At 70.5% G+C, this 49103-nt stretch carries 46 protein-coding genes (1 of these 46 cut by a window edge); 18 read left to right on the top strand and 28 right to left on the bottom strand.

Features of this window, described 5'->3' with window-relative positions; all coding sequences use genetic code 11:
* Nucleotides 1-91: 91 nt before the first annotated feature.
* Nucleotides 92-871 (bottom strand): formate/nitrite transporter family protein, encoded by a 780-nt coding sequence (locus ACIBUY_RS23060; protein ID WP_365569884.1) that lies wholly within the window; start codon nucleotides 869-871, stop codon nucleotides 92-94.
* Nucleotides 872-983: 112 nt separating this feature from the next.
* On the opposite strand from ACIBUY_RS23060, the gene ACIBUY_RS23055 reads away from it, so the two are divergent.
* From ACIBUY_RS23055 to ACIBUY_RS23045, 3 genes are all read left to right on the top strand, one after another.
* A complete protein-coding gene (locus ACIBUY_RS23055) occupies nucleotides 984-1907 on the top strand; it encodes an ABC transporter ATP-binding protein (protein ID WP_365569881.1) in 924 nt (307 codons plus the stop codon).
* Nucleotides 1908-1995: 88 nt separating this feature from the next.
* Entirely contained in the window at nucleotides 1996-2763 is a 768-nt protein-coding gene (locus tag ACIBUY_RS23050) for an ABC transporter permease (RefSeq protein ID WP_399153479.1), read from the top strand.
* Between the two features lie 96 nt (nucleotides 2764-2859).
* The gene (locus ACIBUY_RS23045) at nucleotides 2860-3855 is read left to right on the top strand and encodes a heme A synthase (RefSeq protein ID WP_399153478.1); all 996 of its coding nucleotides are present in this window, start codon (nucleotides 2860-2862) and stop codon (nucleotides 3853-3855) included.
* Nucleotides 3856-3865: 10 nt separating this feature from the next.
* Here ACIBUY_RS23045 and ACIBUY_RS23040 read toward each other — a convergent pair whose 3' ends face one another.
* The 3 genes from ACIBUY_RS23040 to ACIBUY_RS23030 all read right to left on the bottom strand — a co-directional run bounded on the left by ACIBUY_RS23040 (nucleotide 3866) and on the right by ACIBUY_RS23030 (nucleotide 6404).
* A complete protein-coding gene (locus ACIBUY_RS23040; RefSeq protein ID WP_399153477.1) occupies nucleotides 3866-5023 on the bottom strand; it encodes an amidohydrolase family protein in 1158 nt (385 codons plus the stop codon).
* 94 nt (nucleotides 5024-5117) lie between these two features.
* Complete coding sequence (locus ACIBUY_RS23035) at nucleotides 5118-5453, bottom strand: hypothetical protein (protein WP_365569869.1); 336 nt, start codon at nucleotides 5451-5453, stop codon at nucleotides 5118-5120.
* Nucleotides 5454-5546: 93 nt separating this feature from the next.
* Nucleotides 5547-6404, bottom strand: coding sequence for a heme o synthase (locus ACIBUY_RS23030; RefSeq protein WP_365569926.1), 858 nt, complete (start codon nucleotides 6402-6404; stop codon nucleotides 5547-5549).
* Between the two features lie 510 nt (nucleotides 6405-6914).
* Here ACIBUY_RS23030 and tkt point away from each other — a divergent pair.
* Genes tkt through pgl form a run of 5 tightly spaced genes read left to right on the top strand, consistent with a single transcriptional unit; the run spans nucleotide 6915 to nucleotide 13563 of the window.
* Nucleotides 6915-9002 carry a transketolase gene (tkt, locus tag ACIBUY_RS23025; RefSeq protein ID WP_399153476.1) on the top strand — a complete coding sequence of 696 codons (2088 nt, stop codon included), beginning with the start codon at nucleotides 6915-6917 and terminating at the stop codon, nucleotides 9000-9002.
* Nucleotides 9003-9036: 34 nt separating this feature from the next.
* Nucleotides 9037-10155, top strand: a complete 1119-nt coding sequence (gene tal, locus ACIBUY_RS23020; protein ID WP_365569863.1) for a transaldolase — start codon at nucleotides 9037-9039, stop codon at nucleotides 10153-10155.
* 4 nt (nucleotides 10156-10159) lie between these two features.
* A complete protein-coding gene (zwf, locus tag ACIBUY_RS23015) occupies nucleotides 10160-11695 on the top strand; it encodes a glucose-6-phosphate dehydrogenase (protein ID WP_365569860.1) in 1536 nt (511 codons plus the stop codon).
* A complete protein-coding gene (gene opcA, locus ACIBUY_RS23010; protein ID WP_365569858.1) occupies nucleotides 11692-12759 on the top strand; it encodes a glucose-6-phosphate dehydrogenase assembly protein OpcA in 1068 nt (355 codons plus the stop codon). The genes zwf and opcA overlap by 4 nt, the downstream gene beginning before the upstream one ends.
* A gap of 24 nt (nucleotides 12760-12783) precedes the next feature.
* The gene (gene pgl, locus ACIBUY_RS23005) at nucleotides 12784-13563 is read left to right on the top strand and encodes a 6-phosphogluconolactonase (RefSeq protein WP_365569855.1); all 780 of its coding nucleotides are present in this window, start codon (nucleotides 12784-12786) and stop codon (nucleotides 13561-13563) included.
* 46 nt (nucleotides 13564-13609) lie between these two features.
* Here pgl and ACIBUY_RS23000 read toward each other — a convergent pair whose 3' ends face one another.
* From ACIBUY_RS23000 to ACIBUY_RS22985, 4 genes are all read right to left on the bottom strand, one after another.
* On the bottom strand, nucleotides 13610-13909 hold the full coding sequence (locus ACIBUY_RS23000; protein ID WP_365569923.1) for a DUF2087 domain-containing protein: 300 nt from the start codon (nucleotides 13907-13909) through the stop codon (nucleotides 13610-13612).
* A gap of 254 nt (nucleotides 13910-14163) precedes the next feature.
* The gene (gene pgi / locus ACIBUY_RS22995) at nucleotides 14164-15831 is read right to left on the bottom strand and encodes a glucose-6-phosphate isomerase (protein ID WP_365569852.1); all 1668 of its coding nucleotides are present in this window, start codon (nucleotides 15829-15831) and stop codon (nucleotides 14164-14166) included.
* Between the two features lie 105 nt (nucleotides 15832-15936).
* On the bottom strand, nucleotides 15937-16701 hold the full coding sequence (locus ACIBUY_RS22990) for an SIS domain-containing protein (RefSeq protein ID WP_365569849.1): 765 nt from the start codon (nucleotides 16699-16701) through the stop codon (nucleotides 15937-15939).
* Nucleotides 16702-16777: 76 nt separating this feature from the next.
* A complete protein-coding gene (locus ACIBUY_RS22985; RefSeq protein WP_399153475.1) occupies nucleotides 16778-17749 on the bottom strand; it encodes an N-acetylglucosamine kinase in 972 nt (323 codons plus the stop codon).
* 82 nt (nucleotides 17750-17831) lie between these two features.
* On the opposite strand from ACIBUY_RS22985, the gene ACIBUY_RS22980 reads away from it, so the two are divergent.
* On the top strand, nucleotides 17832-18713 hold the full coding sequence (locus ACIBUY_RS22980; RefSeq protein ID WP_365569843.1) for a MurR/RpiR family transcriptional regulator: 882 nt from the start codon (nucleotides 17832-17834) through the stop codon (nucleotides 18711-18713).
* 51 nt (nucleotides 18714-18764) lie between these two features.
* Here ACIBUY_RS22980 and ACIBUY_RS22975 read toward each other — a convergent pair whose 3' ends face one another.
* The 11 genes from ACIBUY_RS22975 to ACIBUY_RS22925 form a co-directional block, all read right to left on the bottom strand.
* A complete protein-coding gene (locus ACIBUY_RS22975; RefSeq protein ID WP_003976875.1) occupies nucleotides 18765-19100 on the bottom strand; it encodes an RNA polymerase-binding protein RbpA in 336 nt (111 codons plus the stop codon).
* A 230-nt stretch (nucleotides 19101-19330) separates the two neighbouring features.
* Nucleotides 19331-19561: a preprotein translocase subunit SecG gene (gene secG, locus ACIBUY_RS22970; protein ID WP_365569840.1), complete on the bottom strand. Its 231-nt coding sequence runs from the start codon at nucleotides 19559-19561 to the stop codon at nucleotides 19331-19333.
* 138 nt (nucleotides 19562-19699) lie between these two features.
* A complete protein-coding gene (gene tpiA, locus ACIBUY_RS22965; protein ID WP_365569838.1) occupies nucleotides 19700-20476 on the bottom strand; it encodes a triose-phosphate isomerase in 777 nt (258 codons plus the stop codon).
* Nucleotides 20477-20482: 6 nt separating this feature from the next.
* Entirely contained in the window at nucleotides 20483-21694 is a 1212-nt protein-coding gene (locus ACIBUY_RS22960; RefSeq protein WP_365569835.1) for a phosphoglycerate kinase, read from the bottom strand.
* Between the two features lie 131 nt (nucleotides 21695-21825).
* Nucleotides 21826-22836 (bottom strand): type I glyceraldehyde-3-phosphate dehydrogenase, encoded by a 1011-nt coding sequence (gene gap, locus ACIBUY_RS22955; protein ID WP_365569832.1) that lies wholly within the window; start codon nucleotides 22834-22836, stop codon nucleotides 21826-21828.
* Nucleotides 22837-23217: 381 nt separating this feature from the next.
* Nucleotides 23218-24243, bottom strand: a complete 1026-nt coding sequence (whiA, locus tag ACIBUY_RS22950) for a DNA-binding protein WhiA (protein ID WP_365569829.1) — start codon at nucleotides 24241-24243, stop codon at nucleotides 23218-23220.
* Nucleotides 24234-25271: a uridine diphosphate-N-acetylglucosamine-binding protein YvcK gene (yvcK, locus tag ACIBUY_RS22945; protein WP_365569826.1), complete on the bottom strand. Its 1038-nt coding sequence runs from the start codon at nucleotides 25269-25271 to the stop codon at nucleotides 24234-24236. The genes whiA and yvcK overlap by 10 nt, the downstream gene beginning before the upstream one ends.
* Nucleotides 25268-26257: an RNase adapter RapZ gene (gene rapZ, locus ACIBUY_RS22940; protein WP_365569823.1), complete on the bottom strand. Its 990-nt coding sequence runs from the start codon at nucleotides 26255-26257 to the stop codon at nucleotides 25268-25270. Before rapZ ends, yvcK begins: the two co-directional genes overlap by 4 nt.
* Nucleotides 26254-28299: an excinuclease ABC subunit UvrC gene (uvrC, locus tag ACIBUY_RS22935; protein ID WP_365569820.1), complete on the bottom strand. Its 2046-nt coding sequence runs from the start codon at nucleotides 28297-28299 to the stop codon at nucleotides 26254-26256. The genes rapZ and uvrC overlap by 4 nt, the downstream gene beginning before the upstream one ends.
* An 81-nt stretch (nucleotides 28300-28380) precedes the next feature.
* Nucleotides 28381-29184, bottom strand: a complete 804-nt coding sequence (locus ACIBUY_RS22930) for a hypothetical protein (protein WP_399153502.1) — start codon at nucleotides 29182-29184, stop codon at nucleotides 28381-28383.
* Nucleotides 29185-29189: 5 nt separating this feature from the next.
* Nucleotides 29190-29807 carry a papain-like cysteine protease family protein gene (locus ACIBUY_RS22925; RefSeq protein ID WP_365569814.1) on the bottom strand — a complete coding sequence of 206 codons (618 nt, stop codon included), beginning with the start codon at nucleotides 29805-29807 and terminating at the stop codon, nucleotides 29190-29192.
* 270 nt (nucleotides 29808-30077) lie between these two features.
* Between ACIBUY_RS22925 and ACIBUY_RS22920 the strand changes: the two genes are divergently transcribed.
* On the top strand, nucleotides 30078-31049 hold the full coding sequence (locus tag ACIBUY_RS22920; protein ID WP_365569811.1) for a hypothetical protein: 972 nt from the start codon (nucleotides 30078-30080) through the stop codon (nucleotides 31047-31049).
* Between the two features lie 12 nt (nucleotides 31050-31061).
* Here ACIBUY_RS22920 and ACIBUY_RS22915 read toward each other — a convergent pair whose 3' ends face one another.
* Complete coding sequence (locus ACIBUY_RS22915; protein WP_399153474.1) at nucleotides 31062-31490, bottom strand: Rieske 2Fe-2S domain-containing protein; 429 nt, start codon at nucleotides 31488-31490, stop codon at nucleotides 31062-31064.
* 474 nt (nucleotides 31491-31964) lie between these two features.
* On the opposite strand from ACIBUY_RS22915, the gene ACIBUY_RS22910 reads away from it, so the two are divergent.
* Nucleotides 31965-32939: a carbohydrate kinase gene (locus ACIBUY_RS22910; RefSeq protein WP_399153473.1), complete on the top strand. Its 975-nt coding sequence runs from the start codon at nucleotides 31965-31967 to the stop codon at nucleotides 32937-32939.
* A 40-nt stretch (nucleotides 32940-32979) separates the two neighbouring features.
* On the opposite strand, the gene ACIBUY_RS22905 is transcribed toward ACIBUY_RS22910, so the two are convergent.
* Nucleotides 32980-33837: a helix-turn-helix transcriptional regulator gene (locus tag ACIBUY_RS22905; RefSeq protein WP_365569802.1), complete on the bottom strand. Its 858-nt coding sequence runs from the start codon at nucleotides 33835-33837 to the stop codon at nucleotides 32980-32982.
* 101 nt (nucleotides 33838-33938) lie between these two features.
* Between ACIBUY_RS22905 and ACIBUY_RS22900 the strand changes: the two genes are divergently transcribed.
* The gene (locus ACIBUY_RS22900) at nucleotides 33939-34526 is read left to right on the top strand and encodes a YceI family protein (protein ID WP_365569799.1); all 588 of its coding nucleotides are present in this window, start codon (nucleotides 33939-33941) and stop codon (nucleotides 34524-34526) included.
* A gap of 120 nt (nucleotides 34527-34646) precedes the next feature.
* On the opposite strand, the gene uvrA is transcribed toward ACIBUY_RS22900, so the two are convergent.
* Nucleotides 34647-37748 carry an excinuclease ABC subunit UvrA gene (gene uvrA / locus ACIBUY_RS22895; RefSeq protein WP_365569796.1) on the bottom strand — a complete coding sequence of 1034 codons (3102 nt, stop codon included), beginning with the start codon at nucleotides 37746-37748 and terminating at the stop codon, nucleotides 34647-34649.
* Nucleotides 37749-38025: 277 nt separating this feature from the next.
* Here uvrA and ACIBUY_RS22890 point away from each other — a divergent pair, with 277 nt between their 5' ends.
* The 5 genes from ACIBUY_RS22890 (at nucleotide 38026) to ACIBUY_RS22870 (ending at nucleotide 42075) form a co-directional block, all read left to right on the top strand.
* On the top strand, nucleotides 38026-38751 hold the full coding sequence (locus tag ACIBUY_RS22890; RefSeq protein WP_399153472.1) for a maleylpyruvate isomerase family mycothiol-dependent enzyme: 726 nt from the start codon (nucleotides 38026-38028) through the stop codon (nucleotides 38749-38751).
* Between the two features lie 19 nt (nucleotides 38752-38770).
* A complete protein-coding gene (locus ACIBUY_RS22885; RefSeq protein WP_365569790.1) occupies nucleotides 38771-39427 on the top strand; it encodes an MBL fold metallo-hydrolase in 657 nt (218 codons plus the stop codon).
* 151 nt (nucleotides 39428-39578) lie between these two features.
* Entirely contained in the window at nucleotides 39579-40451 is an 873-nt protein-coding gene (locus ACIBUY_RS22880; protein WP_399153471.1) for an ABC transporter substrate-binding protein, read from the top strand.
* Entirely contained in the window at nucleotides 40448-41329 is an 882-nt protein-coding gene (locus tag ACIBUY_RS22875) for an amino acid ABC transporter permease (protein ID WP_365569784.1), read from the top strand. The genes ACIBUY_RS22880 and ACIBUY_RS22875 overlap by 4 nt, the downstream gene beginning before the upstream one ends.
* Nucleotides 41326-42075, top strand: coding sequence for an amino acid ABC transporter ATP-binding protein (locus tag ACIBUY_RS22870; protein ID WP_399153470.1), 750 nt, complete (start codon nucleotides 41326-41328; stop codon nucleotides 42073-42075). Before ACIBUY_RS22875 ends, ACIBUY_RS22870 begins: the two co-directional genes overlap by 4 nt.
* An 8-nt stretch (nucleotides 42076-42083) precedes the next feature.
* Here ACIBUY_RS22870 and aroQ read toward each other — a convergent pair whose 3' ends face one another.
* Nucleotides 42084-42557 (bottom strand): type II 3-dehydroquinate dehydratase, encoded by a 474-nt coding sequence (aroQ, locus tag ACIBUY_RS22865; RefSeq protein WP_399153469.1) that lies wholly within the window; start codon nucleotides 42555-42557, stop codon nucleotides 42084-42086.
* 121 nt (nucleotides 42558-42678) lie between these two features.
* Between aroQ and ACIBUY_RS22860 the strand changes: the two genes are divergently transcribed.
* Nucleotides 42679-43971: an MFS transporter gene (locus ACIBUY_RS22860; RefSeq protein ID WP_365569775.1), complete on the top strand. Its 1293-nt coding sequence runs from the start codon at nucleotides 42679-42681 to the stop codon at nucleotides 43969-43971.
* On the opposite strand, the gene ACIBUY_RS22855 is transcribed toward ACIBUY_RS22860, so the two are convergent.
* The 5 genes from ACIBUY_RS22855 to ACIBUY_RS22835 form a co-directional block, all read right to left on the bottom strand.
* Entirely contained in the window at nucleotides 43961-45061 is a 1101-nt protein-coding gene (locus ACIBUY_RS22855) for a calcium:proton antiporter (protein WP_399153468.1), read from the bottom strand. The genes ACIBUY_RS22860 and ACIBUY_RS22855 overlap by 11 nt on opposite strands.
* Before the next feature lie 82 nt (nucleotides 45062-45143).
* Nucleotides 45144-45452: a hypothetical protein gene (locus ACIBUY_RS22850; protein WP_365569769.1), complete on the bottom strand. Its 309-nt coding sequence runs from the start codon at nucleotides 45450-45452 to the stop codon at nucleotides 45144-45146.
* 136 nt (nucleotides 45453-45588) lie between these two features.
* Entirely contained in the window at nucleotides 45589-46578 is a 990-nt protein-coding gene (locus ACIBUY_RS22845) for a TerC family protein (RefSeq protein ID WP_365569766.1), read from the bottom strand.
* Nucleotides 46579-46811: 233 nt separating this feature from the next.
* Nucleotides 46812-48710: a TerD family protein gene (locus ACIBUY_RS22840; RefSeq protein ID WP_365569763.1), complete on the bottom strand. Its 1899-nt coding sequence runs from the start codon at nucleotides 48708-48710 to the stop codon at nucleotides 46812-46814.
* An 11-nt stretch (nucleotides 48711-48721) separates the two neighbouring features.
* Nucleotides 48722-49103, bottom strand: partial view of a TerD family protein gene (locus ACIBUY_RS22835; protein ID WP_365569760.1) — the 3' portion only. Its footprint extends 185 nt past the window's final position; the window shows 382 of its 567 coding nt (coding positions 186-567); its start codon lies beyond the right edge, outside the window; its stop codon occupies nucleotides 48722-48724.

Below are 49103 nucleotides of genomic sequence, written 5' to 3'. Positions count from 1 at the left end.
GTTGTTCGAGAGCTTGGGGGCGCGTGCCAGGCGTCGTGAGGCTGGGGGCACCTCCCAGCGTTAGCTGGGGGAGGGAGTTTGAAGACACGCCCTAGAGGTCTTCCTCGCGCTCCGGCCGTCCCATGAACCAGTACGAGCCGGCCACGAGCAGGCCTCCACCGACGATGTTGCCGGGCACGGTGAACAGCAGGTTCCGCGCCAGGTCGCCGAAGCCCGCGCTGCCGTCCAGGATCGCCAGCGAGAACAGGGCCATGTTGGCCACGCAGTGCTCGAACCCGACCGCCACGAACACCAGGACCGGGATCCACAGCACGAAGATCTTCGCGCCGTCGCCCTTGGCCCGGTAGAACATCCAGATCGCGAGGCAGACCAGCAGGTTGCACAGCACGGCCCGCCAGAACAACTGGCCCCCGCCGAGCGCTTCCTTGCCGTGCACCATCCCGGCGAGCATGGCACGCGCGGACGGCGTGGACGTGACCCCGGACGCGTGCACCATCGCGCCGAACAGGAACGCCCCCACGAAGTTCCCGACCAGCGACAGCGCCCAGCTGCCCGCCAGGTCCCTGGCCCCGGTGCGTCCGGTGAGCGCGCCGATCAGCATCACCATCACGTTGCTGGTGAACAGCTGCGCCCCCGCGAACATCACGATGGTCAGCGCGATCGGGAAGACGAGGCCCTCGAGCAGCTTGGTCGCGGCGGACCCGGCGGCGACGAAGGGCGAGATCGCGACGAGCAGCAGCACCTCGCCGACCCCGATGTACGCGCCCGCGAGCACGGCCGAGACGAAGTAGCGCGGAGTCCGCCGGAGGTCGTGCGCCTTGTGGGCGGCCTGCTCGGACGTTTCCTCTACGTTCTCCGCAATGCTGGTCACATATCGACGCTAGGCCCGTCCCGGACCGCCGATGACCGGAAAAGGTCACCGGTGTACGGACCTGCCGACCCGGCGCCCCGGGACCTGCGACCCGCTCCTAGACTTGCCCACCATGCGAACCGAGCCTGTCGTCCACGTCACCGGACTGGTGAAGCGGTACGGAAACAAGACCGCGGTCGACGGTCTCGACCTCACGGCAGCCCCCGGGATCACCGCCGTCCTCGGCCCCAACGGTGCGGGCAAGACCACCACGATCGAGACCTGCGAGGGCTACCGCAGGCCGGACTCCGGCACCGTCCGCGTCCTCGGCCTCGACCCGGTCAGGCAGGCCTCGGCGCTGCGCCCCCGGATCGGGGTCATGCTGCAGTCCGGCGGCGTCTACTCGGGCGCCCGCGCCGACGAGATGCTCCGCCACGTGGCCAAGCTGCACGCCGACCCGCTCGACGTGGACGCCCTCATCGAGCGCCTGGGGCTCGGCAGTTGCGGCCGTACGACGTACCGGCGGCTGTCCGGCGGACAGCAGCAGCGGCTCGCGCTCGCGATGGCCGTGGTCGGCCGCCCCGAGCTGGTCTTCCTCGACGAGCCGACCGCGGGGCTCGACCCGCAGGCCCGCCGCGCCACGTGGGACCTGGTCCGCGACCTGCGTACCGACGGCGTCTCGGTCATCCTGACCACGCACCACATGGACGAGGCCGAGCAGCTCTCCGACGACGTCGCCATCGTCGACGCGGGCAAGGTCATCGCCCAGGGCTCCCCGGAGCAGCTGTGCCGCGGCGGCGCCGAGAACACGCTGCGCTTCACCGGCCGCCCCGGCCTGGACGTGGCCTCGCTCCTGAAGGCCCTGCCCGCGGACTCCGCTGCCGCCGAACTCACCCCGGGCTCCTACCGCGTGGCCGGCAAGGTCGACCCACAGCTGCTCGCGACGGTCACGTCCTGGTGCGCCCAGCACGGCGTGATGCCGGACCGGATCTCCGTCGAGCGGCACACCCTCGAAGACGTCTTCCTCGAACTGACCGGCAAGGAGCTGCGCGGATGAGCACGACGGATCCGACCTCCCGGCCGGGGGTCCGGGGGTTGCCCCCGGAAAGACACAGCCTCGAACTGACCGGCAAGGAGCTGCGCGGATGAGCGCCGGTACGTACGCCCCCGCCCCCGGAGCGGCACCGCTCCCCCGCATGATCGCCGCGCAGGCCGCGTTCGAGACGAAGATGCTGCTGCGCAACGGCGAACAGCTCCTGCTCACGGTGGTCATCCCGACGCTGCTGCTGGTCCTGTTCTCGGCGGTGGACATCGTCGACACGGGCTCGGGCAAGGCGGTCGACTTCCTGACGCCGGGCATCCTCGCGCTCGCGGTGATGTCGACGGCGTTCACCGGGCAGGCCATCGCGACGGGCTTCGAGCGCCGCTACGGCGTCCTCAAGAGGCTCGGCGCCTCGCCGCTCCCCCGCTGGGGCCTGATGACCGCCAAGACGATCTCCGTGCTGGTCACGGAGGTGCTCCAGGTCGTCCTCCTCACAGTCATCGCGTTCGCCCTCGGCTGGTCCCCGCACGGGAACCCCTTCGCCGTTCTCCTCCTCCTGGTCCTCGGTACCGCCGCGTTCTCCGGTCTGGGGCTCCTCATGGCCGGCACGCTCAAGGCCGAGGCGACGCTGGCCGCGGCCAACCTGGTCTTCCTGCTCCTCCTGGTCGGCGGCGGCGTCATCGTGCCGCTCGACAAGTTCCCCGACGCCGCGCAGTCGGTGCTCGGCCTGCTGCCCATCTCCGCGCTCTCCGACGGCCTGCGCGACGTCCTGCAGCACGGGGCCTCGATGCCCTGGGGCGACCTCGGCATCCTCGCGGTGTGGGCGGTCGTGGGCCTCGGCGCGGCGGGCCGCTTCTTCCGCTGGGAGTAGGGGTCCCGCGCCGGAAACGACGTAACGGGCATCACAATTGGCCCAGTTACGTCCCCCTCGTGAAGGCGTGCACAAGCGGCCCCCTACGATGGGCCCGTGCCAAAGCTGACCCGCGCCGACGCCGTCCAGGCCATGCGCAACCCGCTCGCCTTCATCGCCGAGCGCTGGACCCCCACGCAGCGAACCGTCCAGCGCGCGGCGCTCTCCGCCGTCGTGATGACGGTGGTCATCGTCGTGACCGGCGGCGCGGTGCGCCTGACCGGGTCGGGCCTCGGCTGCCCGACCTGGCCCAAGTGCACCGACCAGTCGCTGACCGCGACGAGCGAGATGGGCTTCCACGGAGCCATCGAGTTCGGCAACCGCATGCTCACGTACGTGCTGTGCGCCGCGGTCGGCTGGGCGATCATCGCCGCGCGTGCGCAGAAGCCGTGGCGGCGCTCGGTGACCCGGCTCGGCTGGACCCAGTTCTGGCTCGTGATGGGCAACGCGGTGCTCGGCGGCATCGTCGTCCTGGTCGGCCTCAACCCGTACACGGTCGCGGCCCACTTCATGCTGACCACGGCCCTGCTGACGGTCGCCGTGGTGATGTGGCAGCGCACCCGCGAGGGCGACGCCGAACCGCGTCCGCTGGTCGGCAAGGCGATCAAGCAGCTGGTCTGGTTCCTGGTCGTGGCGTCGGCGCTGCTCATCGCCGTCGGCACCGTGGTGACCGGCGCGGGTCCGCACGCCGGTGACTCCAGCGACGTCCACCGCATGCCGCTCGACTGGGAGACGGTCGCCAAGGGGCACGCGGTCCTGGCCTGGATCGTGGTGACGCTGACCTTCGCCCTCTGGTTCGTCCTGAAGGCGGTCGACGCCCCCAAGGGCCCGCTGCACCGCACCCGCGACCTGTTCCTGATCCTGCTCGCCCAGGGGATCATCGGCTACGTCCAGTACTTCACGGACCTGCCCGAGGTCCTGGTCGGTCTGCACATGCTCGGCTCGGCCCTCGTCTGGATCGGCGTCCTGCGCGTCGTCCTCTCCCTGCGCGAGCGCCCGCAGGCCGAGGTGGGCGTTCCGGCCCAGACCGGCTCGGAGCTCTCGACCGTCTGACGCCCGCCGCTCAGGCGTTCTCGGCGTCGAGCCCGTAGACCCGCCGCGCCGTCCCCGCCGCGATCATCGTCGCGACCCGCTGCGCGTCGCCGAGGGACCACGCGCCCTCGGCGACCCAGCCGCCGAGCACCCGGCCCAGCGCCTCCCGGAACAGCCGGGCCCCCACGACGTGCAGCTCCGGGATGCCGTGGGCGCCGCTGGAGAACAGCAGCTTGCCGAACGGGGCCAGTTCGAGGATCTCCGCGAACACCGCCGCCGCGCGGGCCCCGGTCCGGGCGAGCGCCGGGCCGAGATCGGCGTAGACGTGCGGGAAGGTCCCCGCCAGGTGGGCGGCGTGCCGGTGGTACGGGTAGCCGTGCAGCAGGATCAGATCGGTGCCGAGGCCCGCCGTGGCGCGGGCGAAGTCGGTGAGCAGCACCGGGTCCGTGCGGTCGGTGCTTCCCCACGTTCTCGAATCCGCTCGAACAGGGGAGACCCCGAGGCCCGGTTCGCCGAGTCCCGCGTGCAGTTGGAGCGGCCGGCCCGAGGCCACCGCGATCCACAGCAGATGACGCAGCAGGACGGGGTCGCTGAGCGGCCCGCCGACCGTCCGCCCCGCCAGCCAGCGCCCGGCCGCGCCCCGCACCTCACCGGGCCCGGGCGGCTGCGGTGCGAGGGCGAGTCCGTGGCGTACGCCCGCGACCGAGGTGAAGGCGACGGCGCTCGCGGCCGCGGCGTGCACCGACTCGGCGAGGTTCGCGAGGAAGGACTCGACGGTCCCCGAGGTGTCCGCGACCTGTTCGGCCAGCAATTCGAGGCGGACGATCTCGTGCGCCTGCGCCTCCCCGGCCCGCGCCAGCTCGGCGGGCCCGGTGAGGTCTCCGGGCAGCCCGGTGTCGACGAGGTACGTGGTGATGCCGCTGCCGCGCAACAGCCGCCGGCCCGATTCCAGGACGCCGAGCTCGCGGCGCCTGGCCAGATAGCGGGCGGGCGGGCAGTGGGGTTCGAGGCCGAGCAGCGGCGGGCACCAGCGGCGTACCGCGAAACCGGTCTGGGTGTCGAAGAACGTGGTGCCGGGGGCGGGCGGGCCCTCACCCCTGCCGAGATGGGCCTCGAACGTGCCGAGGCCCAGTTCCGTGCGCAGCACCCCGTGGCAGTACTGGTCCACCAGGGACGGCGTTTCGATCATCCGGGCTCCCGTGTATGGACCGTGCTCTCACAGTCCTAACGGGTGAACCGGCCCCTGGTATTGCTGCAACACCAGGGCCGTACACACGCCCGATTCAGCCGCCGAGCTGGATGCCCGCCATGCGCTTCCACTCGTACGGGCCGGTCTCGACCTTCGCCGCGAACTCGCCGTCGAAGTCCTCGTGGACCGTGATGCCGGCCTGCTCGACCGCCTTCTGCGCGACCTCGTAGGTGCCGGCCACCAGGTTGCCCCAGCCGCCGTCCTCGCCGACGAGGACGATCCGGGTGCCGCGCTCGCCGATGTACGCGAGCTGTCCCTCTGCGCCGCCGTGCGCCTTGGCGAACGCGCCGATCTCCTTGGCCAGCTTGGCCGCCCGGCGCTCGTCCTTCGCCGCCCGACGGGGCGCCTCAACCGCTTGAGTCTCTGCCATGGACAGGATGCTACCGACGAGTAGCCAAACAAGCGATGGGTGGGGCGCGTGGTCTGGGCCACGCGCCCCACCCATCGGGGAATCAGCGAACGGTCAGCGCAGGAAGGGGTCCACCGCGACCGCGACGAAGAGCAGCGAGACGTAGGTGATGGACCAGTGGAACAGCCGCATCTCCTTGAGCTTGCCGCCCGTCACCTCGGCCTTGGCCCGGTTCTGCAGGCCGTGCGCCTCCCACAGCCAGAAGCCGCCCGCGAGCAGCGCGACCACGGTGTAGAACCAGCCGGTGTAGCCGAGCGGCGTCAGCAGCAGCGAGACGACGACCATCACCCAGCTGTAGAGGACGATCTGCCTGGCCACGACCTTGTTGGAGGCGATGACCGGCAGCATCGGCACGCCCACGCGCGCGTAGTCGTCCTTCACCTTCATGGACAGCGGCCAGTAGTGCGGCGGCGTCCAGAAGAACATGACGAGGAAGAGGATGACCGGCGCCCACGACATCGAGTTCGTGACCGAGGACCAGCCGATGAGGACGGGCAGGCAGCCCGCGATGCCGCCCCACACGATGTTCTGCGACGTACGGCGCTTCAGGATCATCGTGTAGACGACCACATAGAAGAGCAGTGCGCCCAGCGACAGCCACGCGGAGAGCCAGTTGACCGCGAAGCCGAACAGGAGCGTGGAGATCACCGCGAGGGAGATGCCGAAGACCAGGCACTCCTTCGGGCTGACCATCCCCGTCACCAGCGGCCGCTGCGACGTGCGCTCCATGAGGGCGTCGATGTCGCGGTCGTACCACATGTTCAGCGCGTTGGCGCCGCCCGCGGACAGGTAGCCGCCGAGGCAGGTGATCAGCACCAGCTTCAGATTCGGCACACCCTGTTCGGCGAGGAACATCACCGGAACCGTGGTGATGAGCAGAAGCTCGATGATCCGCGGCTTGGTCAGCGCCACGAACGCCTTGACTCGGGCCCCGAACGGCCGCTGGCCCTGGTTGCTGCTGCTCGTCAGCGCTCCCGCTGGACGGGATTCGACGGCCGTCACGCACACCCCTGACAGAGACTCCAGCGAGCCCCCGAAGCAGTCCACTTGGATGTGAAGTCCCGGTAAAGGCTCGCGCGTACCACGCCACTGTAGACGTTGCCTATACCTGGCCCTTCGCGGGGGTGGGGTCGTGTTGGGAGGCATGCCGGGACGGACGCAGCGCGCGCTCCCGATGAGCTCCCGATGAGCTTCTGCCGAGGTTCGGATGAGCTTTCGCCGCCCCGGATGAGCCCCCAGATGAGCGGCTCCGTATTCACGTGACGAACGACGCCGAATCCCTGTCAGGAGGCGGATTTCCCAGAGTCCCGGCAGTCTGGAATGACTCGAAAAAATGCACGTTCCAGCAAGGGTAGGCTCGACAACGGCCGGTGAGACCGACATCACCGGCATTAGCCATGTGGAGAGGAGCCCTGACTCAGGGTGAGCACCAAGCCGACCACCACAGACCTCGAGTGGACCGATGTGGACCAGCGGGCCGTTGACACCGCCCGCGTCCTGGCCGCCGACGCCGTACAGAAGGTCGGCAACGGCCATCCCGGTACGGCGATGAGCCTGGCCCCGGCCGCGTACACCCTCTTCCAGAAGGTGATGCGGCACGACCCGGCGGACGCCGACTGGGTGGGGCGTGACCGTTTCGTCCTGTCCGCGGGCCACTCGTCCCTGACCCTCTACATCCAGCTCTACCTGGCCGGCTTCGGCCTGGAGCTGGACGACCTGAAGGCGTTCCGGACGTGGGGCTCCAAGACCCCCGGCCACCCGGAGTACGGGCACACCACCGGTGTCGAGACGACGACCGGCCCGCTGGGACAGGGTGTCGCCAACGCGGTGGGCATGGCGATGGCCGCCCGCTACGAGCGCGGCCTGTTCGACCCGGAGGCCGCCCCCGGCACCTCCCCGTTCGACCACTTCGTCTACGCGATCGCCGGTGACGGCTGCCTCCAGGAGGGCATCTCCGCCGAGGCGTCCTCCCTGGCCGGGCACCAGCAGCTCGGCAACCTGGTCCTGCTGTGGGACGACAACCACATCTCGATCGAGGGCGACACCGAGACGGCGGTCTCCGAGGACACCTGCAAGCGCTACGAGGCGTACGGCTGGCACGTCCAGCGCGTGGCCCCGAAGCCGGACGGCGACCTGGACCACGAGGCGATCTACAACGCCGTCGAGGCGGCGAAGAAGGTCACGGACAAGCCGTCCTTCATCGCGATGCGCTCGATCATCGCCTGGCCCGCCCCGAACGCGCAGAACACCGAGGCCGCGCACGGCTCGGCGCTCGGCGACGACGAGGTGGCCGCGACCAAGCGCGTCCTCGGCTTCGACCCCGAGAAGACCTTCGAGGTCTCCGACGAGGTCATCGGCCACACCCGCCGGGCCCTCGACCGCGGCGCCCAGGCCAAGGCCGAGTGGGAGAAGTCGTTCCAGGAGTGGCGGACCGCCAACCCGGAGCGCGCCGCCGAGTTCGACCGGATCAACGCGGGCGAGCTGCCGGCCGGCTGGGAGGAGAAGCTCCCGGCCTTCGAGACCGGCAAGGGCGTCGCGACGCGTGCCGCGTCCGGCAAGGTCCTGCAGGCCCTCGGTGCCGTGATCCCCGAGCTGTGGGGCGGCTCCGCCGACCTCGCCGGCTCGAACAACACGACGATCGACAAGACGTCGTCGTTCCTCCCGGCGGGCAACCCGCTGCCGGAGGCGGACCCGTACGGCCGCACGATCCACTTCGGCATCCGCGAGCACTCCATGGCCGCGGAGATGAACGGCATCGCGCTGCACGGCCACACCCGTATCTACGGCGGCACCTTCCTGGTGTTCTCCGACTACATGCGCAACGCGGTACGTCTGTCGGCCCTGATGCACCTTCCGGTGACGTACGTGTGGACGCACGACTCGGTCGGTCTCGGCGAGGACGGCCCCACGCACCAGCCGGTCGAGCACCTCGCCTCGCTGCGCGCGATTCCCGGACTCAACGTCGTGCGCCCGGCCGACGCCAACGAGACGGCCATCGCCTGGCGCGAGGTCCTCAAGCGCGGCAAGAAGGACTACGGCAAGAGCGCCCCGCACGGCCTCGTCCTGACCCGTCAGGGCGTGCCCACGTACGAGGCGAACGAGGGCACCGTCAAGGGCGGCTACGTCCTCGTCGAGGCCTCGAAGGCGACGCCGGACCTGATCCTGATCGCCACCGGTTCCGAGGTGCAGCTCGCCGTCGAGGCGCGCGAGACCCTCGAGGCCGAGGGCGTGGCCACGCGCGTCGTCTCGATGCCGTGTGTCGAGTGGTTCGAGGAGCAGGACCAGGGGTACCGGGACAGCGTCCTGCCGCCGTCGGTCAAGGCGCGCGTCTCGGTCGAGGCCGGGATCGGTCTGACCTGGCACAAGTACGTCGGTGACGCCGGCCGCATCGTTTCGCTGGAGCACTTCGGTGCTTCGGCCGACGGCAAGGTCCTCTTCCGCGAGTTCGGCTTCACTGCCGAGAACGTGGCGGCCAAGGCGCGGGAATCCCTCGCCGCGGCTCAGCGCTGACGCCCCCGTAGACGACATAGGAGATGCAATTTCCATGACAGACGCACTCAAGCGCCTCTCCGAGGAGGGCGTCGCGATCTGGCTGGACGACCTGTCGCGCAAGCGGATCACGTCCGGCAACCTCGCCGAACTGATCGACCAGCAGCACGTCGTGGGCGTCACCACCAACCCCTCGATCTTCCAGAAGGCGATCTCCAGCGGCGACGGTTACGAGCAGCAGCTCACCGACCTCGCCGCCCGCAAGGTCACCGTCGAAGAGGCCATCCGCATGATCACGACGGCGGACGTCCGTGACGCCGCCGACATCCTGCGCCCGGTCTTCGACGCGACCGGCGGCCAGGACGGCCGGGTCTCCATCGAGGTCGACCCGCGGCTCGCCCACAACACGCAGGCCACGGTCGCCGAGGCCAAGCAGCTGGCGTGGCTGGTGGACCGCCCGAACACGCTCATCAAGATCCCGGCGACGAAGGCGGGCCTGCCCGCGATCACCGAGGTCATCGGCAAGGGCATCAGCGTCAACGTCACGCTGATCTTCTCCCTCGCCCGCTACCGCGAGGTCATGGACGCCTACCTGGCCGGTCTGGAGAAGGCCAAGGCCGCCGGCCTGGACCTCTCCAAGATCCACTCGGTGGCGTCCTTCTTCGTGTCCCGCGTGGACACCGAGATCGACAAGCGGATCGACGCGCTCGGCAGCGAAGAGGCGAAGGCCGCGCGCGGCAAGGCCGGTCTGGCCAACGCCCGTCTCGCGTACGAGGCCTTCGAGGAGGTCTTCAGCGGCGACCGCTGGGCCGCCCTGGACAAGGCGCAGGCCAACAAGCAGCGTCCGCTGTGGGCCTCGACCGGCGTGAAGGACAAGGCGTACAAGGACACCCTGTACGTCGACGACCTGGTCGCCCCGGGCACGGTCAACACCATGCCGGAGGCCACGCTCGAGGCGGCGGCCGACCACGGTCAGATCACCGGCAACACGATCTCGGGCACGTACGACCAGTCCCGCAAGGAGATCGAGGCCGTCGAGAAGCTCGGGATCTCGTACGACGAGGTCGTGCAGCTTCTGGAGGACGAGGGCGTCGAGAAGTTCGAGGCGGCCTGGAACGACCTGCTCAAGTCGACCGAGGCGGAGCTCAAGCGCCTCGCCCCTTCGGAGGGCTGATCCCTTGACCGCACACGGAGCGCACCACAATCCGCTCCGTGACGCCGCCGACCGACGGCTCCCGCGCATCGCGGGGCCGTCGGGCCTGGTGATCTTCGGCGTCACGGGTGATTTGTCACGTAAAAAGCTGATGCCTGCCGTGTATGACCTCGCCAACCGGGGGCTGCTGCCGCCGGGCTTCTCGCTGATCGGGTTCGCCCGGCGCGAGTGGCAGGACGAGGACTTCGCGCAGGAAGTGCACGACGCGGTCAAGCAGCACGCGCGGACGCCGTTCCGCGAGGAGGTCTGGCAGCAGCTCATCCAGGGCATGCGTTTCGTCCAGGGCAACTTCGACGACGACGACGCCTTCGAGTCGCTGAAGTCGACGATCCAGGACCTCGACAAGGCGCAGGGCACGGGCGGGAACTTCGCGTTCTACCTCTCCGTACCTCCCAAGTTCTTCCCGCAGGTCGTGCAGCAGCTGAAGAAGCACGGTCTCGCGGACGCCCCCGAGGGGTCCTGGCGCCGGGCCGTCATCGAGAAGCCGTTCGGCCACGACCTCGCGTCGGCGAAGGAGCTGAACGCGATCGTGCACGAGGTGTTCGACCCGGACCAGGTGTTCCGGATCGACCACTACCTCGGCAAGGAGACGGTGCAGAACATCCTGGCGCTGCGCTTCGCGAACCAGATGTTCGAGCCGATCTGGAACCGGTCGTACGTGGACCACGTGCAGATCACGATGGCCGAGGACATCGGCATCGGCGGCCGCGCCGGCTACTACGACGGCATCGGCGCCGCCCGCGACGTCATCCAGAACCACCTGCTCCAGCTGATGGCGCTCACGGCCATGGAGGAGCCCGCCTCCTTCGACGCGGACGCGCTCGTCGCCGAGAAGGCCAAGGTGCTCGGCGCGGTCAGGCTGCCGAAGGACCTGGGCAAGGACACGGTGCGCGGCCAGTACGCGGCCGGGTGGCAGGGCGGCGAGAAGGCCGTCGGATATCTGCAGGAAGACGGGATCGACCCCAAGTCGAAGACCGACACGTACGCGGCCGTCAAGCTGGAGGTGGACAACCGCCGTTGGGCGGGCGTGCCCTTCTACCTGCGGACCGGCAAGCGTCTGGGCCGGCGCGTCACCGAGATCGCCGTCGTCTTCCAGCGCGCCCCGCACTCCCCCTTCGACCACACGGCGACGGAGGAGCTGGGCCAGAACGCGATCGTGATCCGCGTCCAGCCGGACGAGGGCATCACGGTCCGCTTCGGCTCGAAGGTGCCGGGCACGTCGATGGAGATCCGGGACGTCTCGATGGACTTCGCGTACGGCGAGTCCTTCACCGAGTCGAGCCCCGAGGCGTACGAACGGCTCATCCTGGACGTCCTGTTGGGCGACTCCAACCTCTTCCCGCGCACGGAGGAGGTCGAGCTGTCCTGGAACATCCTCGACCCGATCGAGAAGTACTGGGACACGCACGGCAAGCCCGCGCAGTACCCGTCCGGCACGTGGGGGCCCGCCGAGGCGGACGAAATGCTCGCACGAGACGGACGGAGCTGGCGGCGCCCATGAAGATCGACCTTACGGACACCACGTCCAGCAAGATCAACAAGTCGCTCGTGCAGGCGCGCCGGGCCATCGGCACCCCTGCCGTCGGCATGGTGCTGACCCTCGTCATCGTCACGGACGAGGAGAACGCCTACGACGCCCTGAAGGCGGCCAACGACGCGTCGCGCGAGCACCCCTCGCGCAAGCTGGTCGTCATCAAGCGCGTCTCCCGCTCCCCGCGTGACCGGACCAAGTCGCGGCTCGACGCCGAGGTGCGGGTCGGCACCGACGCGGGCACCGGCGAGACCGTCGTCCTGCGCCTGTACGGCGAGGTCGTCAACCACGCCCAGTCGGTCGTCCTGCCGCTGTTGCTGCCGGACGCCCCGACCGTCGTGTGGTGGCCCGTCGACGCGCCGCTCGACCCCGCCCAGGACCCGCTGGGCGCGCTCGCCCAGCGCCGCGTCACGGACACGTACGCGGCCGAGCAGCCGATCCACGAGCTGGAGGCCCGCGCGGCGTCCTACTCCCCCGGCGACACGGACCTGTCCTGGACCCGGATCACGCCGTGGCGCTCCATGCTCGCCGCCGCGCTCGACCAAGTGACCTGTGATGTCACCTCGGTCGAAGTCGAGGGCGAGGAGTTCAACCCGAGCTGCGAGCTGCTCGCCATGTGGCTCGCGGACCGGCTCGACGTGCCGGTGAAGCGCAGCCTGTCGGCGGGCCCCGGCCTGACCGGCGTACGGCTCGACTCCACCTGCGGCCCGATCGTCCTCGACCGGGCCGACGGCACCCTGGCCACGCTCTCCATCCAGGGCCAGCCGGACCGCGCGGTGGCGCTCAAGCGCCGCGAGACGTCCGAGCTGATCGCGGAGGAGCTGCGGCGCCTGGACCCGGACGACACGTACGCGGCCGCGCTCAGGTTCGGCGTGGACCGGCTGGGCGAGCCCGTGGAGCAGTTGACGGCGCCCGCGCCGGAACCGGCTTCGGCGCCCGCGCCCGCCCCGGCGAAGAAGGCGGCCGCCAAGAAGGCGCCCGCGAAGAAGGTCGCGGCCAAGAAGGCCCCGGCCAAAAAGGCAGCAGCGAAGTGAGCGCAGACAAGTGAGTGCAGACAAGTGAGTGCAGCACCCCAACTCGTCGTCCACCGCGACAAGGAGCTGATGGCGCAGGCGGCCGCGGCGCGACTGATCACCAAGATCGTCGACGCCCAGGCCGCCCGCGGCTCCGCCTCCGTCGTCCTCACGGGCGGCCGCAACGGCAACGGGCTGCTCGCGGCCCTCGCCGCCGCGCCCGCCCGGGACGCGATCGACTGGGGCCGGCTCGACCTGTGGTGGGGCGACGAGCGGTTCCTGCCGGACGGGGACCCCGAGCGCAACTACACGCAGGCCAAGGAGGCCCTCCTCGACAGCGTGCCGCTCGACCCCCGGCGCGTGCACCCCATGCCCGCGTCGGACGGCCCGTACGAGCCGGACGCCGCGGCCGAGGTGTACGCGGCCGAGCTCGCCACCGCGGCCGGACCCGAGGACCACGGCCCCGTGCCGACCTTCGACGTCCTGATGCTCGGCGTCGGCCCGGACACGCACGTCGCGTCGCTCTTCCCCGAGCTGCCCGCGGTCCGCGAGACCGAGCGCACGGTGGTCGGCGTGCGCGGCGCCCCGAAGCCGCCGCCCACCCGCATCACGCTCACGCTCCCGGCGATCCGGGCCGCGCGCGAGGTGTGGCTGCTCGCGGCGGGCGAGGACAAGGCGAAGGCTGCGGCGATCGCGCTGTCCGGCGCGGGCGAGATCCAGGCCCCGGCAGCGGGCGCCTACGGCCGCTCGCGCACCCTGTGGCTGCTCGACGCGGCCGCGGCGTCGCAGCTTCCGCCGGAGCTGTACCCGCCGGCGATCGCGTAGCACTGCGTACGTCCGTAAGGCCCCGCTTCCTTAAGGAGGAGGGGCTTTACGCGTGCTGCGGGACCCGGTAGTCGGAGCCGTCCTGTTCCCGTACGAGGAGACCGTCGATGACGCAGTAGCGGCGCAGCGCCGCGGTGTCGTCGTGGACGGTGCGCAGTGCCTCGTTGACCTCGCGCTCGCTGTAGGTGCGGTCGGCGTCGAAGAGGGTGTCCGTGAGGTGCACGAGGAGCTCGTGGCGCACGGCGGGGCGGACCGGGATCGCGGTGAGCCGGCCGCGGGCGAAGAAGCCGGTGAGGTGGCGCGGAACTCCCGTGCCGGGTTCGGGAGTTCGGGCCCGGCGGAACACCTCGGGGCCCGCGCGCAGTGACCCGTCGGCGAGGCGCTCGACGAGCCCCGCGGTGATCAGCCTGCCGAGGTGCTTGCGGGCGGCCGGGGAGTCGGCCTCGCGCGGCGGGAGTTCACCGAGCACGATGCGCGCGTACAGCCTGAGTCGTTCGGGATCGGCGAGGGCCGATATGAGCGGGTCCACTGAGGTGCCTCCCGGCTGGGTCGCGGACCGGCAGTCTGACCCGCCGGGCGGCACCCCCGCATCCGATTAACTCAACGGCCGCGCAGCGAGCGGTACTTGGCGACGAGAGCCGTGGTCGAGCCGTCGAGCCCCGGCACGTCCGCGCCCTCGGTCAGGGCCGGTTCGACGCGCTTGGCGAGGACCTTGCCGAGCTCGACGCCCCACTGGTCGAAGGAGTCGATGTTCCAGACGGCTCCCTGGACGAACACCTTGTGCTCGTAGAGCGCGACCAGCTGGCCGAGCACGGAGGGCGTCAGGGACTTGGCGAGGATCGTCGTCGTCGGGTGGTTGCCCTTGAACGTCTTGTGCGGCACCAGCTCCTCCGGCACGCCCTCCGCGCGCACCTCGTCCGGCGTCTTGCCGAAGGCGAGGGCCTGCGTCTGCGCGAAGAAGTTGGCCATGAGCAGGTCGTGCTGGGCGACGAGCCCGGGCAGCAGATCGGCGACGGGCTCGGCGAAGCCGATGAAGTCCGCCGGGATCAACTTCGTGCCCTGGTGGATGAGTTGGTAGTAGGCGTGCTGCCCGTTGGTGCCCGGGGTGCCCCAGACCACCGGGCCGGTCTGCCACTCCACCTCCTCACCGTTGCGCTGCACGTACTTGCCGTTCGACTCCATGTCGAGCTGCTGCAAGTAGGCGGTGAACTTCGACAGGTAGTGGCTGTAGGGCAGCACGGCGTGCGACTGGGCGTCGTGGAAATTGCCGTACCAGATGCCCAACAGGCCCATCAGGAGCGGCACGTTGGACTCGGCGGGCGCCGTGCGGAAGTGCTCGTCGACGAGGTGGAAGCCGTCGAGCATCTCGCGGAACGCGTCGGGTCCGATCGCGATCATCAGGGACAGGCCGATCGCGGAGTCGTACGAGTAGCGCCCGCCGACCCAGTCCCAGAACTCGAACATGTTGGCCGTGTCGATGCCGAAGTCCGCGACCTTCTCGCTGTTCGTCGACAGCGCCACGAAGTGCTTGGCGACGGCTTCCTGACCGGCCCTCAGCCCGGTGAGCAGCCAGTCGCGCGCGGACGTCGCGTTGGTGATCGTCTCGATGGTGGTGAAGGTCTTCGAGGCGATGATGAACAGCGTCTCGGCCGGGTCCAGGTCCCGTACGGCCTCGTGCAGGTCGGCTCCGTCGACGTTCGACACGAAGCGGACCGTGAGGTCGCGGTCGGTGAAGGAGCGCAGCACCTCGTAGGCCATGGCCGGGCCCAGGTCGGAGCCGCCGATGCCGATGTTGACCACGTTCTTGATGCGCTTGCCGGTGTGCCCGGTCCACTCGCCGGAGCGGACCCGGTCGGCGAACGCGGCCATCTTGTCGAGCACGGCGTGCACGCCCGGCACCACGTTCTCACCGTCGACCTCGATCACGGCGTCCCGCGGGGCGCGCAGGGCGACGTGCAGGACGGCCCGGTCCTCGGTCGTGTTGATCTTCTCGCCGCGGAACATGGCGTCCCGCAGCCCGAAGACATCGGTCGCGGCGGCCAGCTCGCGCAGCAGCCGCAGGGTCTCGTCGGTGACCAGGTGCTTGGAGTGGTCGATGTGCAGATCGCCGACCTCGAGCACCTGGGACGAGCCGCGCGCCGGATCGGCGGCGAACAGCTCGCGCAGCTGGACGTCGCCCAGCTGCTCCCGGTGCTTGACCAGCGCCTGCCACTCGGCCGTCTGGGTGAGCCTCGCGCGGCCCGCCGCGCCTGCTTCGAACGCGTTCATCTCGGACTTCAGCTCTCTCTCGTACGTCCGTACGCACCTTGCCCCCGCTGCTTCGACCAACCTAATTGATCAGCGGCCGGTATGAGAGGTCTGTCCGGAACCGGGTCAGTGGCCGCCGCGGTGCAGGCGCCCCGTGTAGTGATCCTCGAGTCGGCCGTTGCGTTCGAAGCCGCCGGGCAGGTTCGCGGAGACGTAGACGGGCGGCTCGTGGCCCTCGGCGAGCAGCAGGGCGACGGCCTCGGCCACCACCATCTGCACGAGCAGCGCGGAGGTGATGGTGGAGACGCCGCAGAGCCTGCCTCCGTCGGGCAGCGGCAGGATCGCGTCGCCGGTGGGCGCGCAGTTGTCGAGGACGGCGTCGGCGTGGTCGGCGAGGCGGCTGCCGCTCGCGTGCAGGGCGGGGACGGAGCGGGTGTGCTCCAGCGAGGTGAGAGCGATCAGCGCGTGCCCCTTGTCCTTGACCAGGAGGGCCATGTCGACGATCGAGTTGTTGACGCCCGAGTTCGAGATGATCACGAACAGGTCCTGGGGGCGCGGGGTGCTCAGCTCGTAGAGGCGGGCGGCGAGCCCGGGGCGGCGCTCCAGGAGCGGGTCGGCGAGCACCTCGCGGTCCTCGCCGCCGCGCAGCACCAGGTCGTGCAGGGCGATCCGGGTGGTGGGGATGAGGCCGCCCGCGCGCCCGGAGATCTCCAGCGCGGTGGCCTGGGAGTGGCCCGTGCCGAAGGCGTGCACGACACCGTCGGCGGCGACGCAGTCCGCGATCAGCCGGGCCGCGGCCGCGACGCCCTCCTTGTTGGTGGCGACGGCCCGCTCGACGTGCTCGCGCACCTGGTCCGCCAACTCGCCCGCGCCGAGCCGCTGTTCCGTCATGACCCCGACCACCTTCGGTTCAATGATTCAGTTCATCGCGTACGAGATGAAAGACTGAGCCAAGCCGGAGATGCCGTCAAGACGTCCCCGGCGATTCGGTGGCCAGCAGCCGGGCCAGGGCCACCGCGCCGCCGACCCCGTCGGGCACGGCGGAGCAGGCCAGGCCCAACGGCTCCACGGCCTCGAGCAGCCGCTCCCCCAGCGGGCCACCGGGACCGAGCAACCCTCCGGTGACGACCAGCGGTTCACTGGGCACGGGCTCCAACACCCCGACCGTCTCGGCCAGTTGACGAGCCGCCTCGTCGAGCAACTGCCGCGCCCATACGTCCCCCCGATCGGCCGCGGTGACCACGAGAGGGCTCAACTCCGCGAGGACGACGGGGCGTTGCGCATAGGCCCAGGTCGCGATCGCCTGCTTGAGGCGGTGCCGGTCGGTCCAGTCGAGCGACGGGTCGCCGAGGCCCGGCACCACCCGGTCGAGCACCAGCGTCACCAGCGGGCCCCACTCCGCGCGGCCGTCCACCGCCCGCAGCGCGCTGCTCAGCGCCTGCCGGCCGAGCCAGAACCCGCTGCCGGTGTCGCCGAGCAGCCAGCCGTCGCCGTCCACGACCCGCACGGTGCGCCTGCCTGCGATCCGGGCCGCGACCGCGCCGGTGCCCGCGATCAGCACCAGCCCGTCGGCCGGGGCGCCGGGCCCCGCCGCGCAGGCCACCTCGACGTCGCCGTACGTACGCACCGCGGCGTCCACCCCGATCCCGGCCAGCGCCTCGGCCAGACAGTCCTCCGCGACGCCGCCCCCGCCCGCGAACCCGCCGACGACACCGGCCACCGCCCGCCGCAGCGGCTCGGGCACGGCCTGCGCCAGGGCCTGCTCCAGATTCCGTACGAGCGTGGGGCGCCCGACGCTCAGCGCGTTGCCCGGACCACCGTGCCCGGAGCCGACGAGCCGCCCTTCCGCGTCCTCACAGCGGGCCCGCACCCGGGTGCCTCCGGCGTCGATCCCGACGGCGAGCGGAGCGGCGTATTGATCGATGGATTCAGTGAGCACACCGCATGATGATTGATAGATTCAGCGCAGGACAACACCTGGACCGCCGGGAATCCATCCACCCCAGCCGGGAGTCACCCGCATGATCACAGCCCGGATCCGCTCCGAACTGCCCACGCTCAGCGGGTCGTTGCGCAAGGTCGGCGCATACGTGCTGGCCGACCCGGCGGCGGTCGCCGGGACCTCCGCGGCCGACCTGGGGCGCCGCACCGGCACGTCGCAGGCCACCGTCACCCGGTTCTGCCAGGCGCTCGGCCTGGAGACGTACCAGCGGCTGCTGCTCGAACTCGCCAAGGAACAGGGCGAGCAGGAGACCATCGGCCCGGCCGCTCCCGAGGACCGTCCCCTCGGCCCCGACATCGGCCCGGACGACGATCTGGAGCAGCTGATCTCGGTCGTCGCCCACGCGGACCTCCAGGCGCTGCGCAGCACCCGGGACCAGCTCGACCGCACCGCCCTCGAAGCCGCGGCCCAGGCCCTCGCCAGGGCCCGGCGCATCGACGTCTACGGGGTGGGCGGCTCGGGGATCCTCGCGCGCGAGACGGAGGCCAGGCTCTTCGGGATCGGGATGCCGGCCCGCGGCTGGACCGAGGTGCACGCCGCGGAGACCTCGGCGGCGCTGCTGACGCCCGCGGACGCCGCCGTGGCGCTGTCCCACTCGGGCCGCACCCGCGAGGTGCTCGGCCCGCTGCGGCTCGCCGCCGAGCGCGGGGCCACGACGATCGCGGTCACCGGCGACCCGCGCTCCCCCGTCGCCCAGGCCGCCGCGGTGCATCTGACGTGGACGGCGGCCGAGACGAGCTTCAGGCGCGGCAGCTTCGGCGCCCGGCACTCGGCGCTGCTGATCCTGGACTGCCTCTACGCGCGCGTGGCGCAGCTGACGTACGACCGGGCGACCGCGTCGATCGCGCTCACGGCACACATCTCCGAGGAGCACGCGGCCCGCCCGCGCCGCCGCACGTGAAACCCGAACCGGCCGGGCACCCGCAAAGGGCACCCGGCCGGTCCTCGACTTCTAGATCTCGCCCCGCAGTTTCGCGAGCGCCTCGGCGAGGATGGCCTCGCCGTCCGCGTCGCTGCGCCGCTCCCGTACGTACGCGAGGTGCGTCTTGTAGGGCTCGGTGCGCGGCGGGTCCGGCGGATTGTCCCGGTCCTGTCCGGCCGGGAATCCGCAGCGCGGACAGTCCCAGGTCTCCGGCACCTGCGCGTCGGAGGCGAAGCTCGGCTGCGTCTCGTGCCCGTTCGAGCACCAGAAGGAGATGCGCAGGCGTGGCGCGGACTCGCCGCGCTCGGCCTCGCCCATCGGCCCCGCCCCGACCCGACTTCCTCGGATCGCGTTGCCACTTGCCACGGTCGTAACTCCCTGCGTAATGGTGCCGCGAAGCGTGTCGGCGTCTCGCTTCGCCGCGGAGCGCCTCAGTCTACGTAAGGCCCAACGCGCGTCCAGTGATCGGAGTTACATCCCCGCCCCTAGACGCAAGCCCCATGATAGGCCGCGTTGTTGAGCGCGTACCGGACATGGGGCCTTACGTGAGCAATGTGCAGTTGTAACGAGTCGAAGCGACGCTTGGCGGCCGAGGGTCAGTTGTTGACCTTCATAAGGATGCCGAGCACGACGATGCAGGCGAACCAGAGCAGACCGATCACGATCGTGATCCGGTCCAGGTTCCGCTCGGCGACCGAGGAGCCGCCGACGGAGGACTGCATGCCGCCACCGAACATGTCGGAGAGGCCGCCACCCTTTCCCTTGTGCATCAGCACAAGGAGCATCAGCAGCAGGCTGAAGACGATCAGGGCGATCGAGAACCCCATAACCACGGCTGGACCAACTTCCTCGGACTTATTCGGACGACGGGGCCGAAGCTCGAAAGAGCCTCGGCCCCGCAAGGGTACGTCGTATCGCCGCTAGCGCATACTCACAGGTCGCGCCAGCCGACGATCAGTGCTCGATCACTGCTCGTGGAAACGGACGATCTTGACGAACTCGTCCACGTCCAGCGAGGCGCCGCCGATCAGTGCACCGTCGATGTCGGGCTTGGCCATGATCTCCGCGACGTTGCCCGACTTCACCGAACCGCCGTACTGGATGCGGATCTTGTCGGCCACGTCCTGCGAGTACAGCTCGGCGAGCTTGCCGCGGATCGCCGCGCAGACCTCCTGCGCGTCGTCCGAGCCGCACACCTTGCCGGTGCCGATGGCCCACACCGGCTCGTAGGCGATGACGATGGTCTCGGCCTGCTCGGCGGGCAGGTCCTTGAGGCCGCCCTCGACCTGGCTGAGCGTGTGGGAGACGTGGTTGCCCGCCTCGCGCACGTCGAGCTCCTCGCCGACGCACAGGATCGGGGTCAGGCCGTGCTTGTAGGCGGCCTTCACCTTGGCGTTGACGATCTCGTCGGTCTCGTTGTGGTACTGCCGGCGCTCGGAGTGACCGATCGCGACGTACGTGCACTTGAGCTTGGCGAGCATCGGGCCCGAGATCTCGCCGGTGTAGGCACCGGAGTCCTGCGCCGAGACGTCCTGGGCGCCGTACTTGATCTTGAGCTTGTCGCCGTCGACCAGGGTCTGCACGGAGCGCAGGTCGGTGAAGGGCGGCAGAACGGCGACCTCGACGGCCTCGTAGTCCTTGTCCGCGAGGGCGAAGGCGAGCTTCTGGACGTGGGCGATGGCCTCGAGGTGGTTGAGGTTCATCTTCCAGTTGCCCGCCATCAGCGGCGTACGGGTGGTCATTGAGGGTCAGTCCTCCAGTGCGGCGAGGCCGGGGAGCGTCTTGCCCTCGAGGTATTCGAGGGAGGCGCCGCCACCGGTCGAGATGTGGCCGAATGCGTTCTCGTCGAAGCCCAGGGTACGGACCGCCGCGGCGGAGTCGCCGCCGCCCACCACGGTGAAGCCCGGGGCGTCGATGAGGGCCTGGGCGACCGCCTTGGTGCCCTCGGCGTAGTCGGGGTGCTCGAAGACGCCCATCGGCCCGTTCCAGAACACGGTCTGGGCGTCGGCGAGCTTCGAGGCGTACAGCTTGCGGGTCTCCGGACCGATGTCCAGGCCCTCCTGGTCGGCCGGGATGGCATCCGCGGCGACGGTGGAGGGGTTGGCCGGCGTCTTGCCCTTGAGGTCGGGGAACTCCGTCGACACCAGGACGTCCACCGGCAGCACGAGCTCCACGCCGTTCTGCTCGGCGCGCTTCATGTACTCGGTGACGACCGGGACCTGGTCCTCCTGGAGGAGTGAGATGCCGACCTCGTAGCCCTTGGCCTTGAGGAACGTGTACGCCATGCCACCGCCGATGAGGAGGCGGTCGGCCTTGCCGAGCAGCTGGTCGATGACGGCCAGCTTGTCGGAGACCTTGGCGCCGCCGAGCGCGACCACGTAGGGGCGCTTGACGTCGTCGGTGAGCTTCTTCAGGACGCCGACCTCGGTGGCGATGAGGTAGCCGGCGTAGTGCGGCAGCTGCTTCGGAAGGTCGTACACGGAAGCGTGCTTGCGGTGCACCGCACCGAAACCGTCGCCCACGTAGACATCGGCAAGGGCGGCGAGCCGGTCGGCGAACTCGCCGCGCTCGGTGTCGTCCTTGCTCGTCTCACCGGCGTTGAAGCGCAGGTTCTCGATGACGGCGACCTGGCCCGGCTCGAGGCCGTTCACCGCGTCGTGCGCGGCGGGGCCGACCGTGTCCTGGGCGAACGCGACCGGCTTGCCGAGGAGTTCGGCGAGCCGCTCGGCGGCGGGCAGCAGCGAGAACTGCACGTCCGACGCGCTCTTGGGGCGGCCCAGGTGGGAGGCGACGATGACCTTGGCGCCCGCGTCGGCCAGGGCCTTGACGGTGGGCAGGACGGCGCGGATGCGGCCGTCGTCGGTGATCAGGCCGTCGGCCAGCGGCACATTGAGGTCGGCGCGGACGAACACCCGCTTGCCGTCGACCCCTTCGGCGAGAAGTTCCTCAATCGTCTTCATGACTCGACTCCTTGTGAGGCGTAAGGCTTGAGGCTGGCGTGCTCTGACGTGCAAAGGGCCCGGACTGTCGCGCGGCGTCGCGCGGGTCCGGACCCTTCGCTCACATCTGAGTGCCTTGCTGCTCTAAGACTTTAGAGCTGGCCGCCGACGAAGACCGTCAGGTCCACGAGGCGGTTGGAGTAGCCCCACTCGTTGTCGTACCAGCCGAGGATCTTCACCGTCTTGCCCTCCTGGACCATGGTCAGGGAGGAGTCGAAGGTGCAGGAGGCCGGGTCGCTGACGATGTCCGAGGACACGATCGGGTCCTCGGTGTAGAACAGGATGCCCTTGAGGTCGCCACCGTCGGCGGCCTTCTTGAACGCGGCGTTGACCTCGTCCTTGGTGACCTCGCGCTGCAGCTCCACGACCAGGTCGGTGGCCGAGCCGGTGGGAACCGGGACGCGCATGGCGATGCCGTCCAGCTTGCCCTTCAGCTGCGGGAGCACCAGGGCGGTGGCCTTGGCGGCACCCGTCGTGGTCGGGATGATGTTCTCGGCGGCGGCGCGGGCGCGGCGCAGGTCCGAGTGCGGGAAGTCCAGGATGCGCTGGTCGTTCGTGTACGCGTGGACCGTCGTCATCAGGCCCTTGACGATGCCGAAGTTCTCGTCGAGAACCTTGGCCATCGGCGCCACACAGTTGGTGGTGCACGACGCGTTCGAGATGACGTGGTGGTTGGCCGGCTCGTACTTGTCCTGGTTGACGCCCATCACGATGGTGATGTCCTCGTCCTTGGCCGGAGCCGAGATGAGGACCTTCTTGGCGCCACCGGCGATGTGCTTCTCGGCGTCGGCCTTCTTGGTGAAGATGCCGGTCGACTCGATGACGATGTCGACGCCCAGCTGACCCCAGGGGATGTCGGCGGGGTTGCGCTCGGACAGCACCTTGATGGTGTGACCGTCGACGGTGATGGTGTCCTCGGTGTGCGACACCTCGGCCTTGAGACGGCCCAGGATGGTGTCGTACTTCAGGAGGTGCGCGGTGGTCGCGGTGTCACCAAGGTCGTTGACAGCCACGATCTCGATGTCCGCACCCTGCTCCAGCAGCGCGCGGAAGTAGTTACGACCGATGCGGCCAAAGCCGTTGATGCCTACGCGGATCGTCACGAACCGATCTCCTCGTTGGTACGCCGGAGTTTCGACGCCGGCGAGATTTATTGGGATGTCCCCGACCGCCTCCGACCCTACCTCCCATAAGGGCTCGGGGTGACATCGAGCGTCTTTATGCGGGGCACAGCAGGCCTTACTCACCAGTAACGTACGAGGTTCCGCGTATTTCCCGGGTATTTCGAAGCCGATCACTCGCTAATTGAGCGCGGGGTCATTCTGATGAGCGCGGTGAATGGTGCGGCCGGGCGCAGTTCAGACGCAGTTCGGGCGCACTTCGGGCGCAGTGAAAAGCCGGTGGTCACGCCCTGATGGGCACGACCACCGGCTTTCCGGGGCTATTCCGTGGATGCGGGGGGGGCGGCGGGATGCCGGGGCGGGTCAGCCCGCCAAGTTGTCCGCCATCTCTTCGCTGAGGTCCTCCGCAAGGTCCTCGGCCAGGTCCTCGCCGAGGTTCGACTCCGTGCCGGGGATGCCGAGGTCCTGCGCCCGCTTGTCGGCCATGGCCAGCAGACGGCGGATGCGGCCCGCGACCGCGTCCTTGGTCAACGGCGGGTCGGCGAGCGCGCCCAGCTCCTCCAGGGAGGCCTGCTTGTGCTCCATGCGCAGCCGTCCGGCGGCCGCGAGGTGCTCGGGCACCTCGTCGGCGAGGATCTCCAGGGCGCGCTGCACCCGGGCCCCGGCGGCGACCGCCGCGCGGGCCGAGCGGCGCAGGTTCGCGTCGTCGAAATTGGCGAGGCGGTTGGCCGTGGCGCGGACCTCGCGGCGCATCCGCCGCTCCTCCCAGGCCAGTACCGACTCGTGTGCGCCCATCCGGGTGAGCAGGGCGCCGATCGCGTCGCCGTCACGGACGACCACCCGGTCCACGCCGCGCACCTCGCGGGCCTTCGCGGCGATCGAGAGCCGGCGCGCGGCCCCGACCAGGGCGAGCGCGGCCTCCGGGCCCGGGCAGGTCACCTCGAGCGAGCTGGAGCGCCCGGGCTCGGTGAGCGAGCCGTGGGCCAGGAACGCACCGCGCCAGGCCGCCTCGGCGTCGCAGGTGGCCCCCGAGACCACCTGCGGCGGAAGGCCCCGGATCGGGCGGCCGCGGCCGTCCACCAGGCCTGTCTGGCGCGCCAGTTGGTCGCCGCCCGCGACCACGCGGACGACGAAGCGCGAGCCGCGGCGCAGCCCGCCGGGCGCCATCACGATCAGCTCCGAGCTGTGCCCGAAGATCTCAAGAATGTCGCGCTTGAGCCGCCGTGCGGCCATCGCGGTGTCCAGCTCCGCCTCGATCACGATGCGTCCGCTCACCAGGTGAAGGCCGCCCGCAAACCGCAAAATGGCCGAGACCTCGGCCTTTCTGCAGCAGGTCCGGGTGACGGGGAGCCGGGAGATCTCGTCCTTCACCGCTGCCGTCATCGCCATGGGCCGATCCTTCCATGCATCCGAAAAATACGGTCGTACGCGGCGGCCAACAGCTCCGGATCGTGCCTCGGAGTCCCGTCGGGCCTGGCTACCGGCGCCAGCTCGACCGCGGCACCGAAACGCTCCATGGCGGAGTCGACGAGCTCTTCGCGGTCGGGCACGGCGGCCTCGTCGGCCAGCACCACGTCCAGGGCGAGTTTAGGGGCGTGTCGTCCCAAAACCTCCAAATGACGCTGCGGTGAGAACCCTTCGGTTTCTCCGGGTTGCGGGGCGAGGTTGAGCGAGAGGACCCGGCGGGCCTTCGTCTCGACGAGCGCGTCGAGCAGTTCGGGCACGAGCAGGTGCGGGATCACGGACGAGAACCAGGAGCCGGGACCGAGCACCACCCAGTCCGCGTCGAGCACGGCGGCGACCGCCTCGGGGACGGCCGGCGGGTCGTGCGGCACCACGTGGACGGACTGCACCTCACCGGGTGTGAGGGCGACCGTGGCCTGGCCGCGGACCGTGGTGATGGCGTCCGGGTGCGCCGGGTCGTGGCCCCTGACCAGCGCCTGCAGCTCCAGGGGGACCGCGGACATGGGCAGCACGCGGCCGTGGGCGCCGAGCAGCCTGCCGACGAGGTCGAGGGCCTGGACGTGGTCGCCGAGCTGCTCCCACAGGGCGACGATCAGCAGATTGCCGACCGCGTGCTCGTGCAGGTCGCCCTTGGACTGGAAGCGGTGCTGGATGACGCGGGCCCAGGTCTGGCCCCAGTCGTCGTCGCCGCACAGGGCCGCGAGCGCCTTGCGCAGGTCGCCGGGCGGCAGGACGCCCAGCTCGTCGCGGAGGCGGCCGCTGGAGCCGCCGTCGTCGGCGACCGTGACGACCGCCGTGAGGTCGCCCGTGATGCGGCGCAGCGCGGCCAGCGACGCGGACAGGCCCATGCCCCCGCCGAGGGCGACGACCTTGGGGGTCGCGCCCTTGCGGCGGCTCGGCGGTGCGGACCTGCTGCGCAGCCGGCTGGTGAGCCGCAGCGTACGTCCCGTCATTCGCGGCCCATGTCCCGGTGGACGACCACGGTCTCCACGCCCTGCGCGGCGAGCCGGGCGGCCAGCTTCTCGGAGGTCGCCACGGAGCGGTGCTTGCCTCCGGTGCAGCCGACGGCGATGGTCACGTACCGCTTGCCCTCGCGGCGGTAGCCGGCCGCGATCAGCTGGAGCAGCTCGGTGTAGCGGTCGAGGAACTCCTTGGCGCCGGGCTGCGAGTAGACGTAGTTCGCGACTTCTTCGTTCAGGCCGGTGAAGGGGCGCAGCTCCGGGACCCAGTGCGGGTTCGGCAGGAAGCGCATGTCGACGACGAGGTCGGCGTCGACCGGCAGGCCGTACTTGAAGCCGAACGACATGACGGTGGCCCGCAGTTCGGGCTCCTCCTCGCCCGCGAACTGGGCGTCCATCTTGGCGCGCAGCTCGTGCACGTTCAGGCTGGAGGTGTCGATGACGAGGTCGGCGTCGCCGCGCAGTTCGCGCAGCAACTCGCGCTCGGCGGCGATGCCGTCGACGATGCGGCCGTCGCCCTGCAGGGGGTGCGGGCGGCGCACCGACTCGAAGCGGCGCACCAGGGCCTCGTCGGAGGACTCCAGGAAGACGATGCGGCGCGTGACGTGCTTGGACTCGAGGTCGGCGAGCGACTCCCGGAGGTTGTCGAAGAAGCGTCGTCCTCGTACGTCGACGACCACGGCGATCCGTGCGACGTTGCCCTGCGAGCGGGCGCCGAGCTCCACCATGGTGGGGATCAGCGCGGGCGGCAGGTTGTCCACGACGAACCAGCCGAGGTCCTCCAGACACTTCGCTGCCGTGGAGCGGCCCGCGCCCGACATGCCGGAGATGATCACCAATTCGGGGATGACGGCGTCCGGGACGCCCGAGGTCTCGATGGTCGCGCCTGTGCCGGTACTCACCTGTGCTCCGTGCTCCGGTTGTGCGGGGCTGTCCGCCGTGCCGCTGGTGTCGCTGCTGTCCTGCTCGTGCTCGCTCATGGCTCCTGCCCCCGTTGTTCTTCCGCTGTGCCGCCCGTGGTCGCCGGCGGTGCGGTGTCGTCTTCGTCTTCCATGATCTCTCCGGTGGCCGTGTTCACCGCGGGCGCCACGGGGGCCGCCTGCGCGAAGGCCGCCACGATCGTCTCGGCGGTCTTGCGGCCTATGCCGGGAACCTCGCAGATCTGCTCGATTGTGGCGGACCTGAGCCGCTTCACCGAACCGAAGTGCTTGACCAGCGCCTGTTTGCGCGCATCGCCGAGGCCCGGCACCTCGTCCAGGGGGCCCGCCTTGAAGCGCTTGGCCCGCTTGGTGCGCTGATAGGTGATCGCGAAGCGGTGGGCCTCGTCGCGGACGCGCTGCAGGAGGTACAGGCCCTCGCTGGTGCGGGGCAGCACCACCGGGTCGTCCTCCTCGGGCACCCAGACCTCCTCGAGGCGCTTGGCGAGGCCGCACACCGCGATGTCGTCGATGCCGAGGTCGTCCAGGGCGCGCTGGGCGGCGGCCACCTGCGGCTGGCCGCCGTCGACCACCACGAGCTGCGGCGGGTACGCGAACTTCTTGGGGCGCCCGTCGTCCTCGGTGAGCCGGGACTCCTGCTCGGTCTCGTCGTCCGTCTCGCCGTCGGTCCACTCCCCCGACTTCTCCTGGGCGGCGAGGTAGCGCTTGAAGCGGCGCGTGATCACCTCGTGCATGGAGCGGACGTCGTCCTGGCCCTCGAAGCCCTTGATCTGGAAGCGGCGGTACTCGCTCTTGCGGGCGAGGCCGTCCTCGAAGACCACCATGGACGCGACGACGTCGTCGCCCTGGAGGTGCGAGATGTCGTAGCACTCGATGCGCAGCGGGGCGCTGTCCAGGTCGAGGGCCTCGGCGATCTCCTCCAGCGCGCGCGAGCGCGTGGTGAGGTCGGAGGCCCGCTTGGTCTTGTGCAGGGCCAGCGACTGCTGCGCGTTCCTGTGCACCGTCTCCATGAGGGCCTTCTTGTCCCCGCGCTGCGGGATGCGCAGGGACACGCTCGCCCCGCGGCGCTCGGTGAGCCAGGCCTGGACGGGCTCCAGGGGCTCGGGCAGCGCCGGGACGAGGACCTCCTTGGGGACGGAGTCCCCGGTCTCCTCCCCGTAGAGCTGCTGCAGCGCGTGCTCCACGAGGTCGCCGCTGGTGACGGCCTCGACCTTGTCGGTGACCCAGCCGCGCTGGCCGCGCACGCGCCCGCCTCGTACGTGGAAGATCTGGACGGCGGCCTCCAACTCGTCCTCGGCGAGGGCGATGAGGTCCGCGTCGGTGGCGTCGGCGAGGACGACGGCACTCTTCTCCATGGCCTTCTTCAAGGCCTCGATGTCGTCCCGCAGGCGGGCCGCGCGCTCGTACTCCATCTCTTCGGCGGCGGCCGTCATGTCCTTCTCCAGGCGACGGATGTACGTCCCCGTGCGCCCGGCCATGAAGTCGCAGAACTCCTCGGCCAGTTCGCGGTGTTCGTCCGGGGTGACGCGGCCCACGCAGGGGGCCGAGCACTTGCCGATGTAGCCGAGGAGGCAGGGGCGGCCGGTGCGTGCCGCGTTCTTGAACACGCCCGCGGAGCACGTGCGTACGGGAAAGACGCGCAGCAGGAGGTCCACGGTGTCGCGGATCGCCCACGCGTGCCCGTAAGGACCGAAGTAGCGCACGCCCTTCTTCTTCTGACCGCGCATCACCTGGACCCGCGGGTACTCCTCGTTCATCGTCACCGCGAGGTACGGATAGCTCTTGTCGTCGCGGTACTTGACGTTGAACCGGGGGTCGTACTCCTTGATCCAGGAGTACTCCAGCTGCAGCGCCTCGACCTCCGTGGACACCACCGTCCACTCCACGGAGGCGGCCGTGGTGACCATGGTGCGCGTGCGGGGGTGCAGGTTCGCCAGGTCCTGGAAGTAGTTCGCCAGGCGCTGGCGCAGGCTCTTCGCCTTTCCGACGTAGATCACCCGGCGGTGCTCGTCGCGGAACCTGTACACCCCTGGGGAGTCGGGAATCTGTCCCGGCTTGGGGCGGTAGCTGGAGGGGTCGGCCATGTCAGACACCCTACTGGCGGGGTGTGACAGTTCGGGGTGCCCGGCGCAGGTGGGGCCGGGCACCCCGGGACCGCGGCGGGGTCAGATCCGGCTGCGGCGGCGGTACAGGGCGAGGCCGCTCAGGCCCAGGGCCACCGCGGCTCCGGCGCCGGCCACTGCGGAGGCCGCGGTGACGGGGCCGCGTGCCCCTTCGCCCGCGGCCCGGCCCCGGCCGTCACCGGCGGACGGCTGTCCGTAGCCGCCTGCCGCACCCTTCTTGGCGTAGGCGGAGCCGGGCAGCTTGTCGCCGTAGGCCCTGGCGACCCGGGAACGGTAGGCGGTGAGCGAGATGCCGTCGCGGCCGACGGCCCGTACCGCGTCCGCGTCGAGAGGCACTACGCGCGCGTGCCCTGCCACGTACCAGGCGTTGATCTGCGGTTCCTGGAAGACCGTGCCGCCCGGCATCTTCTGCTGCCCGAGTGTCGCGTACCGGATCTCGTCGTCTCCGGAGGCGATGTTGACCACCTTCCAGGTGCCCTGTTGTTCGACGGTCCACAGGGATGCTTTCTGGCCGTCCGAAGACACCGCCTTGGAGGCGAGGAATTCCAGCTCGGCGATATCCGCTCCCTTCTTGCCCGCGACGAAATCGCGAGACAAGTAGTAGACGGGTACGGCGCTTTCGCCTTCTATGCGGGGCGCGGCGGCCGCTCTGGTGACCGCACCGTCGCGGGCGAAGAAGCGGGAGAGCGTGTTCAGTGCGCCCGGTGTCGTCGCCGCGTCGTGGGCCGCCACGCGCGCGTGGGCGGGCACGGGCGGGGGCTCCGCCGCCGCGTACGGGGCCGCGAGGCCGAGCAGGAGGGCCGCGCCGGTGCCGGCGAGCGCGGGGGCAGTGATCCGTCGTCGCATCGCGCTCACGCCCCGATCCGGTACAGCGAGTGGGTCCAGGAGAACGAGTTGTTGCTGATGTACCAGTCGTGGGACGCCCAGTTGTAGCGGTCGTTCGAGGGCCAGGGATCGCCCCAGTAGACCCAGCTGTTCGCGTCGTCGTAGCCGTACAGGACGTGCATGTGGCCACCGCCGCTTGACCATTGGATGCGGGTCTCGACGGGGCGGTTCGCGTTGATCTCCGTCTGTACGGTCGAGTAGCGCAGCCAACCGGTCACGTACGAACCGGGGTTGATGCCCGCCCAGGACAGACCGTCCTGCACATTGCCGAGCGTGGCCTGGTAGTTGGGGCACTCGCTGCCCTGGGAGCGGCCGAAGGCGGCGTTGCAGAACTGGTTCTGCGAATAGCCTCGGCCGAACCAGGTGGCGATGGTGTTGCCGCTGGCGGCCCAGCACCAGTTGGTCTTCTGCTGCGCCTGCATGGTGATGTTCAGGCGCTTGGTGGCGAGGGCCGAGGTGTCGTCGGCGTGCGCGCCGGCGGTCGGCAGGGTCAGGGCCGCCGTCGCCGTGACCGCGAGGGCGGCCAGGCGAAGGCGTCTGCGGCGGGTGGCGCCTGTTCGTGGTCGGGTGTTCGTGCTGCGCATCGCGGTCCTCCCGAAGCGGGGTTCAAAGACAGGCTCTGAGGGGTGGAGGAGCGCGTCCGGACGCGATGACGAGCATTGAGCCTTGTCGAGTGCAGGTCAACACGCTTCAATGCCGGGTGACTTGGAGCGGTGAACGACGTCGTACGGATGTGAACAACTCACGTACAGCGACCAGCCGCCCCACTCCGACCGGCGCGAACGCCGTGGTCCGGCGATGTGAATGTTCACAGCGGCCGCCCACGCGCGGGGCGCGACAAGCAGGAGGCCCGGATGCGGCTCGGCGAACGGCACAAGGAACCCGGCGAACGACACCAGAAGGCGGACCGGACCCCGACCTTGGAAGCGGCCCTGCGCACCGGACCGTTCCACCTCGCCCTGCGGGCCGCGATCGCCGCACGGCGCCTGCCGCTGCACCGGGTGCAGCACCATCTGTCGCGCCAGGGCATCAAGGTCGGTGTGACAAGCCTCAGTTACTGGCAGCAGGGCGCGCGGCGCCCGCAGCGCCCCGAGTCGATGCGGGCCGTACGCGCCCTTGAAGAGATCCTCGAACTGCCCGACGAGTCACTGATCCGGCTGCTCGGCCCGGCCGAGCACACCGCCACGCCGGGACGCCCGGCGGCCCGCTCCTACCGCTCCCTCGTCGAGGCGTCCGGCGTCCTGGAGCGGCTGCTCGGCGAACTGGAGTCGCCGCTGGACGGCGGCCTGCACACCGTCGGCCACCATGAGCGGGTGCGGATCGGCCCGCGCCGGGAGCTGCTCGGCCGGGATTCCCAGCACATCGTGCGAGCGCACCGCGACGGCGTGGACCGCTACGTGGCCATCCACCACGGCGACCCCGGGTGCTCGCCCGGCGAGGTGGCGGTGCACGCCATGGAGAACTGCCGCACGGGGCGGGTGCGTTGGGACGACGGAACCGGCGTCATGGTCGCGGAACTCCTCTTCGACACCCGGCTGCGGGCCGGTGACACCCATCTGTTCCGCTACGGCTTCGAGGACGGCACCGCGGGCGCCTCGACCGAGTACGTCCGCGGGTTCAGCTTCGCCGGTGGGCAGTACGCGCTCCAGGTGCGCTTCGCCGACGACGCCCTGCCCGTGCGCTGCCACCGCTTCGCCCAGCAGTCGACGGCCGCGCCGCGCGCCGGGCGGCAGGAACTGACCCTGAGCGGGCACCACCGGTCGGTGCACGTGGTGGAGCCGCAGGTGCGGGCGGGGCTGCTCGGGATCGGCTGGGACTGGGACTGAGCAGGGTGAGCGCTACTTCTTCGGGCCCGCGACGATCTTGCCGCCCTCGACCTTCACCGACAACTCCTCCAGCGGCACCGTCGCCGGGGCGTGCAGCACCTTGCCCGTGACGGCGTCGAACTTGCTGCCGTGGCAGTTGCACGTCAGCTCCGTGCCCTTCAGCATCGCGATCGGGCAGCCCGCGTGGGTGCAGATCGTGCTGAACGCCTTGTACTGACCGCCCTGGGTGCGGCTGACAACGACGTGCTCGTCCCTGAAGAGCTTCGCCCCGCCCCCGGGCACCTCGTCGGCCGCACCCAGGTCCACCGGGGCAGTGGGCGCCGCGGCCACCTCGCCGGGTCCGGCGGAACAGGCGGTCAGTCCGAGCCCGGCCGTCCCCGCGACGGCTGCGCCGCGCAGGGCGGTGCGACGGGAGATGCGGGACGGGGTCGTGCCGGACATCGGAACTCCAGAGGGGCGCTGCCCCGGGGCAGGGGGCAAAGGGCAGAGGGCAGAGGGCAGAGGGCAGAGGGCAGAGGGCAGAGGGCAGAGGGCAGAGGGCAGAGGGCAGAGGGCAGAGGGCAGAGGGCAGAGGGGCGAGGGGGAACACAGGCGGAACACAGGCGGAACAGGGGTGCAGATCAGACGATACCGGCGAGGAATCGGGCGCCCCGTGGGGCCCCTGCGATCGCGGATACGCTGCCCGGTCCCCCGCCCGACGTGCCCGTGTCGGCGGTATACGTGCCCGCATCGGGGAGGGGTGCTGCTCCGCGAGACCGGACGTTCTAGCCTGCCTTCGGCACTTGCTGGGTCCGCCCGCCGAGCCCTCCGCACGGCCCGCCCGCCCGTCAATCCCGCTCGTCCCGCCTGACCTGCCTGACCCGTCCGTCCCATCCATCCCGTCCATCCCGTCCGCCCCGTCCGAGAGGAAGCACCGTGATCGTCGTCGCCGGAGAGGCCCTGATCGACCTCGTCCCGCAGGTCGTGGTTCCGGGAGACGCGGTCCCCGGGGACGGCGATGATCGTCCCGGTCGGGCCCGCTCCGCCGCCGGCCCACTGCCCGCTCTCGCGCCCCGTCTCGGCGGCGGCCCCTACAACACGGCGGTGGCCCTCGGCCGGCTCGGCTCCCCCGTCGCCTTCTGCTCGCGGGTCTCCCGCGACCCGTTCGGCGAAGCGTTGCTCGACGGGCTGCGCTCGGCGGGCGTGGACGTGTCCCCCGTGCAGCGGGGCGACGAGCCGACGACCCTCGCCGTCGCCTCCATCGGCGCGGACGGCTCGGCCGGCTACTCCTTCTACATGGAGGGAACCGCCGACCGCCTCTTCGCGGTCCCGGACACACTTCCCGCGGCCACGCGTGCGGTGTCGTTCGGCACCTGCTCACTGATCCTTGAGCCGGGGGCAACCGCGTACGAAGAGCTGATGCGCTCGGCCTCCTCCCAGGGCGTGTTCACCGCACTCGACCCGAACATCCGGGCCGGCCTGATCGCCGACGCGGACTCCTACCGCGCCCGCTTCAAGAGCTGGCTGCCGTCCACCACCCTTCTCAAGCTCTCCGAGGAGGATGCCCAGTGGCTCGGTGGTACGCCTCAGGAGTGGCTTGCCTCCGGGCCCGCCGCCGTGGTGGTCACCCGTGGCGGAGAGGGGCTCACCGCCTTCACCAGGGGCGGCGGCGTGTACTCCGTACCGGGCGAGCGGGTGGACGTCGTGGACACGATCGGCGCGGGCGACACCGTCAACGCGGCGCTGCTGCACGGCCTTTCCCAGCAGAACGCCCTGTCCGCCACGGGAGTCGCGGGCCTGGAGGGGGACGGTTGGGCACGGCTGCTGCGGTTCTCGGCGCACGCGGCGGCGATCACCTGCTCGCGGGAGGGCGCGGAGCCCCCGTTCGCCTCCGAGCTCGGGGCCCTGTGACCGGCGCACGCTCGCCCCGGCCGCACCGCCCGGCGCGGCCTCACCCCTGAACTGCGCGCAGCGCCCCCGGCTTTCGGCCGTTGAGCCGGTCCAGGGCCGCCGCCGTGGCATCGTCGGCGGGAAGGTGGACCAGGATCGTCTGGGCGTCCGCGTCGGGCAGGGACAGCGCCTCGTGAGCCAGCCGCAGCGGGCCGACCTCGGGGTGGGCCACCAGGTCGTGCCCTCTGCGCCGGGGCAGGGTGGGCGCGGCGGCCATCCGCTCGGCGAAGGGCGCCCCGGCCGTGACGGTCAACTCGTCCACGAGCGCCGCGACGTGCGGGTCGGGCAGCGGTGCTCCTTGCCGGAACCGGGCGACCTGGTCGTCGGCGACCGCGTCCCAGTCGGGGTAGACCGCGCGGGCGCGCTCGTCCGTGAACAAGTACCGCACGACGTTCGGTCGCTCGGCGTCCAGAATGCCGAGAGGGGCGGCGAACCGGGCGTATCCCTCGGTGTGGGCGAGGATGTCGCCGACCCAGTTCACCAGGACCGCCGGAGTCGGCTCCAGCCGCCGCAGGAGCGCCTGGACCGTGGGCCGCACCGAGTCCGAGGGCGCCGTGGCACCGGAGCAGAACACGGCGTCCGCCCCGCTGGCCTTGGAGAGACGGCGCAGCAGCATGCGCTCGTCCGTGTCGAACCGCAGCGCGTCGGCCAACGCGCCGAGGACCGAGGCCGACGGGTTGCGGTCACGGCCCTGCTCGAGCCGGGTGAGGTACTCCACGCTGATCCCGGCGAGCGTGGCCAGCTCGGAGCGGCGCAGACCGGGGGTGCGGCGGCGCGGCCCGGTGGGCAGGCCCACGTCGGCCGGCGCGACGGCCTCTCGGCGCGTGCGCAGGAAAGCGCCCAACTCGTTGTCGGTCACCTCCTGAACGTACCAATGGGTCAGGCACCGGATCGTGGCCCTGTCACTACCAGTCTTGACTCGGCCTTCCTCGCCCCGCGGCGTGGGCACAGGGTGGAGGCATGACCAACGACAACTCCCTGACCACGACGACCACTTCGACCGCCGCGCTGCCGCTCGCGTCCGGGGCCTGGACGCTGGACCCGCTGCACTCGGCCGTGAACTTCACGATCCGGCACCTGGGCATCGCGAAGGTGCGCGGCCGCTTCGCGGACGTGCAGGCGGATCTGTACGTGGGCGAGGCCTTGGCCGATGTCCGGGTGTCGGCCACCATCGCGCTCGCCTCGATCGACACGGGCAACGCCGATCGTGACGCCCACACCCGCTCCGCGGATCTGCTGGATGTGGAGCGCCGCCCGACCATGACCTTCCGCTCGGTCGGGGTGAGCGGTGCGGCGGAGGACTGGTCGCTGGAAGGCGAGTTGACCATCGGCGAGGTGACCCGTCCGGTGACGCTCGACGTGGAGTTCGGCGGGGTCGTCGATGTGCCGGTGGACGGGAGCCGGCACGCCGGGTTCGAGGCGACGGGGGAGATCCGGCGCAGTGACTTCGGGCTCGATTTCGGCGCGGGCCTGCTCGGTGATGTTGTCAAGATTCAACTGGACATGCAGTTCGTGGAGCCTCGTGAACCGCAGGGCCAGGCTGGCTGATCAGTGAACGCACGGCGCCCCACGGGGAGTTCCCGCGGGGCGCAGATTTTTTCACGGAGCGTGACGGCGCAGTCGCGCCGGACGGCTCGGCCCTGACATGGGCCGAGCCGTCCGCCTGCGTCAGGCCTTGCGGGCCCGGCCGGCCGTCTTCTTGGCGGCGGTCTTCGTCGCCGCGGCCTTGGCGGGCGTCGCCTTCTTCGTCGCCGAAGTGGCCTTCTTCGCGGCCGACTTGGTGGCTGTCGGCTTGGTGGCCGCCGTCTTGGCCGTGGCTGCCGTCTTGGCTGTGGCCGTCTTCTTGGCCGGGGCCTTGGTGGCCGCCACCGTCTTCTTCGCCACGGACTTGCGGCTGCGGGCCGCCGGCACCGCCGCGTCGCTGACCCGGTCGGCGCCGAGGATGTCGCGCAGGAACTTGCCGGTGTGGCTGGCCGGTACGGACGCGACCTGCTCCGGGGTGCCCTCGGCGATGACGAGGCCACCGCCGCTGCCGCCCTCGGGGCCCATGTCGACGACCCAGTCCGCGGTCTTGATGACGTCGAGGTTGTGCTCGATGACGATGACCGAGTTGCCCTTGTCGACCAGGCCGGAGAGCACCGTGATGAGCTTGCTGATGTCCTCGAAGTGCAGACCGGTCGTCGGCTCGTCGAGTACGTAGACGGTGCGTCCCGTGGAACGCTTCTGCAGCTCGCTGGCCAGCTTCACGCGCTGCGCCTCACCGCCGGACAGGGTCGGCGCGGACTGCCCGAGACGGACGTAGCCGAGGCCCACGTCGTTCAGCGTCCGCAAGTGGCGGGCGATGCCGGGAACGGCCTCGAAGAAGGCGAGGGCCTCCTCGATCGGCATGTCCAGGACCTCGGCGATGGACTTGCCCTTGTAGTGGACGTCCAGGGTCTCCCGGTTGTAACGCGCGCCGTGGCAGACCTCGCACGGGACGTACACGTCCGGCAGGAAGTTCATCTCGATCTTGATCGTGCCGTCACCCGAGCAGTTCTCGCAGCGGCCGCCCTTGACGTTGAAGGAGAAGCGGCCCGGCAGATAACCGCGGACCTTCGCCTCGGTGGTCTCGGCGAACAGCTTGCGGACGTGGTCGAAGACTCCGGTGTACGTCGCCGGGTTCGACCGCGGCGTACGGCCGATCGGCGACTGGTCGACGTGCACGACCTTGTCGACCAGGTCGTCGCCCTCCACGCGCGTGTGGCGGCCGGGGACGGAACGCGCCCCGTTCAACTCCCGTGCCAGGTGCGTGTACAGGATGTCGTTGACCAGGGTGGACTTGCCGGATCCCGAGACGCCGGTGACGGCCGTGAGGACGCCGAGCGGGAAGGACACGTCGATGTCCCGCAGGTTGTTCTCCTTGGCGCCGTGCACGGTCAGGCGACGCGTCGGGTCCACCGGGCGCCTGATGTCCGGCAGCGGGATGGCCTTCTTGCCCGACAGGTACTTGCCCGTCATCGACTCGTCGTTGGTCAGCAGCTCCTTCAAGGGGCCGCTGTGCACGACCTTGCCGCCGTGCTCGCCCGCGCCGGGGCCGATGTCGACGACCCAGTCGGCGACCTTGATGGTGTCCTCGTCGTGCTCGACCACGATGAGCGTGTTGCCCATGTCGCGCAGTCGGACGAGGGTCTCGATCAGCCGGTGGTTGTCCCGCTGGTGCAGGCCGATCGACGGCTCGTCGAGGACGTACAGGACGCCGACCAGTCCGGAGCCGATCTGTGTGGCGAGGCGGATGCGCTGGGCCTCGCCGCCGGAGAGGGTGCCCGCCGCCCTGTTCAGCGACAGGTAGTCGAGGCCCACGTCGACGAGGAAGCGGAGCCGCTCGTTGACCTCCTTCAGGACGCGCTCGGCGATCTTCTTGTCGCGCGCGTTCAGCGTGAGCTTGGCCAGGAAGTCGGCGCAGTCGCTGATGGACATGGCCGAGACCTCGGCGATCGACTTCTCCATGACCGTGACGGCCAGGACGATCGGCTTGAGGCGCGTGCCCTCACAGGTGGGGCAGGGCACCTCGCGCATGTAGCCCTCGAAGCGCTCGCGGCTGGCGTCCGACTCGGCCTCGCCGTGGCGGCGCTTCACGAACGGCACGGCGCCCTCGAAGGGCGTCGTGTACACGCGCTCCCGCCCGTACCGGTTGCGGTAGCGGACCTCGATCTGGGTCTTGTGGCCGAAGATCAGCGCCTTCTTGGCGCGCTGCGGCAGACCCGCGAACGGGATGTCCGTACGGAAGCCGAGGGCGTCGGCGAGCGCCCCGATGAGGCGGCCGAAGTAGTCCTTGGTGTGGCCGTGCGACCACGGGTGGATGGCGCCCTCGTCGAGCGACTTGTCCTCGTCCGGGACGATCAGCTCGGGGTCGACCTCCATGCGCGTGCCGATGCCCGAGCAGTCGGGGCAGGCGCCGAAGGGCGAGTTGAACGAGAAGGAGCGGGGCTCCAGCTCTTCGAAGGACAGGTCGTCGTACGCGCAGTACAGGTGCTCCGAGTACATGCGCTCGCGCTCCGGGTCGTCCTCGGGGAGGTCAACGAAGTCGAGCACGACCATGCCGCCGGACAGACCGAGCGCGGTCTCCACCGAGTCGGTCAGGCGGCGCTTGGCGGAGTCCTTCACCGTGAGGCGGTCGATGACCACCTCGATGGTGTGCTTCTCCTGCTTCTTCAGGGTCGGCGGCTCGGACAGTTGGATCGTCTGGCCGTCCACGCGCGCGCGGGAGTAGCCCTTGGTCTGCAGGTCGGCGAAGAGGTCGACGAATTCGCCCTTGCGCTCGCGCACCAGCGGCGAGAGCACCTGGAAGCGGCTGCCCTCGGGCAGCTCCAGGACCTTGTCGACGATGGCCTGCGGCGACTGGCGCGCGATGGGACGGCCGCACTCGGGGCAGTGCGGCTTGCCGATGCGTGCGAAGAGCAGGCGCAGGTAGTCGTAGACCTCGGTGATGGTGCCGACCGTGGAGCGCGGGTTGCGCGAGGTCGACTTCTGGTCGATCGAGACGGCCGGCGAGAGACCCTCGATGAAGTCGACGTCCGGCTTGTCCATCTGGCCGAGGAACTGGCGGGCGTACGAGGACAGCGACTCGACGTACCGGCGCTGCCCCTCGGCGAAGATCGTGTCGAACGCGAGCGAGGACTTGCCGGAGCCGGACAGACCCGTGAAGACGATGAGGGAGTCGCGCGGCAGGTCGAGCGAGACATTCCGGAGATTGTGCTCGCGCGCGCCACGGACGATGAGACGGTCGGCCACGCCGGTCCGCACCTTTCTGGAGAGAAGTGACAGGGGCGGGGCCCCCGTCCCCCGAGGTCTGACCTCCCGAGGGCGACCCTGGAGAAGTCCTGAGAAGACTGCTGTTTCGAAGAGTAGGGGGAGCCACTGACAGCGCCGGTTGGTTTCCCTGGTTGGTAACAAACCCGGACCATCAAGAATGCCCGACGCCGCCATCGACCTTATAGCACGTACATTCGATTTAGGCGCAAGGTCGGCCACCTTCACCCGAACGTGTGGCGGGGATATCGTCGGCGCCATGAGTGATCATGTGCGCGACCTGGTGTCTGTACGCGAAGCGACCGACCGGCTGCTGGCCGCGGTCAGCACCCTGGACAACGCCGCCACGGCCGAGCCGTCACGGCTTCCTGGCTGGAGCCGTGGCCATGTGCTCGCCCACCTCGCCCGCAACGCGGACGCGCTCGTCAACGTCCTCGTCGGCCGCCCCATGTACGTGAGCGCCGAGGCACGCGACGCCGACATCGAGCGGGACGCCCCGCGCGACCTGCGCACGCAGGTCGACGACGTGCACGAGAGCGCGGAGCGCTTCCAGGCCGTGGGGGCCGAGGACGCGGACTGGTCGCGCACGGTGGAGCTGCGCAACGGCGTGAAGGACACCGTCTCCAATGTGCCGTTCCGGCGCTGGATCGAGGTCGAGCTGCACCACGTCGACCTCGGGATCGGCTACGAGCTGGAGGACCTCTCCGAGGAGTTCACCCAGCGGGAGATCAACTTCCTGGCCCGGCGCTTCCGCGACCATCCGGGCCTGCCGCCGCTGCTCATCAAGCAGGACGACGGCCGCATGATCTCCACGGGGGCGGTGCAGTCCCCCTCCGTTGCCGAGATCGAGGACGGCGCGGTCCCTCCGCTCGGCACCGTCGTCACCGGCCGTCAGGCGGACCTCCTGGGCTGGCTCTCGGGCCGCAGGGACGGCGCCGCCCTGTCCACCGACCGAGGCCCTCTGCCCGCCCTGCCCCCTCTGTAGAACGGATTAGGCTGAACCCATGACGTACAGCGGAGCGGTGAAGGTCGGCGGCCCGGCGGACGTGCACGAGTTGCAGGACCTGATGATCTCCAAGGTCGCGGTCGGGGCGATGAACAACAACGCCTATCTGCTGCGATGCCGGGCGACCGACCAGCAGTTGCTCATCGATGCGGCGGCCGAGGCGGGGACGCTGCTCCGCCTCATCGGCGACGACGGCATCGCGGGCGTCGTCACCACGCACCGCCACGGGGACCACTGGCAGGCCCTCGCCGAGGTCGTGGCGGCCACGGGCGCGCGCACGTACGCGGGGCGCTACGACGTCGAGGGAATCCCGGTGGCCACGGACGTCGCCGTCGCCGACGGGGACACGATCGAGGTCGGCCGGATCACGCTCACGGCCCGCCACCTGGTCGGCCACACGCCCGGCTCCATCGCCCTGGTCTACGACGACCCGCACGGGCACCCGCACGTCTTCACCGGCGACTGCCTGTTCCCTGGCGGCGTCGGCAACACGTGGAAGGACCCCGAGGCGTTCGCGAGCCTCATCGACGACGTGGAGTCGAAGATCTTCGGTCCGCTCCCGGACGAGACGTGGGTCTATCCGGGGCACGGCAACGACACGACGCTGGGGGCGGAGCGACCGCACCTTCAGGAGTGGCGCGCTCGGGGCTGGTGACCTACGGGGGCCCGACGTGAACCACAGGCCCTTGTAGGCCAACAACCGGTCCGCGGGCGTCTGTTCACAAGAATGCAACGCCCGTTCCCAGTATGCGGACAGTTGCCGGGCTGACCTCGACAGACGGGCCGAGCGCTGCGAGTCTCCCGCCATGCATCTCGTCCACCGCGCCGCATGTGCCGCCGTCTGCTCCGCCGTCGTTCTCGTCGCCGTCGCGGCCTGCTCCCCCGAGCCCGAGGAGAAGGGTTCGGGGAAGCCCGCCACGGCCGCCTCCTGCGCTCCCGGCAAGCTGTCCACCGTGGCCGCCGGGAAGCTCACCGTGGGCACCGACAAGCCCGCCTACGCGCCCTGGTTCGAGGACGACCAGCCGTCGAACGGCAAGGGGTTCGAGTCGGCGGTCGCGTACGCCGTGGCGAAGCAGCTCGGCTACGGCAAGGACCAAGTGGTCTGGCAGACCGTGCCGTTCAACAGTTCCTTCGCCCCGGGCACGAAGAACTTCGACTTCGACATCAACCAGGTGTCGATCAGCGACGCGCGCAAGAAGGCCGTGGCGTTCTCGTCCGGCTACTACGACGTGCGCCAGGCCGTCGTCGCCCTGAAGACCTCCAAGGCCGCGAAGGCGAAGAGCGTCGCCGACCTGAAGGGCGTGAAGCTGGGCGCCCAAGTGGGCACCACCAGCCTGGACTTCATCAACGACCTCGTGAAGCCGACCCAGAAGCCGGCCGTCTACCAGAAGAACGACTTCGCCAAGTCGGCCCTCAAGAACGGCCAGGTGGACGCCATCGTCGTCGACCTGCCGACCGCGTTCTACATCACCGGTGCCGAGGTGACGGACGCCGAGGTGGTCGGGCAGTTCGAGAACACCACCGGGTCCCCCGAGCAGTTCGGTCTCGTACTCGACAAGGAGAGCGCCCTGACGTCGTGCGTGACGGGCGCGGTGGACGCCCTCCGCAAGGACGGCACGCTCGCCTCCCTGGAGAAGAAGTGGCTCTCGGAGGCGGTCGACGCGCCGGTGCTCAAGTGACCGTCGACAAGCAGCCGTTCCCCGCCGAGGACACGTACGTCCCCTCCGAGCGCCGCCTCGCGCGTGACCGCTACAAGCGGGCCCGCGCGCGGCGGGCAACCGCGATAGCTGCGCTCAGCACCTTGGTGACGGGCGCCGTCCTGGCCGTCGTCGTCATCAACTCCCCCGGCTGGGAACGCACCAAGGAGACCTTCTTCAGTGCGCACTACGCGCGCGTGGCGCTGCCGCAGGTCCTGGAAGGGCTCTGGCTGAACCTGCGCCTTCTCGTGGTGTGCGGCGCGTGCGTGCTCGTCCTCGGTCTGCTGCTCGCCCTCGCGCGCACGCTGCGCGGGCCGGTGTTCTTCCCGGTACGCGCCCTCGCCACGGCGTACACGGACTTCTTCCGTGGACTGCCGCTCATCATCTGCCTGTTGATGGTCATCTTCGGCGTGCCCGCGCTGCGCCTTCAGGGGGTGACCACCGATCCAGTGCTCCTGGGCGGTGCCGCGCTGGTCCTGACGTACTCCGCCTATGTGGCCGAGGTGTTCCGGGCGGGGATCGAATCGGTCCACCCCTCACAGCGGGCGGCCGCACGCTCCCTCGGGCTCAACAACCGCCTGACGCTGCGCTACGTAGTGCTGCCGCAAGCCGTACGCCGTGTGGTGCCGCCCCTGTTGAACGACCTGGTGTCGCTGCAGAAGGACACCGGTCTCGTGTCGATCGGCGGTGCCGTGGACGCCGTGTACGCGGCGCAGATCATCGCCGGCAAGGACTTCAACTACACGCCCTACGTGGTCGCGGGTCTGGTCTTCGTCGCCCTGACCATTCCCATGACGCGCTTCACCGACTGGGTGACGGCCCGTATGGACCGCCGCCGGGCGCAAGGAGGACTCGCATGACCGGGCCCGTGCTGCGGATGGAGTCGGTCCGTAAGACGTTCGGCGACTCCCTGGTCCTGCGCGACGTGGACCTGGAGGTGCCCCCGCACACCGTGACCGCGCTGATCGGTGCGTCCGGCTCCGGGAAGTCGACGCTGCTGCGCTGCGCCAACCTCCTGGAGGAGATCGACGACGGGGCGATCTGGCTGGACGGCGAGGAGATCACCGATCCCCGCACGGACGCGGACGCCGTGCGCCGGCGGATCGGCGTGGTCTTCCAGGCCTACAACCTGTTTCCGCACATGACCGTCCTGGAGAACGTCACGCTCGCACCGCGCCGCGTGCACGGAGTCCCGCGGAAGGAGGCCGAGGAACGGGCCAGGGGGCTGCTGGAGCGCCTCGGACTCGCCGCGAAGGCCCGGGAGTACCCGGACCGGCTCAGCGGCGGCCAGCAGCAGCGTGCGGCGATCGTGCGGGCTCTCGCCGTGCGGCCCCGGCTGTTGCTCCTCGACGAGATCACGGCGGCCCTCGACCCCGAGCTCGTGGGTGAAGTCCTCGATGTCGTACGCGACTTGAAGGGCGAGGGCATGACCATGGTGCTGGCCACCCACGAGATGAGCTTCGCGCGCGAGGTCGCCGACCAGGTCTGCTTCCTCGAAGGCGGTGTCGTGCTCGAACGCGGCTCCCCGGAGGGGGTGTTCGGAAATCCGCAGCAGGAACGTACGCGACAGTTCCTGCGGCGGATCGTGGACGCCGGCCGTCTGTAGGGCGCGGTCTACGCTTCGGCGGTGCCCGGTGCGGCGAGCGCCGCCACGCGCTCCACGCCGAACGCGTACCCCTGCACCCCGCATCCGGCGATCACGCCGTCGGCGCGCAGCGACACGTAGGAGTGGTGCCGGAACTCCTCGCGCTGATGGATGTTGGAGATGTGCACCTCCACCACCGGCAGCCCGTCACAGGTGTTGAGCGCGTCCAGGATCGCCACCGACGTGTGCGAGTACGCGGCCGGGTTGATGACGATGCCGACGTGGTTCTCCCGGGCCTCGTGGATCCAGTCGACCAGCTCGCCCTCGTGGTTGGACTGCCGGAAGTCCACGGTGGCGCCGTGGGCGGCGGCCGCCTTGGCGCACAGGGCCTCGACGTCGGCGAGCGTGTCCCGGCCGTAGATCTCCGGCTGGCGCTTGCCGAGGAGATTCAGGTTCGGGCCGTTCAGGACCATGATCGGCGCGGTGGCGAGGGTGTGCGGCACGAGGACCTCCGTACGTCGGGCAGATGCTCCTTGAGGGTCTATCACGGGCGCCGCTGACGGCGCCCTCGCGCGCCCTCGCGCGCCCCCGTAACCAGCGTCGATCACGGGTAGTTGCCGCGGCATGCACACGAATCACCGTCCGTCGCTCCCCCGGCTCGCGGCGGCCTCTGCGGCCGGGACCGCCGTCGAGTTCTTCGACTTCTTCGTCTACGGGACCGCTGCGGCACTCGTCCTCGGCCCGCTGTTCTTCCCCACGTTCTCGCCGCTCGCGGGAACTCTGGCCGCCTTCGCGACATTCGGGGTGGGTTTCGTGGCGCGGCCCCTCGGGTCCGTCGTGTTCGGGCACATCGGGGACCGGCGCGGGCGTCGGCCGGTCCTGATCGGGTCGCTGGTGCTGACCGGGGTCGCGACCGTGGCGGTCGGCTGCGTGCCTACGTATGCGTCGATCGGGGTGGCCGCTCCCCTGCTCCTCCTTGTGCTGCGCTTTCTGCAGGGGCTCGGGCTCGGCGGTGAATGGGGCGGCGCGGTGCTGCTGACCGCCGAGCACGCTCCGGCCGAGCGCCGCGGCCTGTGGGCGAGCTTTCCGCAGATCGGCCCTTCGGTGGGCTTCCTGCTGGCCAACGGCATCATGCTGGTGCTGTCGACGGCGCTCACGGAGGCGCAGTTCGCGTCCTGGGGATGGCGGGTGCCGTTCTGGGCGGCGGGCGTGCTGGCGCTGATCGGGCTGTGGCTGCGTACGTCGGTGGTGGAGAGCCCCGCGTTCCTCGCGGTGGCCGAGCCCGCGCGCCTGCCGCTGGCCGAAGTGGTGCGCGGGCACGGGCGGTTGGTGCTGCTGACGGCCGGCGCCATGGCCATCGGGTACGCGATCTTCTACTCGGTCACCACCTGGTCGCTCGCCTACGGGGTGGAGCGGCTCGGAGTGAGCCGCAGCGTGATGCTGACCTGCATCATGGCGGCCGTCGTCGTGAAGGGGGCGCTGACGCCGGTGGCGGCGCTGCTCGGCGACCGGTACGGGCGGCGTCCGATGTGTCTGGCGGGAAGCGCGGTGGCGGCGGTGTGGATGGTGCCGATGGTGGCTCTGCTGGCCACGGGAGAACCGCTGTTGATGTTCCTGGGGTTCCTGGTGGCGCTGCTCGCGTTCATCACGATGTTCGCCGTGATCGCCGCGTATCTGCCGGAACTGTACGAACCGCGGGTCCGTTGTACAGGTGCCGCGGTCGGGTACAACGCGGGCGGCGTCCTGGGTGGGGCGCTCACGCCGATCGTGGCGACGGCACTGGCCGGACGGGGAACGGGGGTTCCATGGGGTGTGGGTGTGTATCTGACGGGGGTCGCGGTGCTGAGCCTGGCCTGTTTCGCGCTGCTTCCGGAGACAGCGCCGGGAGCGGTCGCGGAGGATCCCGTCACGGCGTGACGGCGAGCTCCACGTATGCGGCGAGGATCACCAGATGCACGCCGCCCTGCAGCGGGGTGGCACGTCCGGGGACGACGGTGAGGGTGCTGACCACCATGGTCAGCGCGAGCAGCACCATGTGCGTGGCGCCGAGACCGAGCACGAGCGGGCCCGTCAGCCAGTACGAGGCGACGGCGACGGCCGGCACGGTCAGACCGATGCTGGCCATCGCGGAGCCGAGGGCGAGGTTGAGGCTGGTCTGCACCCGGTCCCGGCGGGCCGCGCGCAGTGCGGCGATGGTCTCGGGCAGCAGGACGAGGAGCGCGATGATCACGCCGACCACGGCGTGCGGCATGCCCGCGGCCTCCACGCCCGACTCGATCGTCGGCGAGACGCCCTTGGCGAGACCGACGACGGCGACGAGCGCCAGAGCGAGCAGTCCGAGGCTGGACAGAGCGGCGCGGGAGGTCGGTACGTCCGCGTGGTCGTCGGCGTCGATGACCTCGCCGTGCTTGGTGATCGGCAGGAAGTAGTCGCGGTGGCGCACGGTCTGCGTGGTGACGAAGAGGCCGTACAGGACGACCGCGGCGACGGCCGAGAAGACCAGCTGGGAGGTGGAGAACTCCGGGCCGACCTTGCTCGTGGTGAAGGTCGGCAGGACCAGGCAGAGCGTCGCGAGGGTGGCGACGGTCGCGAGGGCGCCGCCGGTGCCCTCGGACTGGAAGATCGCCACGCGGTGGCGCAGTGAGGCCGCGAGCAGGCTGATGCCGACGACGCCGTTGCAGGTGATCATGACGGCGGCGAACACCGTGTCCCGGGCGAGGGTCGCGCTCTTGTCGCCTCCGTCGGCCATCAGGGTGACGATGAGCGCGACCTCGATGATCGTGACGGCCACGGCGAGCACCAGCGAGCCGAACGGTTCACCGACGCGATGCGCGACGACCTCCGCGTGGTGCACGGCCGCAAGGACGGATCCCGCGAGGATCAGGGAGACGAGGGCCACGACGGCGCCGGGCAGATCGCGCCCCCACGTGCACGCGAGCAGCACGACCGCCAGCACCGGGACGACCACGGTCCACCGAGTGGCCAGTGCCCGGAGCTTGGTGATCATTCCTTGATGGTGCCCGCGGCAGGGTGGGGGCGCGACTTCGAGCGGCCCGGGGCCCGGCGTGCCCCGGTTCGGCTCGCGGGCCTCACTTCAGTTCGCGCGAGTCCCTCACGTCGCAGTTGGTGAAGGTCGGCGGACGCGTGCACAGCGCGGTCAACTGCTCGTTCAGGTGGGCGACCTCGGGGCGTTCGTTGTTGCGCATCGCGTCGTCGGCCGACTCGAACTCAACGATCGCGAGATAGCGTCCGGGCTTGTCGCGGTCCTGCAGCATGATGCGGTGCGTGGGGGCGCCGGGGGTGCCCTGCATCTGCTGCTCGAACCGCTCGATCAGCTCCCGCATCTCCTCGATCCGCTGGGACTCGAAGTCGATGATCTGGGCGAACTTCTGACTCATGGGGTCCTCCCCCGTCCTGCGTCCCGTCGCGGTCCCGGCCGGAACCGCGCTCAGGGCACAAGCAAGCACCGGGAGCGGTGCGCGGCAATCGGCCGCGCGCCCCTCCCGGTGCGTGTCCTTCCTACGCCCGACGTGGTCAGGCTTCGATGCTGTCCTTCTGAGCCGCTTCGGCCGCTTCCCGCTCGGCCTGCTTCTTGGACGCGATGAGGCTGGTGATCGTCGTGATGATCAGCACGCCGCAGATGACGGCCAGCGAGACCGGAATGGAGATCTCCGGCACGTGGACGCCGGACTCGTGCATCGCGTGCAGGACCAGCTTCACGCCGATGAAGCCGAGGATCACCGACAGGCCATAGCTGAGGTGCACCAGCTTCCTGAGCAGGCCGCCGATGAGGAAGTACAGCTGGCGCAGACCCATCAGGGCGAACGCGTTGGCCGTGAAGACGATGTACGGGTCCTGGGTCAGGCCGAAGATCGCGGGGATCGAGTCCATCGCGAACAGCACGTCGGTCATGCCGATGGCGAGCATGACGACCAGCAGCGGCGTCATGACCTTCTTGCCGTGCTCCTGGATGAACAGCTTCGTGCCGTGGTAGCGGTCGGCGACGCCGAACTTCTTCTCGATGGACTTCAGGAGGCGGTTCTCTTCGAAGTCCTCGTCCTCCTCGTCCGCCATGGCCTCCTTGATGAGCTTCCAGGCGGTGTAGATCAGGAAGGCACCGAAGAGGTAGAAGACCCAGGAGAAGCTCGAGATGATCGCCGCGCCGGCCGCGATGAAGATCGCGCGCAGGACCAGGGCGATGAGCACGCCGAACAGCAGCACGCGCTGCTGCAGTTGGGTCGGCACCGAGAACTTCGCCATGATCAGGATGAAGACGAAGAGGTTGTCGACACTGAGCGACTTCTCGGTGATGAAGCCCGCGAAGAACTCGCCGCCCGCCTGGGCGTTGCCCCAGATCATCACGCCGACGCCGAAGAGCGCGGCGAGCACGATCCAGACCACGGTCCAGATTCCGGCTTCCTTGATGGATACGTCGTGGGGCTTGCGCCCGATGAAGAAGTCGACCGCGATCAGGGCACACAGACCAAGAATGGTCAGCACCCAAACGGTCATCGATACGTCCACTGCGCCTCCGGCGTCGTACGGCTACTGATCAGCGTCGTCGCTGCCGGAGGTCTCTTCCACCCGGGCGCCTCAGCGCCCCGGGCCGACGCCCCGGGATCGACGGCCATCGGGCCGGTCGTCCGTATTGACGGGAACGCCGCGTGCACGGGAGTACTCCCCTCCGCGTAAAGGAGAGTACCCGAAAGTCCCATGAGAGGTAAAGGTTTAGGTAAAGAAGACCTCAAGTGTGCAGGTCAAAGGCCTCTTTCCCGACGGGCTTCGGCGACCTCCGCGAGGACGTGCCGCAGCACCGCGCTGCCGTGCGGGACCGGTGGTGGCTCGTACGTCCACGCGTGTCCCACCCAGGGGTCGGCCAGGTGGTCGTCGGGCACCGGCGTCAGACGCAGCAGGGCGCGCCACAGCGGGTCGAGCAGCGGGCCGTACTCGGCGGCGTCCTCCCGGTCGGCGACCAGCATCAGGTGCACACCGACCTGCGGCCCTTCGTCGGCGAGATAGCGCAGGCGGGTCACGGAGCGATCGTCGAAGCCGTGCGGGAAGTCGTGCACGATCAGCAGCTGCTCGGCGACGTCGAGGTCGGCGGGGAGCGCGTCGGCGGCGCCGGCCCGGATCGCCATCTGGACCAGGTCGACCCGCTCGGTCAGCCGGGTCAGCGTCTCGGTGACCCCCGCCGCCCCCCTGGCCACGGGGCTCGCCAGCACCCCGGAGTCGACGAGCGGGGCGAGCGCGCCGGACGCCGTGCCCGCCGGGTCGATGACGTGCACGCTGAACTCGCCCGCCGGATAGGCCGCGAGCAACCGCGCTGCGTGGACGGCCGCGGTGTGCGCGGCGCGGGCCCGCAGCTCGTCGGCGTCCGTGAGGGCGTCCGCGGCCGAGGCGCCCGCGTCGATCCACAGGCCGCGCTCCAGGGGCAGGCGGACGAGCATCGGGACGGACAGGCCGACGCTCTCGCTCTCGGGCAGCCGCAGATCGCCCAGGCGCAGGGCCATCGGCATCTCCATCGGGCTGCGGTACGCGTGCCAGCACGGGTTGTCCCAGCCCGCGTACGCCGCGGGGAGCGCCGGTTCGACGACGTCGGACTCGGCGACGAGCTGTGCCAGGTCACGGTCGAGGGCTTCGCGTGCCCGGTCGACGAGGGCGCCGTGCTTGGCACGGGCGGCCTCGCGGGCGGCGTCGCCCTGGCCGCCGATGCGGCTGCGCGGGTCGGACAGGACCTGATCGAGCTCCTGCTCCATGCGGGAGTCCGCGAAGTCGACGGCGCTGCGGTACGCGGCGGCGCTGCGGGCCAGGTCCTCGAACATGCCCCACACCTGGTTGTAGAGCCGCTCCTCCATGGACCAGCCGGTGGCGTCGCCCGCGACGGGGACGGCGGGCCGGCCCGGCTCGGCGGGCTTCGCGGTGGGCGGGGGCGGCGGGGCCTGGCGGCCGGGGTGGGTGTAGTCGACGACCCCGCTGTCGCCCGCGCCGCCGGTGGGGGCGGCCGGGGCCGGGGGCGGCAGCGCGCCCGAGGCGTGTCCCGCGGTGGCGGTCGCCCGCACCTGGGCCTCGTCCGCCGTGCGCGGCGGGGGCGCCACCGCGCGGGCCAGCCCCTGGGCGACGGCGTCGTGGATGGTGCCCGCCAGGGCGTGCGCGTCGGGCACACCCTGGTCGGTGAAGAGGGCGGCGAGCCCGTCCGCGTACCCCTGGCCGATGGCGCGCACCTTCCAGGCGCCCGCTCTGCGGTACAGCTCGAGGGCGACGACGGCCGACTCGCTGTCGAGGTCGGTGATCGTGTAGCTGACCTCTTCGGTGCCGTCGAGTCCGGTGACGGCGACGAACGGGGCGGCCACCGCGCCGAACCGGGTGGGTCCGCCCGTGCCGAGGGGCAGGGCGAGCAGCACGGTGACGCGGTGCACGTCGTGCGGCATCGCGTCGAGGTCGACGGCGAGGCGGTGGTCGGCCGCCGCCTGGCGCGGCACTTCGAGACCCGGCAGGGCGGGCGCGCCGGGGTGGGCGACGCGCCCGGTGTCGCGCACCGCGCCGCGGTCGTCGGCGAGCGTGGCGCCCGCGACGACCGGACGGCCGGCCGACACCCGGATCTCCAGACGGGTCCGGGTGAGGGGGTGGTTCTGGCCCCTCACCAGTTCGGCCGCCATCGCGGGCCCCGCTACAGGCCGGGCAGGATCGACGGCATCAGGTCCTGGAACGTACGGCCGTTGGCCGCCGTGCCCAGGGCCGTCATCTTCCAGCCCGCGCCGTCCCGGTGGACCTTGGCCATGATCTGCGCCGTGTACTGGCCGCCGCCGTCGAGCGTGTAGCGCGCGAGCTCCTGGCCGGTGGTCTCGTCGACCAGGCGGCAGAACGCGTTCTGCACTTCCTGGAAGGTCTGGCCCGTGAACGAGTTGACCGTGAAGACGATCTGGTCGATGTGGACCGGGACGCGCGCGAGGTCGACGAGGATCGCCTCGTCGTCGCCACCCTGGCCGGCCCCGCCCACCAGGTTGTCCCCGGTGTGCCGCACCGAGCCGTCGTCGCTGACGAGGTGGCGG

Origin of the sequence: Streptomyces sp. NPDC050085, from assembly GCF_044460595.1 — a bacterium.
In the GTDB taxonomy this organism is placed as follows: domain Bacteria; phylum Actinomycetota; class Actinomycetes; order Streptomycetales; family Streptomycetaceae; genus Streptomyces.
Note: the sequence above shows the minus strand (reverse complement) of the source record. Positions and strands in the feature narration are given on the sequence as shown.

What these genes read in the sequence shown, in the direction of transcription:
- ACIBUY_RS23055 (WP_365569881.1), top strand. Translation starts at nt 984, where the DNA reads ATGCGAACCGAGCCTGTCGTCCACGTCACCGGACTGGTGAAGCGGTAC.
- ACIBUY_RS23050 (WP_399153479.1), top strand. Translation starts at nt 1,996, where the DNA reads ATGAGCGCCGGTACGTACGCCCCCGCCCCCGGAGCGGCACCGCTCCCC.
- ACIBUY_RS23040 (WP_399153477.1), bottom strand. Translation starts at nt 5,023, where the DNA reads ATGATCGAAACGCCGTCCCTGGTGGACCAGTACTGCCACGGGGTGCTG.
- ACIBUY_RS23035 (WP_365569869.1), bottom strand. Translation starts at nt 5,453, where the DNA reads ATGGCAGAGACTCAAGCGGTTGAGGCGCCCCGTCGGGCGGCGAAGGAC.
- tal (WP_365569863.1), top strand. Translation starts at nt 9,037, where the DNA reads ATGACAGACGCACTCAAGCGCCTCTCCGAGGAGGGCGTCGCGATCTGG.
- opcA (WP_365569858.1), top strand. Translation starts at nt 11,692, where the DNA reads ATGAAGATCGACCTTACGGACACCACGTCCAGCAAGATCAACAAGTCG.
- pgi (WP_365569852.1), bottom strand. Translation starts at nt 15,831, where the DNA reads ATGAACGCGTTCGAAGCAGGCGCGGCGGGCCGCGCGAGGCTCACCCAG.
- ACIBUY_RS22990 (WP_365569849.1), bottom strand. Translation starts at nt 16,701, where the DNA reads ATGACGGAACAGCGGCTCGGCGCGGGCGAGTTGGCGGACCAGGTGCGC.
- ACIBUY_RS22980 (WP_365569843.1), top strand. Translation starts at nt 17,832, where the DNA reads ATGATCACAGCCCGGATCCGCTCCGAACTGCCCACGCTCAGCGGGTCG.
- secG (WP_365569840.1), bottom strand. Translation starts at nt 19,561, where the DNA reads ATGGGGTTCTCGATCGCCCTGATCGTCTTCAGCCTGCTGCTGATGCTC.
- tpiA (WP_365569838.1), bottom strand. Translation starts at nt 20,476, where the DNA reads ATGACCACCCGTACGCCGCTGATGGCGGGCAACTGGAAGATGAACCTC.
- ACIBUY_RS22960 (WP_365569835.1), bottom strand. Translation starts at nt 21,694, where the DNA reads ATGAAGACGATTGAGGAACTTCTCGCCGAAGGGGTCGACGGCAAGCGG.
- whiA (WP_365569829.1), bottom strand. Translation starts at nt 24,243, where the DNA reads ATGGCGATGACGGCAGCGGTGAAGGACGAGATCTCCCGGCTCCCCGTC.
- yvcK (WP_365569826.1), bottom strand. Translation starts at nt 25,271, where the DNA reads ATGACGGGACGTACGCTGCGGCTCACCAGCCGGCTGCGCAGCAGGTCC.
- rapZ (WP_365569823.1), bottom strand. Translation starts at nt 26,257, where the DNA reads ATGAGCGAGCACGAGCAGGACAGCAGCGACACCAGCGGCACGGCGGAC.
- uvrC (WP_365569820.1), bottom strand. Translation starts at nt 28,299, where the DNA reads ATGGCCGACCCCTCCAGCTACCGCCCCAAGCCGGGACAGATTCCCGAC.
- ACIBUY_RS22930 (WP_399153502.1), bottom strand. Translation starts at nt 29,184, where the DNA reads ATGCGACGACGGATCACTGCCCCCGCGCTCGCCGGCACCGGCGCGGCC.
- ACIBUY_RS22925 (WP_365569814.1), bottom strand. Translation starts at nt 29,807, where the DNA reads ATGCGCAGCACGAACACCCGACCACGAACAGGCGCCACCCGCCGCAGA.
- ACIBUY_RS22920 (WP_365569811.1), top strand. Translation starts at nt 30,078, where the DNA reads ATGCGGCTCGGCGAACGGCACAAGGAACCCGGCGAACGACACCAGAAG.
- ACIBUY_RS22915 (WP_399153474.1), bottom strand. Translation starts at nt 31,490, where the DNA reads ATGTCCGGCACGACCCCGTCCCGCATCTCCCGTCGCACCGCCCTGCGC.
- ACIBUY_RS22900 (WP_365569799.1), top strand. Translation starts at nt 33,939, where the DNA reads ATGACCAACGACAACTCCCTGACCACGACGACCACTTCGACCGCCGCG.
- ACIBUY_RS22890 (WP_399153472.1), top strand. Translation starts at nt 38,026, where the DNA reads ATGAGTGATCATGTGCGCGACCTGGTGTCTGTACGCGAAGCGACCGAC.
- ACIBUY_RS22885 (WP_365569790.1), top strand. Translation starts at nt 38,771, where the DNA reads ATGACGTACAGCGGAGCGGTGAAGGTCGGCGGCCCGGCGGACGTGCAC.
- ACIBUY_RS22880 (WP_399153471.1), top strand. Translation starts at nt 39,579, where the DNA reads ATGCATCTCGTCCACCGCGCCGCATGTGCCGCCGTCTGCTCCGCCGTC.
- ACIBUY_RS22870 (WP_399153470.1), top strand. Translation starts at nt 41,326, where the DNA reads ATGACCGGGCCCGTGCTGCGGATGGAGTCGGTCCGTAAGACGTTCGGC.
- ACIBUY_RS22860 (WP_365569775.1), top strand. Translation starts at nt 42,679, where the DNA reads ATGCACACGAATCACCGTCCGTCGCTCCCCCGGCTCGCGGCGGCCTCT.
- ACIBUY_RS22855 (WP_399153468.1), bottom strand. Translation starts at nt 45,061, where the DNA reads ATGATCACCAAGCTCCGGGCACTGGCCACTCGGTGGACCGTGGTCGTC.
- ACIBUY_RS22850 (WP_365569769.1), bottom strand. Translation starts at nt 45,452, where the DNA reads ATGAGTCAGAAGTTCGCCCAGATCATCGACTTCGAGTCCCAGCGGATC.
- ACIBUY_RS22840 (WP_365569763.1), bottom strand. Translation starts at nt 48,710, where the DNA reads ATGGCGGCCGAACTGGTGAGGGGCCAGAACCACCCCCTCACCCGGACC.